Origin of the sequence: Thermophilibacter provencensis, assembly GCF_030372065.1 — a bacterium.
GTDB lineage: Bacteria > Actinomycetota > Coriobacteriia > Coriobacteriales > Atopobiaceae > Thermophilibacter > Thermophilibacter provencensis_A.
The window spans coordinates 1-57,671 of the sequence record NZ_JAUDEA010000002.1 but is presented as its reverse complement, the minus strand read 5'-3'; the positions used below and the strand labels follow the sequence as shown (position 1 = coordinate 57,671).

Here is a 57,671-nt window from a genome sequence, read left to right as displayed (position 1 = left end):
GCCGATGACGACCCAGCTGGCGACCATGTCCTTCGTGAGGTCGTAGGCCTTCTCGCCGGAGAGCGTGAGCTCGGGGGTTGCCGCGAGGTAGGCATTGGCGGCGTCGAGAACGGCGTCGAGGGAGTCCGAGGCGTCAAGGCACTCATCACCGATGGTGACCTCGGTCTCGCGGGCCGAGAAGGCGGAGGCAATGCGGTCTACGACGGCATCGAGGTTGAGGTGCTGGGTGACGACGTCGTCACTCATGACGAAGGCGCCCTGATCGGCGTTGTAGGTGATGCCGCTCGCCCCGGTGGCGTCTGCGGCCTGAGCGCTCTGCTCGATGAGGGGCTGGATGAGCGCGACGAGCTTGTCGCGGTCAAATGAGATGCTCTCATTGGCGGTGAGCTCGTGGGACCTGGTGATCTCGAGCGGCCACGCCCAGGGGTCGACGGAGGATATCGCGGACTGGGCGTAGGCCTCCCCGTCGCAGCGGAGGTCCACGTCGCTCGCGCTGATCGTGAGGTCGATGCCGTTTCCGGAGACGTGGGTCTCAAAGCCGTCGTAGGAAGCGTCCTTCTCCGCGGCCACCTCAGAGAGGGGCTTGAGGGAGACGTCTCGTCCCTCAAGCGTGGTGCCTGGCATGAAATACTGGCCAAATGCGTAGACGCCGCCAAAATAGGCGCCCCCGAGCACGACCGCGAGGGTAACGGGGACTGCGACGAGCGCCTTCTTCCCGCCGCCCTTCTTTGGGGAGGGCGTCTGGGGGGAGCTCATGTGGCTGGGCATATGGGGAACCTCGCCTTGCTATCTGCGTCGACGGATGGTGTCGGCTGGCATAAACTTGCTGAACACATGTGCATCATACACCGAAGAGCGCGGAGGGTAGGCCATGGCACAAATCCTGCAGCTTGATACTCTTAATGACGAAAGGCTCGATGTCTTTGCCCGGCTCACAGAACATCAGCTACGGAACCGTATCAATGCCGAGAGGGGCGTGCTCGTCGCGGAGTCTCATATCGTGGTGGACGTTGCCCTTAAAAGTGGGGTTGAGCCCTGTTCTTTTCTTGTTGACGAGCGCGACCTTGAGTCAAGCCGCGAGCTGCTTGATCGCGCGGGAGATGAGGTGCCGGCGTTCGTGCTCCCGCATGCCGAGATGGAGCACCTGACGGGGTTTCGTCTCACGCGGGGCCTGCTCTGCGCCATGCGACGGCCACGTCCGCGCAGCGTGCCCGAGGTGATCGAGGGGGCTCGCAACGTTGCGGTGATCGAGGACCTTACGGACGTCTCTAACGTGGGAGCGCTCTTTCGCAATGCCGCGGCGCTCGGCGCGGATGCCGTGATCCTCTCGCCCCGCTGTGCGGACCCGCTCTGCAGGCGCTCCGTGCGCGTCTCCATGGGTAACGTCTTTCAGGTGCCCTGGGCTCGCGCAGCGCAGGGGGAGTGGCCCGCACGGACGCTCGGCATTCTGCGCGAGAAGGGCTTCTCATGCCTTGCGATGGCGCTCGATCCCGATGCCGTCCCCCTTGACGATGCGTCCCTCCGCGGTTTGGGGAAGCGCGCGCTCCTCTTTGGCAGCGAGGGGTACGGGCTTTCTCGCGCCGCGATCGAGGGGTGCGAGAAGAGCGTCATCATACCCATGTCCCATGGGGTTGACTCGCTCAACGTTGCCGCGAGCTCGGCCGTGGCCTTCTGGCAGCTCTTCCGGTAGGAGCACAGGCGTTAGCCCCTCTCTTCCTAGCACCGTTTCTGCCGGTTTTGGGTTTTTGACCCTCTCGTGCTCGCGGAGCTCTCGTTTCCGAATGGTTTTGCCGGGTTTTGGGCAACAAGTTTTATGTCACTGGTCCGAGTGGCCAGTTCTTCTCACCAGTAATTAATCTAAGAGATGGTATATCCCGGTTTTGGGCAACATGTTTTATGCGCGCGAGCTCTCAGGCGCGTGAGGGCATCAAATCTTTTGCCCAAAACCCAAGTGTTTTGCCAGGTCGGCGGAACCGCCTGAGACACCGCGAGAAGAACCGGCGAGAAGAGGCGGCCCCCGCGACTCAGCATGGTCGCGGGGGCCGAGGGCGTGCTCGTAAGATGAGTGGCTACTGCTCCGGCGCGGGCATCTTGGGGGCAAAGCCGTCGTCGCGGGTGAGGATGTTCATGAACTCGTCGCCCGTGATGGTCTCCTTCTTCTGGAGGTAGTGGGCGATCTCATGCAGCTTGAAGCGGTTCTCGCGCAGGGTCCTGAGCGCGGTCTGGTGGCCCTCCTCGACGAGCGCCTGGACCTCGGCGTCAATTTCCTGCGCCGTGCCCTCGGAGCAGGTGAGCTGCTGCCCGCCGCCGAGGTAGCGGCTCGCAGGCTGGCCGAGCTGCACCATGCCAAACTTGTCCGACATGCCATACTGCGTGACCATGGCGCGCGCGAGCTGGGTGGCCTTCTCGATGTCGTTTGAGGCTCCGGTGGTCATCTCGTTGAAGATGAGCTCCTCGGCCGCGCGGCCGCCGCAGAGAACGGCGATCTTGTCCTTTGCCTCCTGGCGCGTGGTGAGGAAGTGCTCGTCCTCCTCGACCTGCATCGTGAAGCCGAGCGCGCCCGAGGTGCGCGGGACGATCGTGATCTTTGAGACGGGGGCGGAGCCCTTCTGCATGGCCGCCACGATGGCGTGGCCCGTCTCGTGGTAGGAGACGACCTCCTTCTCGTGCGGGGAGAGGACCGTCGACTTCTTCTTCTCGCCGGCGATGACCACGTCGACGGACTCGAGCAGGTCCTCCTGCGTCACGCGGTTGCGTCCGAAGCGCACCGCGCGAAGTGCCGCCTCGTTGATGATGTTGGCAAGGTCCGCGCCGGACGCGCCGGGCGTGGAGCGAGCCACTACACCAAGGTCGATGCCGCGCTCCATCTTCACGTCATGGGCGTGAATCTGGAGAATGGCCTCGCGGCCGGCGAGGTCGGGGAGCTCGACGGGGATGCGGCGGTCAAAGCGGCCCGGGCGCAGGAGCGCCTGGTCGAGCGTCTCGGGGCGGTTGGTCGCGGCCAGAACCACGATGCCCTTGTGGTTGTCGAAACCGTCCATCTCGGAGAGGAGCTGGTTCAGGGTCTGCTCGCGCTCGTCGTTGGAGGAGAGGGAGCTGTCGCGCCGCTTGCCCACGGCGTCGATCTCGTCGATGAAGATGATGCAGGGGGCCTTCTCGTTGGCCTGCTTGAAGAGGTCGCGCACCTTGGCGGCGCCGCGGCCGACGAACATCTCCACGAAGGCCGAGCCGGCAATCTGGAAGAAGGTGACGCCCGCCTCGCCGGCAACGGCCTTGGCCAAGAGCGTCTTGCCCGTGCCCGGAGGGCCCACGAGCAGCGCGCCGCGCGGGCAGCGCGCGCCGATCTCGTTGTACTTCTCGGGGCTCTTGAGGAAGCTCACGATCTCCTGCAGGGACTCCTTGGCCTCGTCCTGGCCGGCAACGTCCTTGAAGGTTACGCCGGTGTCCTCGCCCTTGATCTCCTTTGCGTTGGACTTGCCGAGGCCGCCGCCCATGCCAAAGCCGCCCCCGCCAAAGTTCATGGAGGGGCCGTCGTCTCCCATGGCCTTCTTCATGCGGCGGTTGAGCCACCAGCCAATGCCGAGGAAGATGAGGATGGGCAGGCCGTAGGAGATGAGCAGCATGAGCCAGAGGTCACCCGAGGTGTCCGGGATGTTTGCGTCAGCGTTGACCCCATGTTCGTCAAGCCGTTGGATGAGGGTGTCATCTGTCGGCCACATGGTGGTCTCGTAGATCTTCTGGCTCTCGCCTTCTCCTGTCGTAAAGGTAAGCGTGTTGTCCCCGGTGTTGAGGTCAACTTTTGTGACCTTGTTCTCGTCGACCATGTTGAGAAACTCGGTGTAGGTCACGCTCTGTACCTGGCTCGCCGTGAGGCCGCTTCCGAGTGCCTGGCTGATCGCGAGGTACGCGATAATCGCGACCAGGATGTAGAGCAGCATCGAGCGACGACGCTTGTTCTCGTTCATGTCCATCTTTTGCGTTTACCCTTCGTAAGAGGTGGTACTTGGGTTATCTGATACCCATTTTGGTGACAAAGCTGACGGCGTAAATTGTGACAATGGTGACAGGGTAGATTGTCACCATTGGGCCATGGTGACAATCTACCCTGTCGCCATTGTCACAATTTACGAGCGCTCGGGGAGCTCGCCAGAGCGGTAGGCGTTGAGAAGCGCCCGGAGGTCGGCGATCTGCTCGCGGATGTCGGCGCCGGTGTCCGTGTCGTTGATCGTGAGAGGGTGCGGCCTTACTTCGAAGCGGTCGTCGTCGCTCATGATGTCGGCGTTGAGGTCGAGGACGTCCGCAATTGAGCCGAAGGGGCGATGAGCCTTGATGCGCATGCCGCGCGGGTCGGCGATGAGGGTGTAGCCGGCGATACCGGTGGTCTTGTGGTAGGCCTGGCAGAAGCCTCCGTCGATGACGATGAGCCGTCCCCCCGCGCGCACGGCCTTTTCGCCCTCCGAGGCATGGACGGGCGTGTGGCCGTTGATGATGTGGCCGCAGCTGGGGTCTACGCCAAACTCCTCGAGGATTCGGCGGCAGACGCGCTCGTCATCCGTGAGCGCGTAGTAGGGGTCTCGAGGTTCCTCCCACGTGCTGCGGTCCTTGAAGTAGGTGCGCTCGAAGGTCTTGACCACGCGGCCCGAGAGCGGGGAGTAGCGTCCGCACCAGAGGTACCACATCCAATCGAGCGAGACCTCGTCGTGCTCGTGCCAGGCGCGACGCGCGAGCTTGTCCGCGTAGTCGTAATAGGCCTTGCCGGAGAGCAGCTGGCCTTGGTGGTTCACGGGGTGGAACGTGCCGTCCTCGTTCATGGGCACGCAGGCGTGGAACAGCACGTCGTTGTTGTGGACGAGGTAGGCGCTCCCGTGCTCGTAGAGGAAGTTCACGTGCTTCTGCAGCTTGTACGAGGTGCGCACAGCCTCGAGGAGGTTGTCCATCACGCGGAGCTCGTCCTCGGAGAGTGCGTAGGGGTCACCCGGATTGAGCGTGGGGAAGTCGCTCGTGGTGAGCTCATAGTCCTTCTCGCCCACGCGTGCGACGCCCCGGGCGGGGTCCACGTGCTCGAGCAGCAGGCGGTCCTCCATGTGCCAGTTGGGGTGACGAAGGATGGTCTGCCCCTCGAGCTTGAAGAGAATGACCGAGATGGCCTTCTCGAGCGGGCTCATGGCGTCGTCTGCGCGATAGGTTGCCTCCGCAAAGAGCGCGAGCTCGCGCAGGGAGATGCCGTAGGCGCCCTCGAGGATCTTGAGCGAGTCGTAGCGGATGTTGTTGCGGATGACGGCGGCAAGGCACGTGGCGGAACCCGCGGCCGCACCCATCCACACGATGTCGTGGTTGCCCCACTGTAGGTCCACGGAGTGGTACTCCATGAGGCGGTCGAGGATCTTGTCGGCGTGCGACCCGCGGTCAAAGACGTCGCCCACGAGGTGGAGGTGGTCCACGGCGAGGCGCTTGATGAGCGAGGCGAGGCTCACGATGAAGTCATCGGCCGAGCCGGTGTCCACGATGGTGTCGATGATGCGCTGGTGGTAGCGCTGGCGCTGCTCGCCCTCGCCGGGGGCCGCGTGGAGAAGCTCATCGATGATGTAGGCATACTCGACGGGCATGGCCTTGCGCACCTTGGAGCGCGTGTAGGAGTCCGAGAGGTAGCGCGCCAGGCGCACGAGGCGCATGAGGGTTATGGCGTACCACTCCGGAGTGGCCGTGCCGCTGGAGCGCAGGCGGCGGAGCTTGCGGTGCGGGTAGTAGATGAGGGTGCAGAGGTCGGCCTGCTCGTCGTGAGTGAGCTCAAAGCGGAAGGTGGCGGCCACGCGCTCCCGGATGACGCCGGAGCAGTTGTTGAGGATGTGCTTGAAGGCGTCGTACTCGCCGTGCACGTCCGAGACAAAGTGCTCCGTGCCTTTGGGGAGGTTGAGGATGGCCTCGAGGTTGATAATCTCCGTGTAGACCGATTGCGCGGAGGGGAACTTCTCGGAGAGGAGCTCGAGGTACTTGCGGTTGGCGGGGGAGAGTGCCTTGTCTGCCATGGGCGTCCCTTCGTGGTGGACTCTGAACCCCATTCTGTGCCACTGGTATCAAATTAGGCAACCACTTTTTGGTGAGGTGCCTGCGAGGTCTCCATGGTTGCGCTTTTGCGAACATTTTGACGCGACGCACCACGCTGACGTGCTACCATGCTGCAACAGGCGATGAAGGGGAGAGTACCCGGGGTCGCGCGGTCAAGAGAGAGCGGGGACGGTGGGAGCCCGCGGCCGTGTCCCGGCGAAGATCACCCCCGAGCTGCGGCCCCAAAGCGCCGAGAGGAGCGTTCTTCTCGCCGTGAGTAGGCGTCGCCGGAGTGGCCGCCGACACAGGCCAGCCGAGTAAGGCGGAAATCCGCTCGCTGGGTGGTTCACAAGCGAAGTCGCATGCGCGCTTCGTCCCAGCAGGAGGGACGGGCGCGCTTTTTGTGCCCGAGGGAAAATGATTCAAAAGGGGTCTGTCCCCTTTTGAATCACGAAGGAGGAGAGCGTGGCGAAAAACGAGTACAAGAAAACGACCAACCTGCCGAGCACGGGCTTTCCCATGCGCGCCAGCCTGGCCCAGAACGAGCCCAAGCGCCTGGCCATGTGGGAGGAGAACCACGTCTACGAGCAGATGATCGCCAAGAACGAGGGGCACGAGAAGTTCGTCCTTCACGACGGTCCCCCGTATGCCAACGGCCCCATCCACCTCGGCCACGCTCAGAACAAGATCTCCAAGGACATCATCAACCGCTACTGGTCCATGCGCGGCTACCAGACGCCGTACGTCCCCGGCTGGGACTGCCACGGCCAGCCAATCGAGCACAAGGTCGAGACCATGCTCGGCACCGAGAAGTTCAACCAGCTTCCCACCGAGAAGATCCGCGAGCTCTGCCGCAAGATGGCCGTGGAGCAGGTTGACACCCAGCGCCAGGGCTTCAAGCGCCTGGGCGTGCTGGGCGAGTGGGACAACCCCTACCTCACCTACGTGAACGACTACGACGCCACGGACATCGAGATCTTCAAGGCCATCTTTGACGCGGGTGCCATCACGCAGGGCTCCAAGCCCGTGCACTGGTGCTCCCACTGCCACACGGCCCTCGCCGAGGCGGAGATCGAGTACGGTGACGAGGTCAGCCCGGCCATCTTCGTGCGCTTTGAGATGACCACGACCCCGGCGGGCCTCGAGGCCTGGGCCGGCAGGCTCTTCGTTGACATCTGGACCACCACGCCGTGGACCCTTCCCGCCGACGACGCCGTGATCTGCCACCCCGAGGCCACCTACGTGGCGCTCGTCCACGACGGCCGCGCGGAGATCGTGGCCGAAGCGCTCGCCGAGCGCTGCGCCGCCAAGTTTGGCTACGGCGAGGTCGAGCTCGTGCGCGGCGAGGACGGCGAGCCCTGGCGCGCCACGGGCGAGCAGCTCGCGCACAACCGCTACAAGCAGCCGATCTTTGGCGACCAGGGCGAGACGGGCGAGTTCATCTACGCCGATTACGTCACCCTAGACGACGGCACGGGCATCGTCCACTGCGCTCCCGGCCACGGCGTGGACGACTACCTCGCCGGTCAGAAGTTCGGCATCCCCACGGTCATGCCCGTGGATGACGACGGCCGCTTCTTTGTGGGTGACGGCATGGGTACAGGCGGCCCGTGGTCCGGCATGGAGGTGAACGAGGCCAACCCCAAGATCATCGAGTGGCTGCGCGAGCGCGGCACGCTGATTCTTCACGAGGACATCAACCACAGCTACCCGCACTGCTGGCGCTGCAAGGAGCCCGTCATCTTCCGCGCCACGAGCCAGTGGTTCGTCTCCATGGACAAGCCCCTGCGCGGCGGCAAGAGCCTCCGCGAGCAGTCGCTCGAGGAGCTCTCCAAGGTCCAGTTCTACCCGTCCCACGCCATCAAGCGCATCGGCTCGATGGTTGAGGGCCGCCCGGACTGGTGCATCAGCCGCCAGCGTAACTGGGGCGTGCCCATCCCGGCCTTCACGTGCCAGGACTGCGGCGAGACCGTAATGAACGACGACACGCTCGACGCCGTGATCGAGCTCTTCCGGAGCAAGGGCTCCGACGCCTGGTTCACCGATGACCCCGCGAGCTACCTCGGGCAGTCGTGCGTCTGCCCCAAGTGCGGCTCTCACCACCTCAAGGCAAACAAGGACATTCTCGACGTCTGGTGGGACTCCGGCGTCTCCCACACCGCCGTCTGCCGCCACCGCGACAACCTCACGTTCCCGGCTGACATGTACCTCGAGGGCTCCGACCAGCACCGCGGCTGGTTCATGAGCTCGCTCATGACCTCCGTGGGCGCCTACGGCGTGGCGCCGTACAAGTCCGTGGTCTCCCAGGGCTTCACGCTCGACGGCCAGGGCCGCAAGATGTCCAAGTCGCTCGGCAACGTCATCGACCCCAACGCCGAGTGCGACACCCGCGGCGCCGACATCCTGCGCCTCTGGGTCACCTCGGTGGACACCTCCAACGACATACCCTGCGACGACTCCATCCTCGACCACGTGGGCGAGGCCTACCGCCGCTTCCGCAACACCCTGCGCTTCCTGCTGGGCGAGATCGAGGGCCAGTTTGACCCGGCGACCGACGCCGTGCCGTATGACGAGCTCCTCCCGTACGACAAGCTCACGCTCGCGCGCCTCTGCCAGGTCCACGACCAGGTGAGCGCTGCCTACGAGTCCTATCGCTTCAACGTGGTCTACCGCACCCTCTACGACTACGTGATCACGGAGCTCTCCAACGGCTACCTCAACGCCACCAAGGACCGTGTCTACTGCGGCGAGAAGAACGGCTTCGAGCGCCGCTCCGCGCTTACCGTGTGGGCGCAGATCCTCTCGATGCTGGTCCACGACCTTCAGCCCATCCTCGTCTACACCACCGACGAGGCCATGAGCTACCTCCCGGCGTCGCTGCGCGACGGCCAGGAGTACGCCGCCCTTCTCGACTGGTACCAAGCTCCCTGGACGGCCGAGGTCTATGAGCCCTACCTCGCCGCCTACGATGCCGTCGTCGAGGCCCGCGCCGCCTTCACCAAGGCCTACGAGGCCGCCATCGCCGACAGCACGCTCACCGAGAAGACCACGCAGGCCGCGCGCGCCACGCTTACGGCGCCGGCCGAGACCCTCGCGCTCCTCTCCGGCGAGCAGGGCTGCGACCTTGCGGAGCCCTTCGTCTGCTCCGAGGTCCTTCTCGCCCAGGGCGAGGAGCTCGCCTGCTCCGTCGAGCCCGCGCACGGCGAGAAGTGCCCGCGCTGCTGGAACTTCCGCGAGCTCGGCGAGGATGGTCTCTGCCCGCGTTGCCACGACGCCGTGGCCGCGCTCGAGGACGCGGAGTAGCGCGTGACCGCGACCGGCCCATCGACTTCCGCCCGCGTGCGGCGGCTGGCGCTCTTTGCGCTGGTCGCCGCCGCGGTCGTGGCGCTTGACCAGTGGAGCAAGGGCGCCGCGCGCGCCGAGCTCGTGCCCGGCGAGCCCGTCACGCTCATCCCGGGCGTGATGGAACTTAGCCTTGTCTACAACACCGGCGCTGCGTTCTCGATGGGGGAGGGCGCGGGTCCGCTCTTTGTTGCCATTGCGGCCGTGATAAGCTGCGCCGGCCTTTGGGTGGCGTGGCGCCGCACCGACGTCCCGCTCTCTTTGCTGCTGGTTGTTGCGGGCGTCGCGGGCGGCGGCATCGGCAACGCCATCGATCGCGTTACGCTTGGTGCCGTCACGGATTTCTTCAAAACCACGTTCATGGACTTTGCCATCTTCAATGTGGCCGACATTTTTGTCACCTGCGGGGTGTTCGTCGCCCTGTTTCTCTGGTGGCGCTGGGATGCGCGTCAGGAGCACGAGCACGATGGCGGGCGCTCTGCCGAGCATTCGGCCTGACGCCGCCGGCTGACTCCACTAGGATCGCGAGTGTGCGAAATTCGGCTTGAGTTTTCAAAACGACGTCCTTCTCGCCAACGTTTCCGCGGGTAATTTTTGCGCGAGAAGGGCTATTTTTGAGAATGGCGGCCGAGTTTCGCGCACTCGCGGAACATGAGCACTCGCGGAACATGTGCGCCGGCGGCTTACCGAGCACCACTGCATCCGTACGTGTAGGCGCTGTGGGCGCTTCCGCCCCGTGATACGATAGCCTGCCGATGGCAGCGCCCGAGACGGGGGAGGAGAAAGCCTGTGGCGTCGCGCGTGATGAACCTCTTGGTGGGGCCCGAGTCCGATGGCATGAGGCTTGACGCCTTTCTCGCCACGGGCGAGGGCATGCCGAGCCGCTCCGCCTGCGCCCGTCTCGTCGAAGAGGGCGCCGTCACCATCAACGAGACCCCCGCCACGAGCAAAAGCGAGAAGGTCCTTCTCGGCGACCGCGTGCGCGCCCTCGTTGAGGAGCCGGACGCCCCCACGGGGCCGCTGCGCCCCAACCCGGAGATTCCGCTCGACATCCGCTTTGAGGACGACTACCTCATCGTGCTCTCCAAGCAGCTGGGCCTGGTGTGCCACCCGAGTCCCGGCCACGTGGACGACACGCTCGCCAACGCCCTCGTTGCCCACTGCGGCTACGAGCACCTGGGCATGCTGCAGGGCGAGGAGCGCCCCGGCATCGTGCACCGCCTGGACATGGACACGACGGGGCTCATGGTTGCCGCCAAGGACGACGCCACGCAGAAGGCCCTCCAGGACCTCATTCGCATGCGCGTGCTCGACCGTCGCTACGTGACGCTCGTGCACGGCTACGTGGCGCATGACGAGGGCACCATCGAGACCGGCATCGCGCGCTCCACGCGCGACCGCATCCGGATGGCGGTCTCGGACGCGCCGGGGGCCCGCGAGGCCATCACCACCTTCCGCGTGCTCGAGCGCTTTGAGGCGGGCAGGCGCGACGAGGGGTACACGCTCATGGAGTGCCACCTCTACACCGGTCGCACGCACCAGATCCGCGTGCACATGCGCCACATTGGCCACCCGCTTGTGGGCGACCAGCTCTACGGGCGCGGGGACGAGCGCATCAACCGCGGTCTTTCTCGCCAGTTCCTGCACTCCTGGCACATCCGCTTTGACCATCCCGTCTCCGGAGAGACGATAGAGCTTGCCGACCGCCTGCCGGACGACCTGCTCGATGTACTAGAATCTCTTAAGGAAACCTCAATGGGGCGCACCGCCGCGGGCGAGGACATCTGCCCGCAGCTCGGCGTCTCCGCATAGTCCGCCGAGAAGCGCAAGGGGTGCGCCATGCCCATGATGGAGCTCAACAAGTTTGGCCTCACGCCGCTCGTCATCTTCAACCTGATCATCTGGCTGTTCTTCACGCTGGCGTACTTCTACCAGATCGTGTATGTGCTGCGCGTGATGTTCAAGGGCACCGTGAGGCTGCCCGAGGCCAAGAAGCAGCACCGCTACGCCTTCTTCATCTCGGCACACAACGAGGAAGTCGTTATTGGCAACCTCGTGCGCTCCATCCTCGAGCAGAACTACCCGCGCGAGCTCATGGACGTCTTCGTGGTGTGCGACGCCTGCACGGACAACACGCACGCCGAGGCAGAGAAGGCGGGCGCCATCGTCTGGGACCGCAACGACCTCGCGCGCCGCGGCAAGAGCTGGGCGCTCGACTACGGCTTCGACCGCATCCTCAACGAGTACGGCGACAAGTACGAGGCGTTTGTCGTCCTTGATGCGGACAACCTCGTCTCAAAGGACTTCATCTCAGTTATGAACCAGGCCTTTGACGCGGGCTACCTCGTCTGCACGGGGTATCGCAACTCCAAGAACTTTGACTCCTCGTGGGTGAGCGCCGCCTATGCGCTCTGGTTCATGCGCGAGGCGAAGTTCCTCAACAACGCGCGCATGATGATGGGCACGAGCTGCGCCATCTCCGGCTCGGGCTGGATGGTGTCCGAGCGCATCGTGCGCGGTATGCACGGCTGGGACTTCCACACCCTCACGGAGGACATCCAGTTCTCCACGTTCTGCTGCGCCAACAACGTGCAGATCGGCTATGCGCCGGCGGAGTTCTTCGACGAGCAGCCCGTCACGTTCAAGGCGTCCTGGACTCAGCGCATGCGCTGGACCAAGGGCTTCTACCAGGTGTTCTTTAGCTACGGGCGCGACCTGGTGAAGGGCATCTCCAAGGGCCGCTTCGCGAGCTACGACATGCTCATGACGGTGGCGCCCGGCATGATCTTGACGCTGCTCTCGTTCTTTGTGAACGCGACGTACCTCATCGTGGGCTCGCTTAGCCACGGCTTCATTGCCACGCAGGCCGAGCTCGACATGTGCGTGGGGTCGCTCATCATGACCTTTGCGTCCATGTACGTCGTGTTTCTCATCCTTGCGGTGATCACCACGATTTCCGAGCGCAAGAAGATTCACGCCAAGAAAAAGTGGCGAGTCGTCACGAACATCTTCACGTTCCCGTTTTTCATGATGACCTACATCCCCATTACGGTGGCCGCGCTCTTCAAGAAGGTCGAGTGGGTGCCCACCAAGCACGACATTGCCGTCAACGTTGACGACGTCGTGGGCGGTTCCGGCGCGTAGGGCAAAAGGGGACGTGTTATTTCTCTCAGAGTTTTTGGGACAGGCCTGCCCAAATTTGCGTGGGCAGGCCTGTCCCAAAAACTCTGAGAGAAATAACACGTCCCCTTTTGCCTGCCAATCCAAAGATTCGGCGCACTCCTGCTGTGGGGGTGCGCCGATTTTTCGGGTGCTGAGTGACGCGGTTTCGGACGTGGCGCTGTTCTGACCTGCGGCGTACTTCTCGTCTCTACGATGGTTCCAGCATCGTGGAAGGAGAAGAACATGACAAGAAGAACCTCAGGCGGGAAGGCATACCCGCTCTTTAGGCCGAGCGTGCACAACCTTATGCTGGCACTCGGCGTGGCTTCTGGGACCGTGCTCTCGGCGGGCGCGGCGTACCTGCTGGGCGCGATCGTGGACGGGCTTGCATCGGGCGGGCTCACGCTCGGTGAGATTGTGGCGCGTCTGACGACGTTTCTCGGCGTGTCGCTCGCGGCCGCGCTCGCGAAGTTCGCCCTCGATGACTGGCTCCCGCTCAAGGCCAACCTCCGCGCGGAGGTGGAGGCCTCCGACGGGGCGATCGACCAGCTGCTCGCCATGCCGCAGCGCGCCTTTGAGCGCCACGACGCCGGCCACTTCCTGAACGTGGTGAACGCTGCGGCGTTTGGTTACGGTGCCATGGCGGTCTACCTGAACGTGAACGCGGTGGGGTACGCGATCGCGGTCGTGGCGCTGCTGGGCTGCGCCACGGCGATCGACGTCCTGCTCGTGCTCGTCTTTCTCTGTGGCCTGGCCGTGTACTTTGCGGTCAACTGGGGCCCCATGCACTCCGCCGGGCGCCTGCTCATGGAGATGATGCCCGCGAGTGAGGCCTGGCAGGAGGAAGTCCGTCGCCTCGTGGAGGAGAAGCGCGCGGCTAACGCCGGCGCCGCCGAGGAGTTCTACCTGCAGCGTTTTGAGGGGAGCACGAACGAGTATCGCGCGTTCCTCCGCCGGCATCGCCTCGCTGACACCGTGCAGGCGACGCTTCCTGCCGCCATCTCGCCGGCACTTCAAGTCGCGGTGCTCGCCGTGTGCGTGGCGCTCTGGTCGGCGGGACAGGTGAGCCTCGGGTCGGTCGTCGCGGCGTGGCAGCTCTTCTCGCTGCTACAGACCCCCATGGCAGGCATCTGCTCGTTCGTGAGCTTCTATGTTGCCAGCCGTCCGAACGTCGTTCTGCTGCGCGAGCACGCCGGTGAGGCCGGGGAGCCTTCCGGCTTCGAGGCGCTCTCGACGGGCGAGAAGGACCTGGTGGCGCGCGTGGAGGGAACCCTCTGGGCGACGCCCGCGCGCGGGGAGGACGGCAAGCGGCTCTGGGCGGGGGAGTTCGAGGTGCGCCCCGGCGAGCTCGTGGTGGTGAAGGGCGCCAACGGAACGGGAAAGTCCCGCCTGCTCGACCTCGTGCGCGGGCTATCCGACCTCGCTGACCTCGACGGCGAGGCCGTGCTCGCGCCGGAGGCGCTTGACGCAGCTTACCTCACGTACCCGGTGCCCGTGGTAACAGGCTCGCTCGCGGAGAACCTGCTGGGCCGGGAGGCGGACCCGGAGGCGGCCCGCGTACTCGACCTGGGCGACCTGACCGAGCGCGCCATCACGGACCAGCCGCTCAACCTTTCCCTCGGCGAGCGTCAGAAGCTGGGGCTCCTCCGCGCGCTCTCGCGCCCCGAGCCCGTGGTCCTTCTCGACGAGCCGCTCGCGAACCTCGACGCCGGGGTGCGGGCGCGCCTGTGCGACCACCTCGCCGGCCTGCGCGGCCGCAAGACCGTCGTGGCGATCATGCACTCGGGCGAGCTTGACGCGGCGGCCGACCGCATCTACGAGGTCCGCGACGGCCGCCTGTCCCGCGTCTGTTAATTGTGGGCGGTCCCCATTTACAGGTTCCGGCTGGAGTCATCCCTAAGGCGCGAGCGCGCCAGATTGGTGGAATCATGATTAAGAAGAGCACATACCCGATTGTGGACATAAGCATTCGCAATGTCGCTCGCTCCGTGGGCGTCGCGGCGTCCACGCTGCTCGCCGCAGCGACGAGCATCGTCGTTGGGCGCGTCGTCGACGTGCTTGCGAGCGGGGCACCGGGCGTCGGGACGCCGCTCTCCCTCGCCCTCGTCCTCGCAGTGGCGTCCGTTGCCGCGACGGTTCTCCTTGGCGAGTGGGTGCCCACGTGGCTGGGGGTGCGCCGCTTCCTCGATAGCGCCGTGGCCTGCGCTAGGAACATCCTCGCGGCCCCGCAGCGCGCCTTCGCGCGCCGTGAGAAGGGCCACTTCGTGAACGTCCTCATGAACTCGACCGACACCTACGGCACGCTGCTCTACGCCGGGGCCAGCGTGCGCATCCCGGGGGCGGTGCTGGCGCTGGTGGGGACCGTGGCCATCACGGCGCTGATCGACCCGCTGATGGCGGCGCTTATCGTCGTCTACGCGCCCGTCCTCTGGCTCGCGCTGCGGCTTCCCACGCGCTCGCTCGCCGAGCTCGAGCGCGACATCCTCCCCGTGCAGGACGCCTGGCTCGGCGAGTCCAAGCGCATCGTTGAGAACAAGCGCGCCGTCAACGCGGCCGGCGCCGAGGGGTACTTCTCGGCGCGCTATCGCGACCGCTCCGAGGCGTTTCTGTGCACCGTGACTCGCTATCGCTTCCTCGAGCTGCTCATCTCCAACCTCCCGGCGCTGCTCTCCTGCGCGCTCGCGGCGGCGATGATGGGCGTTGCCGCGTGGCGTTGCGTGTTGGGTGCGGCAGGCGTGGGCCAGGTGCTCGTGGCGTACTCGCTTGCGCAGCTCGTTCAGGCGCCGCTTACTGCTATCGCGCAGCGCGTGGCGCAGGTTCGTGGAAACATTCCGCACGTCGAGCGCCTGCGTGAGGTTGCCGCGGCTGCGGCGGAGCCCTCCGGCTTCGAGGCGCTCTCGACAATGGGCTCCGGTGACCCCGCGGCGCGTGTCGACGGAACGCTCTGGGCGACGCCCGCGCGCGACGAGGACGGCAAGCGCCTCTGGGCGGGGGAGTTCGAGGTGCGCCCCGGCGAGCTCGTGGTGGTGAAGGGCGCCAACGGCTCGGGCAAGTCCCGCCTGCTGGACTTCCTGCGCGGGCTCTCAGACCCAGCCGACCTCGACGGGCAGGCCGCGCTTTCGCTGGAGGCGCTCCATGCGGCCTACCTCACCTATCCCGTTCCCGTGTTTCCCGGAAATCTCGCCTACAATCTCCTCGGCGCCGCGGCGGACCCGGAGGCGGCCCGCGTACTCGACCTGGGCGACCTGACCGAGCGCGCCATCACGGACCAGCCGCTCAACCTTTCCCTCGGCGAGCGTCAGAAGCTGGGGCTCCTCCGCGCGCTCTCGCGCCCCGAGCCCGTGGTCCTTCTCGACGAGCCGCTCGCGAACCTCGACGCCGGGGTGCGGGCGCGCCTGTGCGACCACCTCGCCGGCCTGCGCGGCCGCAAGACCGTCGTGGCGATCATGCACTCGGGCGAGCTTGACGCGGCGGCCGACCGCATCTACGAGGTCCGCGACGGCCGCCTGTCCCGCGTCAAGTGATGTCTGGTCGGGACGGCGTAAAAATAACGGACATTGTTTTCCTTAAAAAAGTTGCTCAACTGGGAAAACGCTTCTCTGCGAGCCATTTTTAGGAAACCAATGTCCGTTATTTTTTGGCACCTGCTCGGTACTCGGCGGGACCGCACCCAAAACGGGCTCTAAAAGTGCGGTAAAAGTTGCTTGTCCCCGAGTAGCCCACCTGCCTAGCCACCTCGCGCACCGGCAGATTCGTCGCGCGCAGCAGCATTGCCGCTCGATCCATGCGCTGCTCGGCCACGAGCTGGGTGAACGTCATGCCGCAGTGCTCATGGATGAGCTCGGAGAGGTACGTGGTGCTGTATGAGTAGCGCCGCGCCAGCGCAGAGAGGCTCACGGACTCCGGGTGCGCGGAGATTTCCTGCAGGATAACAGCGAGCACCTCGTCTGCACCCTTCGGCGCCTCTTCGGGGATGACAGGGGAGACCAAGGCAATGATGGCGACGCCGAGCGCCTCCACCAGCTGCTCCCAGCCGTCGTGGCGCTCCACGTAGGCCACCGCCGCGGCGGCAAAGAGGTCGATCATGAGCTCCTTGTTGGGGTCGGGCGTGCTGACGCGGCGCACGGGGTGGCGCTTTGCAGCGGTGGTCGTGAGCATGTGAAAGAGCGGTGAGTCCTCGTCCGCGATGGGCATGAGACTTTGAACAAAACGATCGGTCATGAAGTACAGGGCGAGAAAAACCGTGCGGTCCGCGTCCGGGCACGACGCGTCTCCGCAAAGCCCGCCAAGCGGCGCCGTCATCGAGATGATGTCGTAGTCGCCGGGGTTGCGCGGCAGCGCGCCCATCTCGTCCTCGAACCACGCCAGCATGAGGACGTTGCGCCCCGCCCGTGTCGCCCGACTTGCCGTCTCGTCCATGATTTGCCGCACCGCCGCGGCCACGCGCGCACTTTCCATGAGGCCCCCTCTCGATGCTTCGAGTATACGGCGCTCGCCTCCTGCGACCACCCTTCGCATGTCCTTCTCGTGAGCTGGCACTTCTCGGCAAACGGCCCCTGAAAAACCCGTGAGCGGATGTTACAATGAGGTGAACTCAACCAACCAACCGCCGCGGGCGGGGAGAGGAGCCAGCGCATGGCAACGTTCTTCGAGGGGGAGTCCCACACCTTTTCCGAGTACCTGCTCGTTCCCGGATACTCCTCGGCGGAGAACATTCCCGCCAACGTCTCGCTCAAGACGCCGCTCGTGAAGTTCCGTCGCGGCGAGGAGCCGGCGCTCAGCCTCAACATTCCCATGGTCTCGGCCATCATGCAGTCCGTCTCGGGCGTTGACATGGGCGTGGCGCTCGCCATCGAGGGCGGCCTCGCCTTCATCTATGGCAACCAGACGCCCGAGTCCGAGGCCGCCATGGTCAAGGCCGTCAAGGACCACAAGGCCGGCTTCGTGGAGTCCGACTCCACGCTCACGCCGGACATGACGATGGAGCAGGTCATGGAGCTCAAGGCTCGCACCGGCCACTCCACCATGCCCGTCACTGACGACGGCTCCTCCCGTGGCAAGCTCCTCGGCATCGTGACCAGCCGCGACTACCGTCCCAGTCGTGACGACCACCAGAAGAAGGTCCGCGAGTTCATGACGCCGCGCGAGAAGCTCATCGTGGGTGACAAGGACATCACCCTCAAGAAGGCCAACGACGTCATCTGGGACAACAAGCTCAACGCCCTGCCCGTCGTGGACGAGAACGACCACCTCATGGGCATCGTCTTCCGCAAGGACTATGACCAGCACAAGTCCAACCCCAACGAGCTGCTCGACGCCAATAAGCGTTACATGGTGGGCGCGGGCATCAACACGCGCGACTACGCCGAGCGCGTGCCGCTGCTCGTGGAGGCGGGCGCCGACGTGCTGTGCATCGACTCCTCCGAGGGCTTCTCCGAGTGGCAGAAGCGCACGATCGAGTGGGTCCGCGCCAACTACGGCGACTCCGTCAAGATCGGCGCGGGCAACGTTGTCGACGGCGACGGCTTCCGCTTCCTTGCCGACTGCGGCGCCGACTTCGTGAAGGTGGGCATCGGCGGCGGCTCCATCTGCATCACGCGCGAGACCAAGGGCATCGGCCGCGGCCAAGCCTCGGCGGTCATCGACGTCTGCCGCGCGCGCGACAAGTACTACGAGGAGACCGGCGTCTACGTGCCCGTGTGCTCCGACGGCGGCATCGTCTACGACTACCACATGACGCTCGCGCTGGCCATGGGTGCCGACTTCATGATGCTCGGCCGCTACTTCGCCCGCTTTGACGAGAGCCCCACCGAGCGCGTGAACGTGAACGGCCAGTACATGAAGGAGTACTGGGGCGAGGGCTCCGCGCGCGCCCGCAACTGGCAGCGCTACGACCAGGGCGGCGCCTCCAAGCTGGGCTTCGTTGAGGGCGTCGACTCCTACGTGCCCTACGCCGGCTCCCTCAAGGAGGGCGTGGGTCAGACGATCTACAAGATCAAGTCCACGATGTGCAACTGCGGCGCCAAGACCATCAAGGAGCTGCAGGAGAAGGCGCGCCTGACGCTCGTCTCGTCCACCTCCATCGTCGAGGGCGGCGCGCACGACGTTGTGGTCAAGGACTCCCAGCACAGCGTGAGCTATCGCTAGGCGAGAAGAACCTGGACCTGCCGGCCTCCCGGATGTCTCTTCGAGAAGTGCGCTACGCGGAACTTCTCTACGAGACATCCGGGAGGCCTTTCGTTTCTTGAACTTCATCACGGCGGTCGGACGTTCCGTAGAGAAGTTTCGCGTAGCGCACTTCTCGGAGGAACGTTCGACCGCCTGAGCCGAGGTGCTGCTACAATCAAGCGGTTGACCATCGCACACAAAGGAGTCACGCAGATGAGCGACGCCGAGAAGAACTTTGAGGTCCCGGCCTACGACGCCGAGGAGATCGAGACCCGCTGGCAGGCGGCCTGGGACGCCGAGGAGCTCTACAAGACCGAGGAGAGCCCCGAGAAGCCCAAGAAGTACGTGCTCGAGATGTTCCCGTACCCCTCGGGCGACCTGCACATGGGCCACGCGCGCAACTACACCATCGGCGACGCCATGGCCCGTCAGGCCCGCATGCGCGGCTTCGACGTGCTGCACCCGATGGGCTACGACGCCTTTGGCCTGCCCGCCGAGAACGCCGCCATCAAGCACAACACGCAGGCGAGCGTCTGGACCCACCAGAACATCGCGCAGGCCACCAAGACCATGCGCCGCATGGGCTTCTCCTATGACTACGACCGCATGTTCAACACCTGCGACCCCGAGTACTACAAGTGGGGCCAGTGGATCTTCCTCAAGATGTGGGAGAAGGGCCTCGTCTACCGCGACAACTCGCCGGTGAACTGGTGCCCCGGCTGCCAGACGGTCCTCGCCAACGAGCAGGTCGTGGACGGCAAGTGCTGGCGCTGCGGCTCCGTGCCCGAGAAGCGCGCCCTCTCCCAGTGGTACTTCAAGATCACCGACTACGCCCAGGAGCTCCTCGATGACCTCAAGAAGCTCGAGGGCAAGTGGCCCGAGCGCGTCCGCGCGATGCAGGCCAACTGGATCGGTCGCTCCGAGGGCGCCGAGATCGACTTCACGCTGGCGGACGTCGATGGCGTGACGCCCACCGACACCAAGATCACCGTCTTCACCACGCGCCCGGACACGCTCTTTGGCGTGAGCTTCTTCCTGCTGCCGCCCGAGAGCCCGCTTGCCGCGGAGCTCGTTGCCGGCACGGAGCACGAGGCCGCCTTCCTCGAGCTCAAGGCCGCCGCAGAGAAGGTCTCCTCGGTCGACCGCCAGGGCTCGGAGCGCGAGAAGCACGGCGTCTTCACGGGCCGCTACGTGATCAACCCCGTGAACGGCCGCCCGGCGCCCATCTGGGTCGCCGACTACGTCCTCATGGACTACGGCACCGGCGCCGTCATGGGCGTTCCCTGCGGCGACCAGCGCGACTTCGACTTCGCCAAGAAGTACGGCCTCGAGATTGCCCCGATCATCTGCGAGAAGGACGACCCGCTCTACGAGCAGCTCAAGGACCAGCGCGAGCTCGTCGTCACCTCCGTCGACTGGGACCACGCGATGGAGGCCGAGGGCTACCTCGTGCAGTCCGGCCGCTTCACCGGCATGAAGGGCGGCAAGCACTCCGAGGCCGTGGACGCCATCATCGAGTGGCTTGGGCAGCAGGGCCTCGGCCGCAAGACGGTGCAGTTCCGCCTGCGCGACTGGCTCATCAGCCGCCAGCGCTACTGGGGCAACCCCATCCCGATGATCCACTGCGACGACTGCGGTGACGTTCCGGTGCCCTACGAGGACCTGCCCGTCACGCTGCCGGACACGCTCGACCTCGGCGCCGGCGAGACGCTCGCCGCCTACGCGCCGTTCTACGAGACCACGTGCCCCAAGTGCGGCAAGCCCGCCAAGCGCATCACCGACACCATGGACACCTTCACGTGCTCCAGCTGGTACTACCTGCGCTACTGCGACCCGCACAACGAGGAGCTGCCCTTCTCGCGCGAGGCCGTGGACCGCTGGATGCCGGTGGACAACTACATCGGCGGCATCGAGCACGCCATCCTGCACCTGCTCTACAGCCGCTTCTTCACCAAGGTCCTGCGCGACCTCGGCATGATCGGCATCGACGAGCCCTTTGAGAACCTCCTCTGCCAGGGCATGGTCAAGGACGCCAACGGTGACACCATGTCCAAGTCCAAGGGCAACGTCGTGCCGCCGTCCTCGGTGATCGAGCCGTACGGTGCAGACACCATGCGCCTGGCCATCCTCTTCATTGCCCCGCCCGAGAAGGACTTCAACTGGGACGAGGAGGCCGTCGCCGGCGCCAACCGCTTCATCAAGCGCGCGTGGCGCGTCGTCTGGCTGCTCAGCCAGGGCGCCGCCGCCGGCACCGTGGGCGCGGGCACCCTCGACGCGGCGGGCAAGGAGCTCTGGCGCACGCTCAACGGCATGGGCATCAAGTGCACCACCGACTTCGACCGCGGTCAGTTCAACACCGCCATCTCCGCCGTCATGGAGATCACCAACGCCGCGTCCAAGTACGTGAACGACGTGACGCTCGAGCAGCGCGACCCGGCGCTCTGCTTTGCCGTGGCGCACGCGATCGTGACCATGCTCGCCCCGATCTGCCCGCACTGGGCCGAGGAGCTCTGGCACAAGGCACTCGCCCAGGAGGGCTCCGTCTACAACGCCGCCTGGCCCGAGTTTGACGCCGCGGCCGCCAAGGCCGACGAGGTCGAGATTGCCGTCCAGATCAAGGGCAAGGTTCGCGGCCGCGTGACGGTTGCCGCCGACGCCACCGACGACGAGGTCGCCGAGGCCGCCAAGGTCGCGGTTGCCGAGCAGCTCGCCGGCAAGGAGATCAAGAAGGTCATCGTCATCAAGGGCCGCCTGGTCAACATAGTGGCCATCTAAAGCCATACGTACGGGTTGGGCGGCACCGACCTTCCCGCGAGAAGTGCGCTTTGCGGAACTTCTCGCCGGAATGTCGGTGCCGTTTGCGTTGTGTCGGTCTTTGCTCATGGTGGCTATCGAGCACCCAGAACCAGATCTGGGCGCTCGCCCGTACACATAACTAGATCTGTGTACAACGCAGCATCCAAAACCAGATTTGGGCTTTCCTTTCGTGTGCAAATCCCCGTTCTGGGTCAGTCTTGCACCCAGATCCGGTTCTGGGTGGGCGTTTGAGCACAAATCTAGTTTTGAGCAAACGCGTTGCTCAAAACAGGGATTTGAGTGCAGGTGGCGTTGTAGGGGCTGGGATTTTGAAGCTCAACTTCAATCGTCCTTCTCGCTAGCTGGGCTCTCGTTGGCGAGAAGGACCTCTCACTGAGGTGCTTGCGCTCAAAGAGGGGATTTGAGCGCGCCGATTGCTCATATCCGGTTTTGAGCACCAGGGGACACTGGGCGTGCGTGACACGAGGGGTGCCGCGCAACAGATATTCGCCTCCGATGGGTGCGTCTTGTGGGGTTATCGTGGAGGGGCGGTTGACGCAAACCGAGAAACACCGTAGACTAGCAGCGTATTCGAAGTTGTAATCGTAGGAAGTGGGGTGGATCTTCTCGCCCCGCTTCCTTTCTGTATGCAGGTGAGGAGGAAGCATGCCCAAGGCAGGTCTTGAGCAGACCATCATTGACGCCCTGGAGCCCCGGGGTGCGGAGCGCGGCATTGACGTCGTTGACGTCGAGGTCGTTGGCGCGACAAAGGCCCCGTGCGTCCGCGTCCGCATTGACCATGCGGACGAGTCTCTGCCCACGATCTCGCTCGACGAGGTGACGGCCGAGACCGAGTGGATCTCCGCCGCTCTGGACGAGCTCGATCCCATTCCCTCGAGCTTCACGCTTGAGGTCTCGTCCCCGGGCATGGCGCGCCCGCTCCGCAAGCCGCATGACTTTGAGCGCTTTGCGGGCGAGACGGTCTCCGCCAGCCTTGTCCCGGGTGAGGGAAGGCGCCGCTACACGGGCGTCCTCTTGGGTATTGAGGGGTCCACGGTGGCCCTTGAGTGCGATGGCGAGCGCGTTGAGCTTGCCCTCGACGATATCAGGAAGTGCACGATCAAGCCCGACTTCAACGACGCGGGCACAAAGAAGTAAGGAGCGATAAAAACCATGGCATCTGAGATGATGGAAGCCCTCGAGCTTCTGTGCCAGGAGAAGCACATCGACCAGCTCTACCTCATCGAGCGTCTTGAGCAGTCGCTCGCCAAGAGCTATGCCGACGTCCTGCACCTGCCCTTTGGCGCGCGCGTGACCATCGACCGCACCACGGGCCGCGTCTACGTCTACGAGCTCGTCCCCAAGGGCGAGGAGGACCCGGAGACCGGCGAGTACTCCGAGTTTGACGAGGTTGACGTCACGCCCCCCGACACGAGCCGCATCGCCGCGCAGCACGCCAAGGCCGAGATTCGCGCCATCGTGCGCAATGCCGCCCGCCAGCAGATCTACGAGGAGTTCTCGCAGCGCATCGGTGACATCATCACCGGCACGGTGCTCCAGACCACGCCCGACTTCACGATCATCAAGATCCGCGAGGGCGTGGAGGCCGAACTCCCGCACTTTGACCAGCGCCGCTACCCCGAGGAGCGCAACGAGCGCCCCGCCGGCGAGCGCTACGGCCACAACCAGCGCATCAAGGCCATCATCATCGACGTGCGCGACCCCAACTCCACACAGCCCGTGGTCCGCGGCGAGCGTCAGCGTCCGCCCATCGTGGTCTCCCGCACCCACCCGGACCTGCTCCGTCGCCTCTTTGAGCTTGAGGTTCCCGAGGTCTATGACGGCATCGTCGAGGTTCGCAGCGTTGCCCGCGAGCCCGGCATCCGCTCCAAGGTGGCCGTCTCCTCCAACGACGACCGCCTGGATCCCGTGGGCGCCTGCGTTGGCCCCAAGGGCAGCCGCGTGCGCACCGTCGTCTCCGAGCTTCGCGGCGAGCGCGTCGACGTGGTCCTCTGGAGCGACGATCCCGCCAAGTGCGTGGCATCCGCGCTCTCCCCGGCTCGCGTCTCCCGCGTCATCATTGACCCCGAGACAGGCTACGCCACGGTCATCGTTCCCGACGACCAGCTCTCGCTCGCCATTGGCAAGGAGGGCCAGAACGCCCGCCTCGCCGCACGCCTCACGGGCCTTCACATTGACATCAAGAACGAGTCCCTCGCCGCGGGCATCCTGCGTGACCTCCCGCGCGCTACCGTCGAGGAGGAGACCGTCGAGGAGGGCGAGCACCGCTGCGAGTACGTGGGCGCCAACGGCATTCAGTGCCGCAACATGGCCCGTCCCGGCTCGCGCTTCTGCGGCGTTCACGAGCAGATGGCAGACGTGGAGGTCAGCTCCGACCCCGACTCCCTCATCTAAGGGGCGCCAGAACGATCAGTCCCGGGCACGCGCCCGTTTTCCTGGAAGGTAGGTCACATGGCAAAGACTCGCGTACATGACCTCGCTAAAGAGTACGGGATGTCCAGCAAGGAGATGCTCGAGCACCTCCAGGACATGAAGATTCCCGCCAAGTCCGCGTCCTCTACTCTCGAGGACGCCTACGTCTCCATGGTGCGCAAGAAGCTCAAGCCCATTCTCGAGGCCCGCGCGGCTGAGATCGAGGCCGCAAAGCGCGCCGAGGAAGAGGCCAAGGCCGAGGAGGCCCGCATCGCCGCCGAGAAGGCCGAGGCCGAGCGCATCGCCGCCGAGGAGCGCCGCGAGCGCGAGCGCGCCGAGGAGGAGCGCCGTCGCGCCGCCGCCGAGGCGGAGCGCAAGGCGCGTGAGGCCGAGAAGGCCGAGGCCGAGCGCCTCGCCAAGGAGGAGGCCGAGCGCAACCGCGTGCGCGACAACGCTCCCAAGAGCGTGCCCTCGTTCACCTCGCTGCTCGACCAGATCGCGCAGCAGGAGGAGATCCTCAAGAAGCAGGCGGAGGAGTCCTCCCAGAAGAAGGCTGCGGAGAGGAACCGTCCCTCCCGTCACGCCGATGGCCCGCGCGGCGGGGTTCGCCACGGCGCGCCCGCTCAGGCTGCCGCCGACGCCTCCGCGGCGCCGAGCGGGGATGCCGGCGGTCGTCGCCGTGGCAAGAAGGGTCGTCGCGGCGAGGACGGCGGCGAGGACCGTTACAGCCGCATGGCCCGTGAGGCGGAGGCCTATAACCGCAGCCGCGTTCTCGAAGAGGCACGCGTGGCCGTCGAGGAGGCGTCCCGCGAGTCCACCGGTCGCCGCAAGCGCCGCAAGGAGCGCCGCCAGAAGCAGGCCGCCGAGGCCGCGATGGAGCAGCGCATCGAGGAGGCGCTCGCCAACGACCAGGACCTCTCGCAGCTCGACACCGTGAAGGTCCCGCAGGGCTCCACCGTGGGCGAGCTCGCCGAGCTTCTCGGCGTCCCCGCCAACGACATCATCAAGCGACTCTTCCTCCTGGGCACCCCGCTCACGCTCACCGAGTCCATGTCCGACGAGCTCATCGAGCTCGTGGCTGACGACCTCGGCCGTGACGTCAAGGTCATGACCAAGGAGGAGGAGAACTCCTTCACCTTCTACGACGACCCCGCGGACCTCAAGCCTCGTCCGCCCGTGGTCACCGTCATGGGTCACGTCGACCACGGCAAGACGTCGCTTCTCGACGCCATCCGTCACACGGGCGTTGCCGCGGGCGAGGCCGGCGGCATCACCCAGGCCATCGGCGCCTCGCAGGTCACCATCAACGACCGTATCATCACCTTCATCGACACCCCCGGACACGAGACCTTCACGGCCATGCGTGCCCGTGGCGCCAAGGTGACCGACATCGTCATCCTCATCGTCGCGGCCGACGACGGCGTCATGCCGCAGACCATCGAGTCCATCAACCACGCCAAGGCCGCCGGCGTGCCCATCATCGTTGCCGTCAACAAGATCGACAAGCCCGGCGCCAACCCCGACAAGGTCCGCCAGGAGCTCACCGAGTACGGCATCATTCCGGAGGAGTGGGGCGGACAGAACATGTTCGTCAACATCTCCGCCAAGCAGAAGATCGGAATCGACGACCTGCTCGAGACCGTCCTTCTCCAGGCTGACGTCCTTGAGCTCAAGGCCAACCCCGACACCTTTGCCTCCGGCAACGTGCTCGAGGCCAAGCTCGACCGCGGCCGCGGCTCGGTTGCGACCGTCCTCGTCACGCGCGGCACCCTGCGCATTGGCGACGCCCTCGTGGCGGGCATGTCCTACGGCCGCGTCCGCGCGATGCTCGACCCCAAGGGCAACGCCGTCACCGAGGCCGGCCCCTCCGACGCCGTGGAGATCCTCGGCCTTCAGAGCGTGCCCATGGCCGGCGACGAGTTCCGCGTCTTCCACGACGAGCGCGATGCCCGCCAGCTCGCGGACGAACGCGCCCTCAAGGCCCGCATCGAGGAGCAGAACCGCGTGAAGCACGTCACGCTCGAGAACCTCTTCGACACGATGGCCGACGCCGAGGTCAAGGAGCTCAACCTCATCATCAAGGCGGACGTCCAAGGCTCCATCGAGGCGCTCCAGGACTCTCTCGACAAGATGGACCAGTCCGAGGTCCGCATCAACACGATCCACTCCGCCGTCGGTGCCATCACCGAGACCGACGTCATCCTCGCCGACGCCTCCAACGCCATCATCATCGGCTTTGGCGTGCGCCCCGAGGCCAAGGCCAAGAGCGCCGCGGAGCGCGACGGCGTGGAGATCCGCACCTACAGCGTCATCTACAAGGCCATCGAGGACATCGACGCCGCGCGCATCGGCATGCTCAAGCCCACCGAGGTCGAGGTCCAGACCGGCGTTGCCGAGGTTCGCGACACCTTCAAGGTCCCCAAGGTCGGCATCGCCGCCGGCTGCATGATTCAGGAGGGCGAGATCTCCCGCGACGACCAGGTTCGCCTCGTGCGCGACGGCATCGTCGTCTACGACGGCAAGATCGCCTCGCTGCGCCGCTACAAGGACGACGTCAAGAGCGTCAAGGCCGGCTTCGAGTGCGGCATTGGCCTGGAGAACTTCCAGGACGTCAAGCCCGGCGATCAGATCGAGGGCTACCGCATCGAGCAGGTCGCACGCACCGAGTAGACACCTTGGGCGGGGCTCCTGGGCCCCGCCCTCCCTTGGAGCACACTATGAAGCAGAATCAGCACTCGAGAAGAACCAACGAGCAGGCGCGCGTCAAGCTCGCAAACATCCTGCTCTTTGAGGTCTCCGACCCCGACCTCGCGCTCCTGACCATCACCGGCGTTGAGGTCTCCGTGGACAAGTCCTACCTGCGCGCCTATGTGAGCTGCGACGCCGATCGCTATGACGAGGTCACCGCCGCGCTCGGGCGCGCGAAGGGCCGCATTCGCTCGCTTCTTGGCCGCTCGCTCGGCTGGCGCGTCACCCCGGAGCTCGACTTCCGCATCGACACCACCACCGACGAGGCCGAGCGCATCAGCCGCGCCCTTGGGGACGTGCCGCCCACGCTCGCCGTGGAGAAGGACGAGTTTGGCTATCCCGTTGAGCCCGCCCCCACGGATTCCGCACCCAACGAGGAGTAGGGGAGACAGCCGTGCTGTGTGGCCTTGACCACGACGGTCAGAGCGCAAGCTTTGACGAGATCACCCATCTTCTTGAGGGCGCGCGCGGCGTTGCCGTTTGCGCGCACACCTCGCCCGACGGAGACGCCCTCGGCTCCGAGCTCGCCCTGGTCGAGCTCATAGCGTCCCGTTGGCCCGAGAAGGAGGTCGTCGGGCTTCTCGCCGACGACGACGTGGTCCCTCGCATCTACCAGTTTTTGCCGGGCGCGGACCGCCTTGTTCGCGCCCGCGACTACGAGGGCGCGCCCGACCTCTTCTTCTGCGTGGACCTCTCGCAGCCGAGCCGCCTTGCCGACGCCGAGGCGGTTCTCGAGCGCTCCGCGCACTCCGCCGTCATTGACCACCATCCCTCTAACGAGCGCTTCTGGGATGCCGGCATCGTTCGCCCCGAGGCTGCGGCGGCTGGCGTCATCGTGGCCGAGTACGCGCTTCACCTTGCCGGGTCCCTCACGCAGACCATGGCGCAGAACCTTCTCTGCGCGCTCATGACGGACACCGGGCGCTTCCAGTATCAAAACGCCAACGGCGAGGCCTTCCGCGTGGCGAGTGCCCTCGTGGACGCCGGCGCCTCGCCCTCCGAGGTGGCGCTCAACGTCTACCAGAGCGACCGCCTGGGCTATCTCCACCTCTCGGCGACGGTCATGGGCCGCATCACCACCTTTGAGCAGGGAAAGATTGCCTACAGCTACGCCACCTCCGCTGACTTTGCCGCCACCGGCGTTCCCGTTGCTGAGTGTGACGGCCTCGTTGACCTGGTGCGCCGCGTTGACGGATCTGAAATCGCGCTCTTTCTCAAGGAGGTCCCCGGGGGCAAGGTGCGCGGAAACCTGCGCGCCAAGTCCGACCGAGACATCTCCGTCGTTGCCCGCGAGATGGGCGGTGGCGGTCACCCCGCTGCCGCCGGCTTCACCGTCGAGGGTGACATCGACCAGGCGCTCTCCGTCGTGCTTCCCAAGCTCAGGGCGCTCTACGCGCAGGAGGAGGCCGCTCGTTGAGCCGTAAGCCCAGTGCCTTCTCGGCGCTCATAGCCATCGACAAGCCCGTCGGCATGACGAGCCACGACGTTGTCTCGCGCGTGCGCCGCGCGGTGGGCGAGAAGCGCGTGGGGCACGCTGGTACGCTTGACCCGGCGGCCACGGGCGTGCTCGTGGTGGGCATTGGTCAGGCGACCAAGCTCCTGGGCCTGCTCACGCTCGACCGTAAGGGCTACGATGCCACCTTCCAGTTGGGTGCGGAGACCACAACGGACGACGCCGAGGGCGAGGTCACGCGTACGGCCCCGGTGTCGGACGAGCTGCTTGATCTTGGGAGCGCCAAGTTTGAGGTAGCCGAGATGAGGGGCGAGCAGGACCAGGTGCCCCCGGCCTTCTCGGCTGTCTCCGTCAACGGCCGCCGCGCCTACGACGCCGCGCGGGCAGGGGAGGAGCTCGAGCTGGCTGCGCGGCGCGTCCGTGTCTTTGACGCGCGTCTTCTCTCCGTGGACGCCGAGGCCAAGAGCTGGGAGCTCTCGCTTGACGTCTCCAAGGGCACCTACGTGCGCAGCCTCGCGCGCGACCTTGGTCGCAAGCTTGGGTGCTACGCGCACGTGTCGTCGCTCAGGCGCACCTTCTCTGGGCCTGTGACGCTCGCTGACTGCGTGACGCTCGACGAGCTTGAGGCCCGCGGCGCCGAGCTCGTTCACGAGCGCTGCCTCGATCCCGTCCGCGTCCTCGGGCTCCCCGAGCGCGCCCTTGGTCTCGACGAGGTCGTTGACGTCATGAACGGGCGCAGGATCTCGCTTGGAGAGGTTCGTTACGACTGCGTGTCTCGCGTGCCAAACCCTGGGGAGCGCGTGGCGCTCACCTTAGGTGGGGGGCTTGCCGGCATCTGGCGACGTGAGGGACGATCCCTCATTTGCGAGAACAACTTCCCCCAGGCCATCGAGGGGGTGCGCGAGCCCGTCGACGTCCGCTCGCTCGCTCCCGAGTCGCCGCTCGACGCCCGCGGCATCCGCGCGCTCGTGCGAGCCTCAGTTCCCGCGGGCCGCGCGCTTCGTGGCGGCTTTGGCATGCGCCTGCTCGAGGGCTCCGTCGAGTGCGTGCTCGACGTTCCCTACTGCGATCCATTCTTCACTGCCGCTGTCGACGAGCGGGGCAATACGGTCAAGGACCCGCTCTTCTCCGAGAAGGCCGCGCTCGGCGGGGACCGTCGCTTTGTCTGCGCCATCGGTGCCTTTGACGGCCTGCACCGCGGTCATCGCGCACTTCTCTCCCGCGCACGCGCCGAGGCCGACCACCGGGGCTGCCGCCTTGCCGTCGTGACCTTCTCGCCCGACCCCGCGCGCGTCCTCTCCCCAGAGGATGCTCCCGATGACCTGCTCTCCGCAGATGACCGCGAATATGCCCTCATCGACACGGGGGCCGACGCGCTTCTCGTCTTCTCGTTCACGCCCGAGCTGGCCTCCGTGCCCTACGAGGACTTTGTCCGCACGTGCCTTGGCAGCCTTCTTGACGTGCGCGCCATTGTGGTGGGCGAGGACTTCTGCCTGGGCGCGCGCGGCGAGGGCACCGTCTCTGCCCTGAGCGAGCTTGGCGAGACGGACGGTTTTGACGTCATCGGCGTGGAGCTCTCCCGCGAGGGCGGCGAGCCCATCACCGCGACGCGCATTCGTGGCCTCATCAGGCAGGGGAGCGTTGAGGAGGCGTCCGTCCTTCTCGGCCGCTGTCACCTTGTTGAGGGCGAGGTCGAGCGCGGGCGCGGCGAGGGCACGGGCTTTGGCTTTCCCACGGCCAACGTGTGCGTGGCTCCGGGCGCGTGCCTTCCCGCCGAGGGCGTCTACGCGGGCTTTGTCGTTGTGGGCAACGGTCTTGGCACCGATCACGTGGGTGAGGTCGCCTATCCCGCGGCAATAAACGTGGGTAAGCCCCGGACCTTCTCGCCACATGAGGAGGGGGAGCAGTTCCTTGAGGCCACGCTGTTGGGATTTGAGGGCGACCTCTACGGCCGTGTCGTCCGTGTGGTCTTTGTGCGCTGGCTGAGGGAGCCGCGGACGTTTGGCTCTGTGGAGGAGCTGGAGCGCGTGGTTCTCTCCAACGTTGAATGGGTACGCAAGACGCTGGGCGAGAAGGGCATCGAGCTTTCCGGGAGGTGCGGATGATCTCTGAGGAGGACAAGGAGAAGGTCCGCCAGGCGACGGACTTTGTGCAGCTCGTTTCCGAGACGGTCGAGCTGCGGCAGCGTGGCCAGGACTTTTGGGGGTGCTGCCCATTCCACGGCGAGAAGACCCCCTCATTCAAGGTGAACCCCTCGACGGGGCTCTGGCACTGCTTTGGCTGCGGTGAGGGCGGCGACGTCTTCTCCTACGTGCAGCGGCGCGAGAACCTGGAGTTCCCGGACGCGATTCGCTACCTTGCGGACCGTGCGGGCATCGAGCTCACCGAGGAGCGCGGGGGCAGCCGCGGGCCCAAGAAGACCCGTCTCATGGAGGCGCTGGGGGAGGCCGAGTCCTACTACCACATGATGCTCATGCGCGGGCGTGGCGAGGGGCCCGATGCCGCGCGCCGCTACCTTTCCGGTCGCGGTTTAGGCTCGGACGTCTGCAGACGCTGGGGGCTCGGCTTTGCCCCGGGGCACGGTCAGCTCGTCGCCCAGCTGCGCTCGAAGGGCTTCACCTCCGCCGAGCTCGTCTCCGCCGACCTTGCCATGGAGCGCTCGGGGAGGCTCTCGGACCGCTTCTTTGACCGTGTGATGTTTCCCATTCACGACGAGCTCGGCCGCACCATCGCGTTTGGTGGGCGCATCCTGGGTCCCAAGCGCGACAACGTTGCCAAGTACGTGAACACGCGCGACACGCCCGCGTTCAACAAGGGCAAGCACCTCTTTGCCTACGACAAGGCCAAGGAGTCCATGGCGGCGACCGGCGTGGCCATCGTCTGCGAGGGCTACACTGACGTCATCGCCATGCACGAGGCGGGCTTCACCAACACGGTGGCGGCGCTCGGCACGGCCTTCCGTCTTGACCACGTGCGCCTCATGGAGCGCCAGCGCGTGAGCAAGATCATCTGCATGTTCGACGGTGACGCCGCCGGCCAGCGCGCGGCGGAGCGCGCCGTGCGCTACATCGACAAGACCTCGGCTGCCCTGCTCTGCGTGGTCCTGCCCAACAACCAGGACCCGATGGAGTTTCTCGCCGACCACGGCGCCGACGCGCTGCACCCCATCCTTGACTCTGCACGCCCCCTCATGGACTTTGTCTTCGAGAAGCGCCTCGCCGGGCATGACCTCTCGGCACCGGGACGACGCGTGCGCGCCCTTGAGGACATGGCGTCTTTGCTGGCGCCTCTCAAGCACTCGGTCCTTCTCGACGAGTACGCCACGCGTCTGGCCGACACGCTGGGAATGGACGTGGGGGAGACCAAGCGCGCCATCCGTGAGGCACCGGTGCGCGAGCTTGACGAGGAGCGACCGAGAAGGGACGCGCGCCGCACGGACGCACCTGCACCCTCATCGCGTCCCGGGGATGACGAGGTCCCGCTCGATGCCTACGACTACGTTTCCGCTGAGGCGCTGGACGAGGGGGGAGCGCCCGTCATGGTTGAGGCGCCCTCGCCCTTCTCGCAGGTCCCGCTCTCCTCTGACGACAGAATGCAGGTGGCTGCCGAGCGCGAGCTCCTGTGTGCCCTCGCGTCGCGGCCCGATGCGCTGCGCGCCTATGCCGACCGCATCGCCGAGCTCTCCTGGGCGGATGGGCGTCACGAGGCGATGGCGTGGGCCATGCTCTCCACGCCCGAGGGGTCCGCGCCCGCTGACGTTGTGGCCGCCGCCGTATCGGTTGTACCGGACGCGCCGCGCATCCTCTCTGGCGGACGCGTGATGGCGGAGCCCGAGCTCTCTGACTCCGAGAAGCTCGACCTCATCGTTGACACTGCCGAGCTCTGCTCATGCAAGCGACGCATCCGCCAGATTCGCGCCGCACTGCGCTCCTCGGCACCATCCGACGAAGACTCCGAGCGGCTTTTTGGCGAGGCAGCGGAGCTTCAGCGTCGTGTGAACGCGCTCACGAGAAAGCTTTCAGCGGTAACTGACGAGTAGATTTTGGGTATAATCCTGAAAGTTTGTATGTCGAAAGGACCTACGTGGCTGCTAAGAAGACGAATTCCGACGTCAAGCTCTCTGAAGAGCTCTCCAAGGTTGTCGAGGAGCTCTCGGGCGCCGGCTCGAGCGTTACCGAGGATGACATCCAGCTCGCCATTCGAGACATTGACGTCGACTCAGACGAGCTCTCCGACCTCTATGACGCCCTGCGCTCTCGCGGCGTTGAGGTGAGCTCATCCAACGAGGAGGCTGCTCCCGAGTTTGCCATCGAGGGGGACTCCTCAGACGATGACGACTACGATGACGACGATGACGTTGTCACCGACGACTTCGATGAGGACGAGGAGGGACAGTCCGAGAGCGCGGCAGAGGCCAAGGCGGTCAAGGAGGCCCTGCGCTCCGTTCCCAAGGCGCGCGTCTCCAAGCCCAAGCGCTCCTCTCGCGCTCGTGCCCGCAGGGCGGACACGTCCACGGCCATGCTCACCGGCGATCCGGTGCGAATGTACCTCAAGGAGATCGGCAAGGTCGACCTGCTCACGGCCTCCGAGGAGGTCAACCTCGCCATGAAGATCGAGGCGGGCACCGAGGCCACCGAGAAGCTCGAGGCCGCCGAGGACGGCACCCTCGAGCTCACCCGTGCCGAGCAGCGCCGCCTCATGCGCATCGAGCAGGTGGGCCTTGACGCCAAGCAGCAGCTCATCTCCGCGAACCTGCGCCTCGTGGTCTCCATTGCCAAGCGCTACGTTGGGCGCGGCATGCTCTTCCTCGACCTCATCCAGGAGGGCAACCTCGGCCTCATCCGTGCCGTGGAGAAGTTCGACTACACCAAGGGCTTCAAGTTCTCCACCTACGCCACGTGGTGGATTCGCCAGGCCATCACGCGCGCCATCGCCGACCAGGCGCGCACCATCCGCATCCCGGTCCACATGGTCGAGACGATCAACAAGCTCATCCGCGTGCAGCGCCAGCTGCTCCAGGATCTCGGACGCGACCCCACTCCCGAGGAGATCGGCGCCGAGATGGGCATGAGCCCCGATCGTGTGCGTGAGATCCAGAAGATCAGCCAGGAGCCCGTCTCCCTGGAGACGCCCATCGGTGAGGAGGAGGACTCCCAGCTCGGCGACTTCATCGAGGACTCCTCGGCCGTGGCGCCGCCCGAGGCCGCGTCCGACTCCATGCTCCGCGAGCAGCTCGACCAGGTGCTCGATAGCCTCGCCGACCGCGAGCGCAAGGTCATCAAGTTCCGCTTTGGCCTTGAGGACGGTCACCCGCGCACCCTCGAGGAGGTCGGTCGCGAGTTTGGCGTCACGCGCGAGCGCATCCGCCAGATCGAGAGCAAGACCCTCGCCAAGCTGCGTCACCCGAGCCGCTCCGGTCGTTTGAAAGATTATATGGAGGACTGATGTCTGATAACCAGAGGAAGCTCAAGTACTTCTCGTTTGCGATCATGATCTTTGCGCTGCTGCACCTGATTGGTGGTGCCTTCCTGATTGCCGCCTCTCCGCTTGCCGCTGGTCTGCGCCTTGAGGTGGCCGGAGACATGACCGACGGCGTCATCGCCTCCGAGGTGCTCGGCATCGTGGCGATTATCGTTGGCGTCTACTGCCTCATCGTTGGCGTGATGGGCGCGCGCTCGGCGAACAACCCCCGCCACGTTGGCGGCTTCAAGAAGCTCGACATGGCTCTCATCCTGGTGGCGTTCATCGAGTTCCTCATGAGTCTCACCACCGGTCAGATCTCTTGGACCGAGCTCGCCATCGCCTGCGTTGGCATCTTCGCGTACCTGTATGCCGTCAAAGCTAACGAGGAAGTCCTCGGGTAGTCTTTCCAATGGTGCACCCTTGCGGCCCCGTGCGAATGCTCGTGCGGGGCCGCTTTGTGTTTCTCGTTCATACAGATCACGTGCCGAGAAAACCGCGGTGTTGTACCGATCACTGAAGTGCGTGCCGAGAAAACTCGGAGTCTGTACCGGCTTCGGCGTGATACGACTATTAAATCGGCTCCCTGTACCGTACTTCAAAATGGATTGCCGAGAAATATCGGCCGCTGTACCACTCGTACCGAGAACAGCCTGTAGCTGTGCCAGTCATTCGATTAATTGGAAAAATGCATATGAAAAAGGCCGGAGAGCAAGTCTCCGGCCTGAGGTCTCTGGCTCCCCGGGTAGGATTCGAACCTACGACACGCTGATTAACAGTCAGCTGCGCTACCACTGCGCCACCGGGGAATGTGTTCGCGCAAGAAGTAAGTATACAGAAGTGCGTCAGTCGCGCAAGGGGGAATTTTGTTTTTCTCTAAAGGGCGGATTGTTGTTGGGACGCTTATTATCGTGCGCGTCAACGAGACAAAAGCATCCTCGTCACTTTTGGGCAAAAGATTTGATGCGTTGGGGCGAGAAATGCGTGCAGGCGGTTCTTTTCGTCCTTGTCGCAATCTCTTCAACTGGGAAAACGTCAATCCCCGTGCTGCCGTGAAAGAAGAGGGGGCACCGCTCTTGTCGCCCGATATCAAATCTTTGCCCCACAATCGGCCAAAACACCACGGTGGGGGATGCTCCGACGACGCGCAAGGTCTCCAAAACGCAAAACTTCTTATTTGGGGCAAGAATCGGGCGCGCCGCACGCAGGCCTCTGCCTTTTCTATGAGCGCGCAGGCGCTGTGCTAGCATGTGCAACGTTGGTGTGGGGCGCACACGAGGAGGTTCCTTGAGCCACAGAGCCGAGATAAACGATAAGGTCACGCATGTGACGGGCAACCTTGCCAAGGATCGCTTCATCCTTCTTCAGCTCGTGACGAAGGACTTCAAGCTTCGTTACCGTCGCTCCATCCTTGGTGTTGTCTGGAGCGTCCTCAACCCGCTCCTCATGATGATCATCATGAGCTTTGTCTTCTCGTACTTCCTGCGCGGGTCCAACGTAGAGAACTACCCGCTCTACCTCATCGTGGGCAACATCACCTTCTCGCTCATGAACGAGGCAACGAGCACCGGCCTGCGCTCCATCATCGACGCCGCCCCGCTGCTCAAGAAGGTGAGGGTGGACCGCTGGGTGTTCCCGGTGCAGAAGGTCTTCTCGGCGGCCTTCAACTTTGCGTTCTCGCTCATCGCGGTCGTCATTGTCATGCTGTTCTTCCGCGTTGTGCCCACCTGGCACATCATCTGGATGATTCCCGCGCTGCTGCTGCTCATGGTCTTCTGCATGGGCGTGAGCCTGCTCATCGGCGCGCTCGCCGTGTTCTTCCGCGACATGATCCACCTTTGGAGCGTCCTTCTCACCGCGTGGACCTACCTCACGCCCATCTTCTGGGATCTCTCCCTGCTCACGGCGTCAAACGCCCCTTGGTACGTCATTGCCGTGGTGAAGGCCAACCCCATGTACAACTACATCGACATGATGCGCTGCGCCATCGTCTACCAGGCGAGCCCCGGCTCCACGGTCATCATCCTCTCGATTGTCTGGGCGCTCGTGGCGCTTCTTGCGGGCTATCTCGTCTTCCGCAAGACCGAGCACAAGTTCATCCTCTACATCTAGGCGGTTCCCATGGCAGACACCACCTCCGAGTACGCCATCGAGGTCAACGACGTCTCGATGATCTTCAACATCGCCAGCGAGCAGCTCAACAACCTCAAGGAGTACTTCATCAAGATCATGAGGCACGAGCTCTTCTTCAAGGAGTTTCGCGCGCTTGACCACGTGAGCTTTAAGGTGCGCCGCGGCGAGGTCGTTGGCCTGGTGGGCACCAACGGTTCCGGCAAATCCACGATGCTCAAGTGCATCGCCGGCGTCCTGGAGCCCTCCGAGGGCACCATCACGGTCCGCGGCAACATCGCGCCGCTGATCGAGCTGGGCGCCGGCTTTGACCCCGAGCTCACGGCGCGCGAGAACATCTACCTCAACGGGTCGCTGCTCGGCTACTCGCGCGAGTTCGTCGACGGCCACCTTCAGGACATCATCGACTTTGCCGAGCTCCAGGACTTCATGGACATGCCGCTCAAGAACTACTCCTCCGGCATGGTCGCGCGCATCGCCTTTGCCATTGCAACGGTGACCGAGCCCGACGTCCTCATCGTCGACGAGACTCTCTCGGTGGGCGACGTCTTCTTCCAGGAGAAGTGCGAGCAGCGCATCAAGCACTTCATTGAGTCCGGCAACGTGACCGTTCTCTTTGTCTCCCACTCCATGGAGCAGGTCGAGCGCATCTGCCAGCGAGCCATCTGGATCGAGAAGGGCGTCCAGCGCATGGACGGCCCGGCGGCGGAGGTCCTCGCGGCCTATAGCGAGCAGTTTAGCTAGGCCCCGCTCTCTTTCGTCTTGTTCTTCCGGCCGGATTGTCGTACAGTGGGATGGATTCTTTAAGCCGGTGCGAGACGCCAGCAAGGTCAGGTCCCTCGGGACGCTTCTCATAGCCTTATCTTGACGCTCGTGTCGGCTTTGCCGGCAGGGCGTCATTTTGTGAGAAGGGAGTCCCATGGAACAGGCCAAGCTCAAGGCCCAGATTATGGACGAGCAGGCCATGAGCCGCGCGCTCACCCGCATCGCCCATGAGATCATCGAGAAGAACGAGGGAGCCGAGGGCATTGCGCTTGTCGGCATCGTTCGCCGCGGCGCCGCCATCGCGCCGCTGCTCGCCGATGAGATCGAGAAGATCGAGGGCACCCGCCCGCCCGTGGGCACGCTCGACGTGAGCTTCTACCGCGACGACGTGAGTCGCAAGATCGCCCCCGTCGAGTTTGGCACCGACATCCCCTTTGACGTCGACAAGCGCGACATCATTCTCGTTGACGACGTCCTCTACACCGGCCGGACCATTCGCGCCGCGCTCGACGCCCTCATCGACCTCGGTCGTCCCAAGACGGTCCAGCTTGCCGTCATGATCGATCGCGGCCATCGCGAGCTCCCCATCCGCGCGGACTACGTGGGCAAGAACGTCCCCTCCTCGCACGGCGAGGACGTGCGCGTGACCATTGCCCCGTACGACGACGTCAACTCCGTCGAGATCTGGACCAAGCCCACCGACTAGAGCACAGGAGGTGCCAACCACATGCTTTCCGTCAAGCACCTGATCGACACGACGAGCCTCACTGCCGACGACATCACGCAGATCCTCGACACGGCCCGCTCGTTCTCCGAGGTAAACAACCGCGCCATCAAGAAGGTTCCCGCCCTGCGCGGCCGCACGATCGTGAACCTCTTCCTCGAGCCCTCCACCCGCACCAAGAGCTCCTTCGAGCTCGCCGAGAAGCGCCTCTCCGCCGACTCCCTCTCCATGGGCGGCGCCACGTCCTCGGTCGTGAAGGGTGAGAGCCTCGCCGACACCATCGAGACCATTGACGCCATGAACGTCGACATGTTCATCTGCCGCGCCAAGCTCGCCGGTACGCCGCAGAAGATCACCGAGCACACCGACGCCATCGTCATTAACGCCGGCGACGGCAAGCACCAGCACCCCACGCAGGCGATGCTCGACCTCTACACCATCCGAGAGAACTTCGGCCACCTCGACGGCCTCAAGGTCGCCATCGTGGGCGACCTCAGCCACAGCCGCGTGTGCGGCAGCCTCGTGCCCGCCCTCAAGACCATGGGCGCCGACGTCACCCTCGTGGGCCCGCCCACCTTCCAGGTTGACGACCCGGACTACTACGGCGTGCCGCAGACCGCCGACTTTGACTCCGTGATCCCCGAGATGGACGTCATCTACATGCTGCGCGTCCAGCTCGAGCGCATGGAGGGCGCGGCCATCCCGTCCCGCCGCGAGTACAACCGTCTCTGGGGCCTCGACATGAGCCGTGTGGACAAGATGAAGCCCGAGGCCATCATCTGCCACCCCGGCCCCATGAACCGCGGCATGGAGATCAACGCGGACGTTGCCGACTGCGCGCGCTCGCGCATTCTTGACCAGGTGAACGCCGGCGTTCTCACGCGCATGGCCGAGATGTACCTGCTTCTGGGAGGAGAGAACAATGGCGTATCTGCTTAAGGGAGCCCACGTCGTCGACCCGCAGGTGGGCCTTGACGACGTTCGCGACGTGCTCGTTGACGGCGACAAGATCGCGTGCGTGAGCACGTGCATCGAGCCGCCCGCCGACGCCGAGGTCATCGATGCCACCGGCAAGTACCTCGTTCCCGGCCTCGTGGACATGCACGTGCACTTCCGTGATCCCGGCTTTGAGTACAAGGAGACCATCGAGACCGGCGCCCGCGCGGCAACCCACGGCGGCTTCACCGACGTTGCCACCATGCCCAACACCGACCCGGTGACCGACACGGGCGCCGAGGTCCGCTACCAGATCGACCGCTCCCGTCACGCGGGCCTTTGCCACATTCGCCCGATCGGCGCCCTCACGGTGGGGGAGAAGGGCCAGACCCTCGCGGAGATCGGCGACATGGTCATGGAGGGTGCGGTCGCCTTCTCCGATGACGGCCACGGCGTCCAGAGCGCCGGCATGATGCGCACCTGCATGGAGTACGTCTCGCAGTTCGACAAGGTTGTCTCCGCGCACTGCGAGATCGAGTCGCTCACCACGCACGGTGTCATCAACGAGGGCCGCGCCTCCACGCGCCTCGGCATGTTCGGCTGGCCCGCCCTGGGAGAGGAGCTCGAGATCTATCGTGACATCGAGCTCTGCCGCATGACCGGCTGTGCCCTGCACATCGCCCACATCTCCACCGAGAAGAGCCTCGAGCTCGTCCGCGCCGCCAAGGCCGAGGGACTGCCCGTGACCTGCGAGGTCACCCCGCACCACCTGTTCCTGTGCGAGGACGACATCACCGATGCCTACGACACCAACCTCAAGATGAACCCGCCGCTGCGCAGCGCATCTGATGCCGCCGCGCTGCGCGAGGGCATTCTCGACGGCTCGATCGACTGCATTGTGACCGACCACGCCCCGCACGCCCCGCACGAGAAGGACTGCGAGTGGGAGATCGCCTTCTTTGGCATCGTGGGCCTCGAGACGTCGCTGCCGCTCATGCTCACCAACCTCGTGCTTCCCGGCACGATGAGCTGGTCGCGCCTCGTTGAGGTCATGGCCGTGAACCCACGTCGCTGCCTGCGCCTCCCCGAGATTCGCATCGAGGAGGGCTGCACCGCCGACCTCACGCTCATCGATCCCACCGCCGAGGTGACGGTCACCGAGGACTGGCTCCAGAGCCGCTCCAAGAACTCCGCGTGGCTCGGCAAGTCCCTTACCGGCTGCGCCACCGAGGTCTTTGTTGCCGGTCGCCACACGCTCACCAACGGCGTTGTGACCCCGGTCAAGAGGGTCCTTCGATGAGTGCCACCACGTCGGTCCACGACTTCACCGTGGTCTCAAACGAGCCCGTCGCCGAAGGGCTCATGAGGATTGTGCTCTCGTCTCCCGAGCTTGCCGCCTCCCTTGAGGCCGGTCAGTTCGTGAACATCCACGTTCCCGGTGACGCGAGCCAGATCCTGCGCATCCCGCTGTCCTTCTCGCATGCGGACGCGCAGGCCGGCACGGTCGAGATCGTCTATGCCGTGGTGGGTGACGGCACGCGTCGCCTCTCCGCGATGGCGGTAGGGGAGTCCTCAACCGCCGTCGGACCCTGCGGAAACCCCTGGCCGCTTGTCGAGGGCGCTCGTCGCGCCTGTGTCGTTGCGGGCGGCGTGGGCGTCACGCCCGTCGTTGCCTGCGCTCGCATGCTCGAGCACGCCGGCGTGGCCTTTGATGCCGTGGTGGGCGCGCAGACGGCCGGCAAGCTCTGGGGTGCCGAGGTGCTCCAGGGGCTTGGGGCTAAAACCGTTGCGGTGACGACGGACGACGGCACGGCCGGGCGCAAGGGGTTCACGACCGACGCCCTCTCCGAGCTTCTCGACAGCAATACCTACGACGTGGTCTACACCTGCGGGCCCGAGGTCATGATGGCCGGCGTGGCGCGCCTCTGCCGCGAGGCAGGCGTTTCCTGCAGGGTCTCCATGGAGCGCATGATGTGCTGCGGCTTTGGTGCCTGCGGCACGTGCAACGTGGCCATGGCCGATGGGACCTACAAGTCCTGCTGCAAGGACGGCCCCGTCTTCGATGCCGAGGAGGTGGCGTGGTAATGGGCGAGAAGAACGTGAGCATGGCCGTCAACCTCGGCGGCGTGCGCATGCAGAACCCGGTGAACACCGCCTCGGGCACCTTTGCCTTTGGCTCGGTCTTCGAGAGCTTCTACGATGTCTCTCGGCTTGGCGCGATCACCCTCAAGGGCTGCTCCGCCGAGCCCTGGACCGGCAACCCCGCGCCTCGCATGTGCGAGGTTCCGTCCGGCATGATGAACACTGTCGGCCTTGCCAACCCTGGCGTTGTGGGCATGGTCGAGCAGTACGGCGAGTATCTCGCCGGTCTTGAGGGCCGCGGCTGCCGCGTCATCGTGCAGGCCGCCGGCCACTCCGTCGAGGAGTACGTCGCCGCCGTGGAGCTCATCGAGGAGCACTGTCCCTGGGCGAGCGGCGTCGAGATGAACATCTCGTGCCCAAACATCGCCCGCGGAGGCGCCCTTGTGGGCGGCACGCCCGAGAGCGCTGCCGAGGTCGTTCGCGCGGTGCGCCCGCGCGTCCAGCGACCGCTTCTCGTGAAGATGGCACCCGTGCGCGTTCCTGAGATCGCGCGCGCCTGCGAGGCCGAGGGGGCGGACGCCCTCTCGCTCATCAACACCATCAACGGCATGTCCATTGACGTGCGCACCCGCAGGAGCCGCCTCTCCAAGCCCACCGGAGGGGTCTCTGGCCCTGCCATCCACGCGATCGCCGTGCGCATGGTCTGGGAGGCGGCGCAGGCCGTCAGGATTCCCATCAACGGCATGGGCGGCATTGCCAGCTGGCAGGACGCCGCCGAGATGATTCTCGCCGGCGCCACTTCCGTTACGGTGGGAACCGCAAACTTCTACAACCCCACCTGCGCCGCCGACATTGTGGACGGACTTGCCGCCTGGGTGGCCGAGCAGGGCGCATCTGATGTCAACGAACTGATTGGAGCCTTCGAATGCTGACGTACGAACAGGCAAGCGACAAGGTCATCATTGCCCTCGACTGCTCGAAGGAGCGCGCCTTTGAGCTTGCCGACATGCTCTCCGGCAAGGCAACGTGGGTCAAGGTGGGCATGACGCTCTTCTTTGCCGAGGGTCCCGCCATCGTGGACGCGATGCGCGAGCGCGGCCTGCGCGTCTTCCTTGACCTCAAGGTGCACGACATCCCGTTCCAGGTGCAGGGCGCCGTCCGCGCTGCCTCCCTCACGGGCGCCGACATCCTCTCCATCCACGGCCTGGGCTCCTCCGCGATGATCGCCGCGGCCCGCAAGGGCGCCGAGGAGGCGGCCGAGCAGCGTGGCGGAGACCGCACCCGCCTGGTTGCCATCTCCGTCCTCACGAGCATGGACCAGGCCGCCCTGGCCGAGATCGGCGTCGAGTCCCCCGTCGCCGAGGAGGTCGCTCGTCTTGCGAGCCTGGCCTACGGCTCTGGCTCGGATGGCATCGTGTGCTCGCCGCAGGAGGCTGCCGAGATGCGCGCGCTTCTTGGCCCCGATGCCCTCATCGTGACGCCGGGCGTCCGTCCCGCCGGCGCCGAGGTGGGCGACCAGAAGCGCATCGCGACCCCTGCCGCATCGCTTGCCGCCGGCGCGTCCAAGCTCGTCATCGGCCGCCCCATCACGGGAGCCGACGACCCGGTGGCCGCGTTTGACGCCATCTGCGCCGAGATCATGGCGTAACATTGCCCCTCTGACGTGCGCATTTGTCATAGTGCGCTGCGTTTGTGGAGTATTGTCCCCGTGAGCTGCACTTTTGGTAGAGAGGTATTGCAAAACCAAAGCTCAAAGGGCATAGTATGTTGATGCGAGTTTGCCCACGGCGTTGGGCGGCTCATTGGCTCTATACGATGTTTGGAGGAACACATGGCTCTACCCCAGCTTACCGACGAGCAGCGCAAGGCCGCCCTCGAGAAGGCCGCCCAGGCCCGTCACGAGCGCGCCGAGCTTCGCGAGAAGATCAAGAGCGGCAAGGTCACCCTCGAGGACGTCCTCGACTCCGATGACCCCATCGCCAGCCGCATGAAGGTCTCCACCCTCATCGAGTCCCTTCCTGGCTACGGCAAGGCCAAGGCCGCCAAGATCATGGACGAGCTTGGCATCTCCGCCACCCGTCGCGTCAAGGGCCTCGGCGCCCGTCAGCGCGAGCAGCTCGTCGAGGCTCTCTCCAAGTAAGTTGGCTAGACGAGCTCGGATTTTCGTCGTCTCTGGACCGTCAGGCGTAGGTAAGGGCACGCTCGTTGCACTCGTGCGCGAGCGTGTTTCCTGCCTGGGACTGACGGTCTCTGCCACGACGCGCTCCCCGCGTCCCGGTGAGATTGACGGAACGTCCTATTACTTCATGAGCGATGAGGAGTTCCAGCGCCACGTTGATGCCGGGGACTTTCTTGAGTGGGCATGGGTCCACGAGCACCGCTACGGAACGCTCAGGCAGGAGGTCGAACGCGTCATCTCGGAGGGCCGCTCCGTCGTTCTCGAGATTGACGTGCAGGGCGGCATCAACGTCCGTCAGGCCATCCACGATGCGGTTCTCGTCTTCATCGAGCCCCCGAGCTCCGAGGAGCTTGAGCGCAGGCTTCGCGGCCGCGGCACCGAGGACGAGGCATCCATCGAGACGCGCCTTGCCAACGCCCGTGGCGAGATGGCCTATGCCGACCGCTATGACGTGCGCATTGTTAATGATGACCTTGAACGAGCGTGCGTCGAGCTTCAGAATGTGATTGAACGATACGAGAACTACGACGGAGGTCACCAGTAACATGTCCGTTATCAAGCCCGAGATCGACACGCTGCTCGACAAGACCGAGCACAACCCCTTCCTGCTCTGCTCGATCGCGTCCAAGCGCGCCTGCGACATCAACAACATGGTTCGCGGCCAGCACCTTCGCGTGACCGCCATCCAGGACTTTGACGACATCACCACCGTCGCCTCTGGCAAGGACCCCGTCTCCATTGCCATGCAGGAGATCGAGGACGACACCCTGAGCTTCGTCAAGGAGGAGTTTGACGAGGACATCAAGGGTGCCAACACCATCGTTCTCTAGGCGCGCGCATGACCGAAAGACTCTGTCTCGTTCACTATCACGAGATTGGCCTCAAGGGCAAGAACCGCGCGACGTTTGAGAATCAGCTCGTTACGAACCTTCATCGTGCCCTGTCCGTGTTTGACATCTCTCATGTCGGCCGCGTCTCGGGGCACCTTGTTGTGGAGACCGCAGATCACCGCGCAACTGAGGAGCTTGCAGCCGCCATACGTCGCGTGCCCGGTGTGGCGCGCGTCTCGCTTGCCTACAAGTGTGGCCTCGACGACCGCGAGTACGTGACCGCCGCCATCCAGGCGCTCGGTGAGGCAGGGGAGTTTTCCTCGTTCAAGGTGCACGCGCGTCGCTCCTCAACAACCTACGAGCTGCACAGCCTCGACATGAACCGTCTTGTGGGCGCCGCCCTCTGCGAGGCGTTCCCCGACAAGAAGGTGGACGTGCATCATCCCGACTTCACGGTCGTGGTGCATGTGGTTCAGGGAAGCACCTATGTCTATGCCGCCTCGGCGCCGGGCGTGGGCGGACTTCCCGTGGGTACGGCCGGCAAGGTCGTCACCCTGCTCTCGAGTGGCTTTGACTCTCCCGTCGCCACGTGGATGGTGGGGCGCCGTGGCGCCATCTGCGTCCCGGTGCACTTCTCGGGACGCCCCATGACCTCCGACACGAGCGAGTGGCTCTGTCAGGACGTTGTAGACGCGCTGGCTCCCGCAGGCATTGTCGGGCGCCTCTACGTGGTGCCCTTTGGCGAGCGGCAGCGCGAGATCTCGCTTGCCGTTCCGCAGAGCCTTCGCATCATCATGTACCGCCGCGTCATGATGCAGGTTTCCGAGCGCATCGCGCGGCTAGAGGGTGCCAAGGCCCTCGTGACCGGAGAGTCGCTCGGCCAGGTGGCGTCTCAGACGCTCGACAACATCGCTGCCGTCAATGAGGTCGTGACCATCCCAGTGCTCCGTCCGCTCATCGGCTCCGACAAGCAGGAGATCATTCGTCGTGCCGAGGAGATTGGGACCTACGACATCTCCTGTCAGACTGCCCCTGACTGCTGCACCCTCTTCATGCCCCGTCGACCCGAGACCCATGCCCGTATGGACCAGGTTCTCGAGGCCTGGGAGAGCTTTGACCATGAGGGGATGGTGAGCGACCTCGTGGAGAACGTCGAGTGGAGGGACTTCTCGCAGTGCCCCTCCTATCACGCCCCCAAGGGGACGCTTCGGGAGCACCATCGCGAGCTCCAGCCCTTCTCTGGGGCCGAGCGGTAGGCTACGCTCCGCGAGCGACCGGCACCTCATTTGAGACCTTATGAGATGCGCCCCCATAATCGAGGGCGTATCTCTTTTTTGAGAGCTGTGCGGCAGATAGGGGGAAGCTTCCCGACCCGCATCTTGTGATTCTTGATTCCGCCACCTTTGACTTCCTCCACGCTAGTGAGGGGGTGGTCATATGGCGCAAGAGAGGCAGAGGAATCGGGCAAGGCTACTCAGGAAGTTTGGGATCAAGGGTCGGTGGACCGCAGGCGTTGTTGCGGCGCTCGCGGTCGTTGCTGTGACACTTGCCGTCGTACTCTCTCGTGGCGGTGGCTCGCTCATCGAGCGCGCCGAGCCCGTGATCGTCGAGCAGTCAACCGATACGATTCCGAACGAGACGAACGAGGACACGACGGTCGACCCAGAAGAAGATGAGGTCGCTCGGGAAGCCCCCGCAACGCTTCTCGTGCACGTGGACGGCGCCGTGGGCGCGCCGGGCGTCTACGAGCTCGCGGAGGGCTCCAGGGTCAACGACGCCGTTCTTGCCGCCGGCGGACTGCGTGATGACGCCAATACCGCTTCAATAAACCTTGCCGCGAGTCTTTCGGACGGCGAGAAGATTCACGTACCATCCGAGGATGAGGCCGTGGCCTCTTCCGCCTCCTCTACGGGAGGGACTGAGTCAAACGACTCCGCTCCCATCAACATCAACACTGCAGACGTCGCGACGCTTGACGAGCTGCCGGGGGTGGGGGAGTCAACGGCGCGGGCAATTGTCGAGGACCGTGAGGCAAACGGCCCCTTCACCGCACCCGAGGACCTCATGCGCGTATCGGGCATTGGGGAGAAGAAGTTTGCCAGGCTTGAGGCGATGATCTGTGTCTGAGCCCCTCGAGCGCCCGGAACGACCGATGCTGCCGCCCCTCTTTTGGGCTCTTCTCGCCGCGCTGAGCTGCATGCGCATGGTGCTCTGGAACGGTCCGGACCTGCGGATGATACGTGTTGGGGCGGTCGTTGTCGTTGGTTTGGGCACGCTTTGCGTCTTTGCAGTCCACGCCCTGCGTAGAGACGGACTTCTGACGCTCGTGTTGCCCGTTTTTGCCGCCCTTGCCTGCTCGCTTGGCGCCTGCTCCCTCGAGCTTGCGCAACAGGCATCGCTTGCGCAAGGCTTGGGAGCCTCGTCGGTCTCCTCATGGGAGTTTCTCCTGGATGCTGACATGAGCAAGGGGTCCTCCGGGTGGAGGGGCAGGGCAAGCGCGCTCTGGGATGGACGGAGCGCCGGCTCTGTATGGCTCGTATCTGACGAGCGGCATCGCGTTGGCACAACGCTGAGGGTCGTGGGGCGCTTCTCGGAAAACGATGACAACGAGTGGGGAGCGTCATCGCGCGCCCAGGGGCTTGCGGGTACCGTGCGGGCGGTGAGCGTCCTTGAGCGACGGGCAGCGGATGGGCTGTGGGGTATGGTGCTCGACCTTCGCGAGGAGACGCTCGCACGCCTTGAGCCCTCCTCATCCGACGCACGGGCCCTGCTTGCCGGAACGATCTGCGGCTCAACCGTCGCCATGGCGGAGCGGGGCCTGAGCGAGCTCTTTGCCGCATGCGGCGTCTCTCACCTTGTGGCAGTTTCTGGTGGGCACCTCGTGCTCGTCACGGCACTCGCGGGCTGGGCCCTTGATCGGGCGCGACTTCCCGTGCCCCTTCGGGTGGTGGCGCTTCTCATCATCACCGGCTCTTTTGTGGTCTATTGTGGGGCCCCGCCATCGGCGGTGAGGTCATGGGCAATGTCCCTTGTGGCGGAGCTTTCGCGAGCAGCCCGTCGGCGCTCGCATCCGCTCTCCTCCGTATGCGCAGTTGCCCTTGCAATGGCACTGGTGAACCCGGGGGTGACGGGTCAACTTGGCTACCTGCTCTCGGTCATGTGCGTCTGCGGCATCTGCGCGCTCGGGGGCTACGCCCGCTATGTCGTGCGCGTGTGCGTTCCCGGTGTTGGAATGCGAACTCACGGGATGCTCTTTGTGGCGCTGCGAAGAATCGAAGAGGACGCACGCGAGGTGCTGGCACTCACGCTTGTCTCTCAGGCAGTCACGCTCCCGCTCATCTGCTCGACCTTCTCCCAGCTCTCACTCATCGCGCCCCTGGCAAACGTCCTTCTCGCCCCGCTCTTCTCGGCGCTTCTTGCCCTGGGGCTCGTATGCGCCGGACTCTTATGGTTTCCTCCTGCGCAGGCATTGCTGCTTGTGGGCTGCGACGCCATAGGCAGCGTGCTCATGATGGTGGTTCGCGGTCTGGCACGGCTTCCCTTGGCCTGCGTTGCCGTGAGCGTGGACGAGAGCCTGGGTCTTCTTGTGCTGGGAGCGGCTGTGGTGGCGCTGCTACTGTGGTGGCCCCGCGTCACGAGACGGGCGATCCTGTGCCTGCTCGGCCTTCTCCTGATCTTTGGTGGGGCACACGTTGTGAGGTGGCGCTTCCTTGCCCCGCCCTGCGTGCGCGTGCTTGACGTGGGGCAGGGTGATGCGATTCTCATCACAGACGGTGCGGCGTCCGTGCTTGTTGACACGGGGCCCGGTGAGGCCGTTGTTGAGGCGCTCGCGAGGAATAACGTCTTTCACCTCGACGCCGTGGTGCTCACGCACCTGCATGCGGACCATGCGGGGGGACTTGACGGCGTGCAGGGCGTCGTGAGTGTGGGAATGGTCGTTGTTCCTGAGGGCACGGACGCCTCGCAGCTGGGTGAGGGCACGCGAATCGAGGAGTTGAGCTACGGAGACCGCATCATTGTGGGTGACTTTGCGCTGCGGGCAGTGTCGCCCGTTGAGCCCGCGGGAGGGGAGGGCAACGAGGGCTCGCTCGTGCTCTCCCTTGATTACACTCAGGGGAGCCGGCATCTCGCGGGGCTGCTTGCGGCGGATGCCGAGCGCGATGAGATCGGGGCCGCTGTTGTGCGCGGGGACGTGGGTGATATCGACTTCCTCAAGGTTGGCCATCATGGGTCCGAGGCCTCCCTCACGTCCGATCTCGCACGGACGCTCCGACCCGAGGTGAGCGTGGCAAGTGCGGGGGAGGGCAACGCCTACGGTCACCCAGATCCAGTGTGCGTCGAGGTGCTCGAGGAGGCTGGGTCAGTGTTTCTCTGCACCAAGGACGTGGGAGACGTCACCGTGGAGCCTGGTGAGGCCGGGCCTGTTGTGACCTGCCAAGGAGGGGAGGAGCTTTGAGTGCTACACTAGGGGCCATAATCATGGCCCAAAGGGGGTGTGAAATGCCAAGGTGCATACCCATCAAGGAGATCAAGAACACCACGGAGTTTGCGAGGATCGTCGAGGAGTCGCCCGAGCCCGTCATCGTGACGCGCAACGGGCGCGAGGCCTTTGCCGCGATGTCCATCGAGCTCCTTGACGCGATGCGCATGGAGCGCGCCCGAGCCGAGCTCTACCGTCTTCTTGACGAAGCCGAGGAGGCCTCTCGTGACGGTCGTGTGGTAGATGCCAGGGATTCGATCAAGAGGACACGTGATCGCTATGGCCTATGACGTCACCTTTACTGAGCCCGCCGAGCGGGACAAGGATAAGATCGTAGCCTACTGTCTGGTGACGCTTGGGAACCGTGGCGCCGCCACGCGCTTTCTCGATGCTCTCGACAACGTCGTGGAAAACCTCTCGCGAGCACTGGAAATGTATCCCCGTGCAACGGAGGGGCGAGCCGCAGAGGAGGGGTATCGCAAGGCGGTCCTTCTCAGCTACGTTCTGCTCTATCGCTTGAGCGGGGAATCGGTCGAGATCGCTCGCATCTTTCACTCAAAGCAGGACTACGCGCGCCTGCTCTAAACGCCTACGCTGCCGTTCAGGTGGCAAGGAAGGAGCCTCATGGCAGACAAGCCCGCGCTGCTCCCGGCGTACCTCATCGTCGGGCCGGACGAGCTCAAGCGCAAGCAGGCCGTCACGCGCCTCAAGGCACGCGTGGACGGCCCCTTCTCCGCGTTTAACCTAGAGGAGTTGGTGGCTTCCGGTGACCTCGAGCCGGTGGGCGTGCTCGCCTCACTCAACACGCTACCCATGGGGGGCGACCGCCGCGTGGTGGTCATCGAGAATGCCGAGAAGCTCCCCAAGGCCGTTTCCGAGGCCATCGTCGAGTATCTCGGTAACCCCAACGAGAGCTGCACGCTCGCGCTCGTTGCGACGACGCTCGCAAAGACGACGCGACTCTACAAGGCGGTCGCCAAGGTGGGGCCCAAGTCGGTGATCGAGTGCGCCGCCAAGAAGGGAAGGGACCTGCCTCCCTACGTTCAGAAGCTCGCCCAGACGCATGGGGTCTCAATCGCATCCGACGCGGCAACCGAGCTCGTCGCCCGCGTGGGAGAGTCCACGACGATGCTCGACACGCAGATTGCCACGCTCGCGGTGCTCCTTGGCAGCACCGGAACAATCACCAGGCCCTTTGTCGAGAAGAACGTGGCGCGCGTGGCGGAGGTCAAGCCCTGGGAGTTTCTCGACCGGCTCTCCGGGCGCGACGCGCACCGCGCCCTGGCACTGTATCGCCTGCTCGACGGCTCCTCCCTTGGCTTGCTCTCGCTCATCGTGGGCAGGCTTCGCGAGCTCGTCTGCGCGCGCTCGCTCGAGGCGCGCGGGCAGGGTCACGCCCTCGCCACAGAGCTGAAGAAGCAGGACTGGCAGGTAAGAAACCACGCCCGTTGGGCGCGCTCGTTTTCCGAGGGCGAGCTCGAGGGTCTTCTCGGCCTTTGTGCCGAGGCCGAGCGTGCGCTCAAGAGCGGCCAGGAAGAGGAAACGGTCATGGTGCGCCTCATTGCGCGCATCTGCGGGGTCTCCAAGGGCCACCGTCTACCCACATAAAAAACGTGGGCCCGGGCAGCACCCCGGACCCACGTCTCACGATCGATGAGGAGAGAAGCTACTTGATGGTGTTCACGAGCTTCTGGACGCCGCTCTTACGCTGAGCGGCCTGGTTCTTGTGGATGATGCCCTTGGAGGCAGCCTTGTCGAGCAGGCGGCTCGCCTTGTTGGCGGCATCCTGGGCAGCGGCGGCGTCGCCGGCCTCGACGGCGACGCGAACCTTCTTGACAGCGGTCTTGAGCTCGGAGCGGACCGCGCGGTTGCGCTGACGCGCCTTCTCAGCGGTGATGATGCGCTTCTTCTGAGACTTGATGTTAGCCACGTGCAGTTCCTTTCGGTTCTTACTTATCTGAGGCCTCTGTGCTGAGACACGGCGAGGTCAACAATCAGCGAGTATAGCATGTCGGCTCGGAGTTCGCTATCATTCACCACATGTCTACTAACGATACCTCACATATTCGCAACTTCTCGATCGTTGCGCACATCGACCACGGCAAGTCGACCATCTCGGACCGCATTCTCGAGCTCACCCACACGGTGGAGGAGCGCGACATGGAGGCCCAGCTGCTCGACACGATGGACATCGAGCGCGAGCGCGGCATCACGATCAAGTCCAACGCGGTGCGCGTGACCTACGACGCCGACGACGGGGAGACCTATCAGTTCAACCTCATTGACACGCCTGGCCACGTTGACTTCACCTACGAGGTCTCTCGCAGCCTTGCCGCGTGCGAGGGTGCGGTTCTGGTGGTTGATGCCACGCAGGGCGTGGAGGCCCAGACCGTCTCCAACGCCAACCTTGCGATGAACGCCAACCTAGACATCGTGCCGGCAATCAACAAGATTGACCTTCCGAGCGCGCAACCTGACGAGGTCAAGGAGGAGATCGAGGAGGACCTTGCCATTCCCGCGGATGACGCCGTGTGCGTCTCCGGTAAGACGGGCGAGGGCATCCATGACCTTCTCGAGGCGATCGTGCTCCTCGTCTCTCCGCCGAAGGGGGACTATGACGCCCCGCTCAAAGCTCTCATCCTGGATTCCTACTTCGACGAGTACCGTGGCGTCGTGGCCACGGTGCGCGTCTTCGATGGCCACATCCGCAAGGGCGACCAGCTCTTCATGATGCAGGCCGGCGAGGGCTTCCTCGTTGACGGCGTGGGCGTCAAGCGCCCGGCCGAGCAGCTCGTGGACGAGCTGGGCGTGGGCGAGGTCGGCTTTGTCGTCACGGGCCTCAAGGACCCCGACGCCGTGCGCGTGGGCGACACGCTCACGTACCGCGACCGCCCGTGCGCGGAGGCGCTCCCGGGCTATCGCGAGGCAAAGCCCATGGTCTACACCGGCATCTTCCCGGTGGACAACAAGGACTACGAGAACCTCCGCGACGCCCTTGAGAAGCTTCGCGTGAACGACCCGTCCCTTACGTGGAGCCCCGAGACTTCGGTGGCCCTGGGCTTTGGCTTCCGCGTGGGCTTTTTGGGCCTGCTCCACATGGAGGTCGTCAAGGAGCGCCTGGAGCGCGAGTTCTCGCTCTCGCTCATAGCCACCTCGCCCTCGGTAGACTATCACGTCTACAAGACCGACGGCGAGATGATCGAGGTTCGCAGCCCCCAGGACCTTCCCGACGTCACGCGCATCGACCATATTGAGGAACCCTACCTCAAGGCCAAGGTCATCGTGCCGCCCGAGTACACGGGCGCGGTCATGCAGCTTGCCATCGAGCACCGAGGCATCACGCAGGACATGATCTACCTCACCGAGAAGTCCGTGGAGATGCACTTTGACATCCCGCTCGCCGAGCTCATCCTCGACTTCTTTGACCAGCTCAAGAGCCGCACCAAGGGCTACGCGAGCCTGGACTACGAGTTCTCCGACTACCGCACGAGCGACCTCGTGAAGCTCGACATCCTGCTCTCCGGCGACGAGGTGGACGCCCTCAGCTTCATCGTGCACCGCGACAAGGCCTATACGCTTGCGCGCGGGCTCTGCGACAAGCTCAAGGAGATCATCCCGCGTCAGCAGTTCGAGGTGCCCATCCAGGGTGCCATCGGCAACAAGATCATCGCGAGAAGCACTGTCAAGGCCGTGCGCAAGGACGTCTTGGCAAAGTGCTACGGCGGAGACATCTCTCGCAAGCGCAAGCTTCTCGAGAAGCAGAAGGAGGGCAAGAAGCGCATGAAGCAGATCGGCTCGGTTGAGGTGCCGCAGGAGGCGTTTCTCGCCGTCCTCAAGGTGGACGACCAGTGACGGCCGCCGAGGTCCTGTCCGAGTTTGCCGCCGACGCCGCGCTCTCCTCTGACCTTTCTCCCTGGGGCGGCAAGTTTTCTGGCAAGCTGCTCATGGCCCCCATGGCGGGCGTCTCCGACGCTGCGTACCGCCTCATGGCGCGCGCGGGCGGGGCGGCGCTGGCCTACTCGGAGATGGTCTCGTGTGCCGGTCTTCACTATGGCGAGAAGAGCTGGGGGCTCGTTGACCCGGATCCCGCGGAGCCCGACATTGCCGTGCAGCTCTTCGGCTCCAAGCCGGAGCTCTTCCGCGAGTCGGCGCAGCGCGTTTCCGAGCGCCTGGGCGAGCGGCTCGCGCTTCTTGACATCAACATGGCGTGTCCCGTGCCCAAGGTCACCAAGAAGGGGGAGGGGTCCGCGCTGCTCGAGGACCCCGAGCTCGCGGCCAAGATCGTGCGCGCATGCCGCGAGGGCGCGCCGGACGCGCGCGTGACCGTCAAGATTCGTCGTGGTCGCTACATGGGCCAGGAGGTAGCGCCCGAGTTTGCGCGCGCCATGGAGGATGCCGGGGCGTGTGCCATCGCCGTGCACGGACGCTTTGCCACGCAGATGTATCACGGCGAGGCGGACTGGGGCGTCATCGACCGCGTTGCCGATGCCGTGAGCGTGCCCGTCATAGCCTCAGGTGACATCCTCTCCCACGATGCCGCGCAGCGAGCTCTTTCGCAGACTGGCGCCTCGGCCGTGATGGTGGCACGGGGGACGTATGGCAACCCGTGGGTCTTCTCGGGTCACGAGCCCACGGCAGCCGAGAGGATTGCTGCCTTTGAGTGCCACGTGCGCCTGCTCGAGGCCACCGGTGCCCATCTCAAACGTGCCCGCAGCCTTGCTGGCTGGTACTTCAAGGGGATGCCCGACGCCGCGTGCTGGAGAAACGCTGCCATGAGCTGCGTCACAGCCGAGGAGTTTCTCGCCGTTGCCGCTTCCGTCCGCGCCAGCGTCCAAAATGTCCAAAATGCACCCGGTACAGAATGGACATGCTGAGGCAGTTGCTTATCGTCGCTGCTTGGCGTACTCCTCGGTAACCCTAAGCTCCCAGTCTCGTCTGTGACCCTTGACCACCGTGTCGAGGATGAGGCCGCATACGAGCAGGAGGGCTCCCAGCCCACAGAACGCGACCGCCATGATGGCGGTGGGCATGCGCTCGACAAGGCCCGTCTCGGCAAACTCAATCACCACAGGTATGCCCAGGACCAATCCGACGGCCATTGAGATGACCGCGAGCAGCGAGAAGAAGCCGAGGGGCTTGTAGTCCTTGAAGAGCGAGAAGATCATCCCGAGCACCCTGACGCCGTCCGAGAACGTGTTGAGCTTGGAGACCGATCCCGCAGGGCGGTCGCGATACTCAATGGGAACCTGCTTGATTCTCCAGCGCTTGTCGGCCGCATGGATGGAGATCTCGGTCTCAATCTGAAAGCCCGTTGACAGCACGGGGAGCGTCTTGGCAAACACGCGGTTGAACGAGCGGTAGCCCGTCATGATGTCGTTGTACCGAAAGCCGTAAAGGAGATTGACCAGGCCTCTTACCAGGTTGTTCCCAAACCCGTGAAAGGCCCGCGTGTTCTCCTCGCCGTAGGTGCCGTTGGAGATACGGTCGCCAACCACGGTGTCGGCCTCATCGTTTGCGAGCGGGTCAATGAGGAGCGGGGCCGCCTCGGCGGGATACGTGTCATCGCCGTCAACGAGCAGGTAGTACTCTGCATCGATGTCCCTCAGCATCTGGCGCACCACGTTGCCCTTGCCCTGGCGGGACTCCCGCTTCACCCGAGCGCCATGCTCAAGGGCTATGGCGGCCGTGCCATCCGTGGAGTTGTTGTCGTAGACATAGACGGTGGCGCCGGGAAGCGCAGCCATAAAGTCATCGACAACCTTGCCGATGGTCAGCGCCTCGTTGTAGCAGGGAATGAGCACCGCCACCGATTGATATGTCTCCATGCGTCCCTCCTAAGGGGCGTGGGGCGTCTCCGCGCACCCAATCACCTAATACATCTTAATAAAGGTCCCCACGAGCGTGAGCAGGACCATCACGACGAGAAGCACCGCGGTACCGACGTCCGCGCGGGACGGCCCCTCCTCCCGCGGCCTGCCGCCTGGAACGAGCGCAACCATGAGCGCGCCGAGCGCGGGCACAATGAGCGGCAGGTAGTAGCGGCTCTGCACCCCGGCGACCTCCAGGCTTCCAACCGGAGTAAACTGCAGGTAGAGGGCAAGCGATATGAGGAAGCCCACGAGCAACCACACGCCAGCAAGAAGCCCGGAGACGACGACGCGGCCTCTGCCCAAGGAAGGAGTGCAGAGCGCCGAGAGCGAGCGGGAATCCGCGTACAGCGCCGCAACGTAGACGAGAACGGTCAGCCATGAGGGGTACATGACCGTAAAGGGGGCCTCGAGCGCGAAGCAGTCGGTCGAGAAGAGCTGACACACAAAGAGATAGAGATAGCGCAGCGGGTTGGAGAGGACAAAGGCGCCCTGGGCGGCGGGATCAACCGCGTCAGACCACATTGCGCCGGTGTTGACGTCCTTGATCTGGATGTACCACAGGGCAAAGAGCGAGAGCGCCGCAATGCAGACGAGCGCGATTCGCGACCACGTGCTCCGGTCGCGCAGGTCCTTACGCAGGGCGGGGACGAGAAAGAGAATGAGCCCGAGGGGAAGGTAGGTGAGCTTGGCAAGCGCGACGACACAGCCGGAAGCCGCCACAAGACCCCAGTCTGCTCGCGAGGGAGAAGGCCGTGTCGCCAGGCGCATGACGCCCACGACAAAGAGCGTCGCGGCGGCAAAGGTCATCATGTCCGCCGTGACAAATGAATGGTCGAGCAGGGAGAGGGGCGTGAGCGCCACAGCAGCGATGGCCCACTTCCCAGCTGGAGCAAGGCGGATGGCCAGAGCAATGGCTGCGCCAAAGAAGAGTATTCCGCAGAGCCGCGTAACGATTCCGATGATCACGGGGCTCTGCGTAAGGAGCGAGCTCGCGAGAAAGCCCACCACGTAGGGAAGGTAGGCAAGGGGGGAGTTGATGGCAGTGTTGGGGAAAGCCCAAGTTATATCAGCGTATCCCACCTCACCCGCACCTGAGAAGCGAGCGTCGGTCCACCAAGGGAAGGCATAGGGGTCGTTTGCGAGGTCGGCAGTCTGAAAACTCACATTGCCCGCCTTGGCAAGCTCCTGCAGAGCCGCATCCTCTGATCCTCCGTACAGGGCGTACTCGTCGGTCGGGGGCTGCGCAGCCGCAGAGGGGTCAATGTCGTCGTAAGAGACCTCCTGGGGCAGGATGACGCCGTGTGCGAGCTGGCTTACGCGCGCGATGTGCATGGTCTCGTCAAATCCAGCGCCGAGCGGGACCATGATGGCAATGGTGGTCGCCGCAATCAGCCACAGGATAAGAAACACGCAATGTGGCTGAGCCGGACGCGGCAGGGCAGGACCCTGGAAGGTGGGCCCAAGCGCACCGGCGTCCAAGTGGCGCCCCGAGCGCGCGGGTGCGTTTTCTATCATCAAGCTCCATCCTTTACGCGGTTTCACATGAGCTATTGTATCGTCCTTACGTGAGTGCGAGTGTACGCCTGCTCAGTGAGGGGTGCAAAAACGATGGCGGGAGCCCTCTACCTACATGTGCCGTTCTGCGCCAGGAAGTGCGCATACTGCGACTTTGCCTCATGGGCCACCGCCGCAAATGACCCGCTCATGACGCGGTACGCGCGCACCCTTCTCTCTCAGCTCGACGAGGTTGCTTCTCTTGGGCTTCTCGCGGACTGCAAGACCGCATACATTGGCGGGGGAACGCCATCCCTTCTGGGCGAGAAGGCCCTCGGGGCGCTTGTTTCTGCCGTCCGAAAGGTTGCGCCGGAGATGGACGAGCTCACCTGTGAGGCAAACCCGGACTCTCTTGACGACGGCGTTCTTCTTTCCCTGCGCGAGGCGGGAGCGACGAGGCTCTCCATCGGCGTTCAAAGCCTTGATGACGGTGAGCTTGCTGAGCTTGGGCGCCTGCACGACGCCACCTGCGCGCGAGTGCGCGTCCGCGCCGCCGTGGCGTCGGGTCTTGATGTCTCCGTGGACCTCATGTGCGCCACGCCAGGGCAGACGGACGAGAGCTGGGCACGCACGCTTGAGGACGTGGCTTCGCTGGGCGTCGGGCACGTGAGTGTGTATCCGCTGCAGATCGAGGAGGGCACCGCGCTCGAGGCCCGCTACGCTGATGACGCGTGCGCCTGGAACGATGACGAGGTGCAGGCGGCGAGAATGACTCAGGCTCAGGTGACGCTTGAGGGTCACGGTTATTCTCGCTACGAAGTCGCGAGCTACAGCGTTCCAGGTAAGGCGTGTTGCCACAACAAGGCCTATTGGACGGGCGTCTCGTATCTCGGCCTTGGCACGGGGGCCTCGGGAATGCTCAGCCTAGATGAGTACTTGAGGCTGAGGGTCGTGGCGCCTCAGCTTCCGCTTCCGCCCCGGGAGAGCGTCCGAGCCCGACTTACCGTGGCGTCAGATCGCCGTGCCCTTGTGGAGGACTCGCGACTCTCGACCCTGTCCTTCTCGCTTGAGTTCTTGTCAGAGCCCCAGGCCGTCGCCGAGGACCTCATGCTCGGGGCACGTCTTGTCGAGGGGCTGGATCCAGAGCTTGTCTCTCGTGCCCGAGCGCTCTTTGGGGGGAGGCTTGACGGCACGATTGAGGGGCTTCTCGCGAGCGGGCTTCTTGCCGAGAGGGGAGGGAGGCTTGCTCCCACCCAGCGTGGCTGGCTCCTTGGAAATGAGCTTTACGGCGCGCTTTGGGACCTCGCCCCCAGCGAGGTTGCGACGGCACGCTGCTAGACCCGCCGCACCCTCGGTTGAGCGGGGACCCTTGCCGACACTATTTCCTCCGGAACTGTCGGCGCGCGTCCCCACTAACGCAAGTGGGGACCCTTGCCGACGCTTTTGCGGCCGTAATCGTCGGAATGCGTCCCCGCAAGCCCGCGGCCGCTCTGGAGAGGAAGACCCATGGCAACGTCAAAGCTGCTCGAGCCGATTAAGGTCTGCAACCTCACCCTCAAGAACCACATCATGTTCCCGCCGCTCACGACGGGCTACGAGGAGCGCGACAGCTCCATTGGCCCGCGCAGCCTCGCGTTCTACGAGCGCTTGCCAAGGGCGGCGTCTCCTACATCGTCAGGCAACTTGGCGACGTTGCGCCCGTGAACGCCGCGAGCCCTACGCCCAAGCTCTGCGACGACTCGCAGATCTCGAGCTTTGCCGCGCTCGCCGACGCCGTCCACGCCCACGGCGCCAAGCTCGCACTTCAACTCTTCCACCCCGAGTACGACGTCCCGGGCGTGGGCAGGCTCATCATGACCTCGCGCATGGCCGCCATGGAGGGCCAGAAGGCGCAGGCCGCGCTGCCCACGCTCGGCGTTGCGGTGAAGCTTGGCCACCAGCCCACGACCGACGAGCTCAACGCCTTTGACGCCGTCATCGTTGCCGTGGGTGCCGAGAACGTGTTCCTTCCGGTGCCGGGCACCGATGGCGCAAACGTCTTCTCCGCGTGGGACGTGCTCGCCGGTACGGCGGAGCCCGAGGGCAAGGTCGCCGTCATCGGCGGCGGCCTCGTGGGATCCGAGACCGCGGAGTACCTCCTCGCCCGGGGCTTCTAGGTCACCATCGTGGAGATGCTCGACACGATTGCCTCCGGCGAGTCCGGCACCACCCTGCCCACGATCATGGCCGAGTTTGCCGAGAAGGGCGTGAGGCAGCACGTGAACACGCGCGTCACCGCCATCACCGAGGGAGCCGTCGTGGCCGTCTGCGGCGAGGAGGCCGTGACGATCCCGTGCGATGCCGTCGTTATGGCCGTGGGCTCGCGCGCCGTGCCGTTTGACGCGAGCGGCATCACCGCGCCCGTCACGTACGTGGGCGACTGCTCCGGTGAGCGCACCGCCGACATCGCGAGCGCCATCCGAACCGCCTACGCCGCCGCCAACGCCCTGTAGGGTGATCCAAAAGGGGTCTGTCCCCAATTGAATCACGGGGCCCGGGCCGGTCCGGTGCGGCCGGGGCCCGGGAGGGGGGCCC

General features: G+C 64.9%; 47 protein-coding genes, 1 tRNA gene and 1 pseudogene (1 of these 49 running past the window's edge). 41 read left to right on the top strand and 8 right to left on the bottom strand.

Features of this window, described 5'->3' with window-relative positions; translation table 11 throughout:
- A protein-coding gene (locus QUW25_RS01810; protein WP_289510528.1) for a L,D-transpeptidase crosses the window boundary here: on the bottom strand, positions 1–768 show its 5' portion. It extends 726 nt beyond the left edge of the window; only the first 768 of its 1,494 coding nucleotides appear in the window; it begins with the start codon at positions 766–768; its stop codon lies beyond the left edge, outside the window.
- Between the two features lie 208 nt (positions 769–976).
- Between QUW25_RS01810 and QUW25_RS01805 the strand changes: the two genes are divergently transcribed.
- Entirely contained in the window at positions 977–1,690 is a 714-nt protein-coding gene (locus QUW25_RS01805) for a TrmH family RNA methyltransferase (protein ID WP_436317675.1), read from the top strand.
- A 379-nt stretch (positions 1,691–2,069) separates the two neighbouring features.
- On the opposite strand, the gene ftsH is transcribed toward QUW25_RS01805, so the two are convergent.
- Both ftsH and QUW25_RS01795 read right to left on the bottom strand, forming a co-directional pair.
- Positions 2,070–3,971, bottom strand: a complete 1,902-nt coding sequence (gene ftsH, locus QUW25_RS01800; RefSeq protein WP_289510526.1) for an ATP-dependent zinc metalloprotease FtsH — start codon at positions 3,969–3,971, stop codon at positions 2,070–2,072.
- Between the two features lie 153 nt (positions 3,972–4,124).
- The gene (locus QUW25_RS01795; RefSeq protein ID WP_289510525.1) at positions 4,125–6,026 is read right to left on the bottom strand and encodes a fructose-1,6-bisphosphatase; all 1,902 of its coding nucleotides are present in this window, start codon (positions 6,024–6,026) and stop codon (positions 4,125–4,127) included.
- A 538-nt stretch (positions 6,027–6,564) separates the two neighbouring features.
- Between QUW25_RS01795 and ileS the strand changes: the two genes are divergently transcribed.
- The 6 genes from ileS (at position 6,565) to QUW25_RS01765 (ending at position 16,073) form a co-directional block, all read left to right on the top strand.
- A complete protein-coding gene (gene ileS / locus QUW25_RS01790) occupies positions 6,565–9,348 on the top strand; it encodes an isoleucine--tRNA ligase (protein WP_289510735.1) in 2,784 nt (927 codons plus the stop codon).
- A 3-nt stretch (positions 9,349–9,351) separates the two neighbouring features.
- A complete protein-coding gene (lspA, locus tag QUW25_RS01785; protein WP_289510524.1) occupies positions 9,352–9,885 on the top strand; it encodes a signal peptidase II in 534 nt (177 codons plus the stop codon).
- 291 nt (positions 9,886–10,176) lie between these two features.
- Positions 10,177–11,199, top strand: a complete 1,023-nt coding sequence (locus QUW25_RS01780; protein WP_289510523.1) for an RluA family pseudouridine synthase — start codon at positions 10,177–10,179, stop codon at positions 11,197–11,199.
- A gap of 36 nt (positions 11,200–11,235) precedes the next feature.
- Positions 11,236–12,531, top strand: coding sequence for a glycosyltransferase family 2 protein (locus QUW25_RS01775; protein ID WP_436317676.1), 1,296 nt, complete (start codon positions 11,236–11,238; stop codon positions 12,529–12,531).
- 261 nt (positions 12,532–12,792) lie between these two features.
- Positions 12,793–14,403: an ATP-binding cassette domain-containing protein gene (locus QUW25_RS01770; RefSeq protein ID WP_289510521.1), complete on the top strand. Its 1,611-nt coding sequence runs from the start codon at positions 12,793–12,795 to the stop codon at positions 14,401–14,403.
- A gap of 74 nt (positions 14,404–14,477) precedes the next feature.
- A complete protein-coding gene (locus tag QUW25_RS01765; protein ID WP_289510520.1) occupies positions 14,478–16,073 on the top strand; it encodes an ATP-binding cassette domain-containing protein in 1,596 nt (531 codons plus the stop codon).
- A gap of 106 nt (positions 16,074–16,179) precedes the next feature.
- Here the strand turns inward: QUW25_RS01765 and QUW25_RS01760 are convergent, their stop codons facing one another.
- Complete coding sequence (locus tag QUW25_RS01760) at positions 16,180–17,007, bottom strand: helix-turn-helix transcriptional regulator (protein ID WP_289510519.1); 828 nt, start codon at positions 17,005–17,007, stop codon at positions 16,180–16,182.
- A gap of 177 nt (positions 17,008–17,184) precedes the next feature.
- Between QUW25_RS01760 and QUW25_RS01755 the strand changes: the two genes are divergently transcribed.
- The 11 genes from QUW25_RS01755 to QUW25_RS01705 all read left to right on the top strand — a co-directional run bounded on the left by QUW25_RS01755 (position 17,185) and on the right by QUW25_RS01705 (position 34,011).
- Positions 17,185–18,696: an IMP dehydrogenase gene (locus QUW25_RS01755; RefSeq protein ID WP_289510518.1), complete on the top strand. Its 1,512-nt coding sequence runs from the start codon at positions 17,185–17,187 to the stop codon at positions 18,694–18,696.
- Between the two features lie 234 nt (positions 18,697–18,930).
- Positions 18,931–21,492 carry a leucine--tRNA ligase gene (gene leuS, locus QUW25_RS01750; protein WP_289510517.1) on the top strand — a complete coding sequence of 854 codons (2,562 nt, stop codon included), beginning with the start codon at positions 18,931–18,933 and terminating at the stop codon, positions 21,490–21,492.
- 687 nt (positions 21,493–22,179) lie between these two features.
- The gene (rimP, locus tag QUW25_RS01745) at positions 22,180–22,671 is read left to right on the top strand and encodes a ribosome maturation factor RimP (protein ID WP_289510516.1); all 492 of its coding nucleotides are present in this window, start codon (positions 22,180–22,182) and stop codon (positions 22,669–22,671) included.
- 15 nt (positions 22,672–22,686) lie between these two features.
- Positions 22,687–23,928 (top strand): transcription termination factor NusA, encoded by a 1,242-nt coding sequence (gene nusA / locus QUW25_RS01740; RefSeq protein ID WP_289510515.1) that lies wholly within the window; start codon positions 22,687–22,689, stop codon positions 23,926–23,928.
- Positions 23,929–23,985: 57 nt separating this feature from the next.
- Positions 23,986–26,616 carry a translation initiation factor IF-2 gene (gene infB, locus QUW25_RS01735; RefSeq protein ID WP_289510514.1) on the top strand — a complete coding sequence of 877 codons (2,631 nt, stop codon included), beginning with the start codon at positions 23,986–23,988 and terminating at the stop codon, positions 26,614–26,616.
- A 47-nt stretch (positions 26,617–26,663) separates the two neighbouring features.
- Complete coding sequence (gene rbfA, locus QUW25_RS01730) at positions 26,664–27,077, top strand: 30S ribosome-binding factor RbfA (protein WP_289510513.1); 414 nt, start codon at positions 26,664–26,666, stop codon at positions 27,075–27,077.
- Between the two features lie 11 nt (positions 27,078–27,088).
- Positions 27,089–28,111, top strand: a complete 1,023-nt coding sequence (locus tag QUW25_RS01725) for a DHH family phosphoesterase (protein ID WP_354003615.1) — start codon at positions 27,089–27,091, stop codon at positions 28,109–28,111.
- Positions 28,108–30,252: a tRNA pseudouridine(55) synthase TruB gene (gene truB, locus QUW25_RS01720; protein ID WP_289510512.1), complete on the top strand. Its 2,145-nt coding sequence runs from the start codon at positions 28,108–28,110 to the stop codon at positions 30,250–30,252. The genes QUW25_RS01725 and truB overlap by 4 nt, the downstream gene beginning before the upstream one ends.
- Positions 30,249–32,186: a DNA primase gene (dnaG, locus tag QUW25_RS01715; RefSeq protein WP_289510511.1), complete on the top strand. Its 1,938-nt coding sequence runs from the start codon at positions 30,249–30,251 to the stop codon at positions 32,184–32,186. The genes truB and dnaG overlap by 4 nt, the downstream gene beginning before the upstream one ends.
- Before the next feature lie 44 nt (positions 32,187–32,230).
- The gene (gene rpoD / locus QUW25_RS01710; protein ID WP_289510510.1) at positions 32,231–33,592 is read left to right on the top strand and encodes an RNA polymerase sigma factor RpoD; all 1,362 of its coding nucleotides are present in this window, start codon (positions 32,231–32,233) and stop codon (positions 33,590–33,592) included.
- Positions 33,592–34,011 carry a hypothetical protein gene (locus QUW25_RS01705; protein ID WP_289510509.1) on the top strand — a complete coding sequence of 140 codons (420 nt, stop codon included), beginning with the start codon at positions 33,592–33,594 and terminating at the stop codon, positions 34,009–34,011. The genes rpoD and QUW25_RS01705 overlap by 1 nt, the downstream gene beginning before the upstream one ends.
- Positions 34,012–34,341: 330 nt before the next feature.
- On the opposite strand, the gene QUW25_RS01700 is transcribed toward QUW25_RS01705, so the two are convergent.
- Positions 34,342–34,416, bottom strand: a tRNA-Asn gene (locus QUW25_RS01700).
- A 57-nt stretch (positions 34,417–34,473) separates the two neighbouring features.
- On the opposite strand from QUW25_RS01700, the gene QUW25_RS01695 reads away from it, so the two are divergent.
- From QUW25_RS01695 to holA, 18 genes are all read left to right on the top strand, one after another.
- On the top strand, positions 34,474–34,854 hold the full coding sequence (locus QUW25_RS01695) for a hypothetical protein (protein ID WP_289510508.1): 381 nt from the start codon (positions 34,474–34,476) through the stop codon (positions 34,852–34,854).
- A gap of 40 nt (positions 34,855–34,894) precedes the next feature.
- Entirely contained in the window at positions 34,895–35,719 is an 825-nt protein-coding gene (locus QUW25_RS01690) for an ABC transporter permease (protein ID WP_289510507.1), read from the top strand.
- Positions 35,720–35,728: 9 nt separating this feature from the next.
- Positions 35,729–36,481: an ABC transporter ATP-binding protein gene (locus QUW25_RS01685; protein WP_289510506.1), complete on the top strand. Its 753-nt coding sequence runs from the start codon at positions 35,729–35,731 to the stop codon at positions 36,479–36,481.
- A 175-nt stretch (positions 36,482–36,656) separates the two neighbouring features.
- Positions 36,657–37,208, top strand: a complete 552-nt coding sequence (pyrR, locus tag QUW25_RS01680) for a bifunctional pyr operon transcriptional regulator/uracil phosphoribosyltransferase PyrR (RefSeq protein ID WP_289510505.1) — start codon at positions 36,657–36,659, stop codon at positions 37,206–37,208.
- A gap of 21 nt (positions 37,209–37,229) precedes the next feature.
- A complete protein-coding gene (locus QUW25_RS01675; RefSeq protein ID WP_289510504.1) occupies positions 37,230–38,165 on the top strand; it encodes an aspartate carbamoyltransferase catalytic subunit in 936 nt (311 codons plus the stop codon).
- A complete protein-coding gene (locus QUW25_RS01670; protein ID WP_289510503.1) occupies positions 38,149–39,462 on the top strand; it encodes a dihydroorotase in 1,314 nt (437 codons plus the stop codon). Before QUW25_RS01675 ends, QUW25_RS01670 begins: the two co-directional genes overlap by 17 nt.
- On the top strand, positions 39,459–40,247 hold the full coding sequence (locus tag QUW25_RS01665; RefSeq protein WP_289510502.1) for a dihydroorotate dehydrogenase electron transfer subunit: 789 nt from the start codon (positions 39,459–39,461) through the stop codon (positions 40,245–40,247). The genes QUW25_RS01670 and QUW25_RS01665 overlap by 4 nt, the downstream gene beginning before the upstream one ends.
- Complete coding sequence (locus QUW25_RS01660) at positions 40,247–41,176, top strand: dihydroorotate dehydrogenase (protein WP_289510501.1); 930 nt, start codon at positions 40,247–40,249, stop codon at positions 41,174–41,176. The genes QUW25_RS01665 and QUW25_RS01660 overlap by 1 nt, the downstream gene beginning before the upstream one ends.
- Positions 41,170–41,892 (top strand): orotidine-5'-phosphate decarboxylase, encoded by a 723-nt coding sequence (pyrF, locus tag QUW25_RS01655; RefSeq protein WP_289510500.1) that lies wholly within the window; start codon positions 41,170–41,172, stop codon positions 41,890–41,892. The genes QUW25_RS01660 and pyrF overlap by 7 nt, the downstream gene beginning before the upstream one ends.
- A gap of 183 nt (positions 41,893–42,075) precedes the next feature.
- Entirely contained in the window at positions 42,076–42,384 is a 309-nt protein-coding gene (gene mihF / locus QUW25_RS01650; RefSeq protein ID WP_072371109.1) for an integration host factor, actinobacterial type, read from the top strand.
- 1 nt (position 42,385) lies between these two features.
- Positions 42,386–42,967: a guanylate kinase gene (gene gmk, locus QUW25_RS01645; protein WP_289510499.1), complete on the top strand. Its 582-nt coding sequence runs from the start codon at positions 42,386–42,388 to the stop codon at positions 42,965–42,967.
- A gap of 1 nt (position 42,968) precedes the next feature.
- On the top strand, positions 42,969–43,253 hold the full coding sequence (locus tag QUW25_RS01640) for a DNA-directed RNA polymerase subunit omega (protein ID WP_289510498.1): 285 nt from the start codon (positions 42,969–42,971) through the stop codon (positions 43,251–43,253).
- A gap of 8 nt (positions 43,254–43,261) precedes the next feature.
- Positions 43,262–44,509 (top strand): tRNA uracil 4-sulfurtransferase ThiI, encoded by a 1,248-nt coding sequence (gene thiI / locus QUW25_RS01635; RefSeq protein ID WP_289510497.1) that lies wholly within the window; start codon positions 43,262–43,264, stop codon positions 44,507–44,509.
- A gap of 283 nt (positions 44,510–44,792) precedes the next feature.
- Entirely contained in the window at positions 44,793–45,380 is a 588-nt protein-coding gene (locus tag QUW25_RS01630) for a ComEA family DNA-binding protein (protein ID WP_289510496.1), read from the top strand.
- Positions 45,373–47,709, top strand: a complete 2,337-nt coding sequence (locus QUW25_RS01625; RefSeq protein WP_289510495.1) for a ComEC/Rec2 family competence protein — start codon at positions 45,373–45,375, stop codon at positions 47,707–47,709. Before QUW25_RS01630 ends, QUW25_RS01625 begins: the two co-directional genes overlap by 8 nt.
- Positions 47,710–47,753: 44 nt before the next feature.
- On the top strand, positions 47,754–48,023 hold the full coding sequence (locus tag QUW25_RS01620; protein ID WP_289510494.1) for a type II toxin-antitoxin system prevent-host-death family antitoxin: 270 nt from the start codon (positions 47,754–47,756) through the stop codon (positions 48,021–48,023).
- Positions 48,013–48,318 (top strand): type II toxin-antitoxin system RelE/ParE family toxin, encoded by a 306-nt coding sequence (locus QUW25_RS01615; protein WP_289510493.1) that lies wholly within the window; start codon positions 48,013–48,015, stop codon positions 48,316–48,318. Before QUW25_RS01620 ends, QUW25_RS01615 begins: the two co-directional genes overlap by 11 nt.
- Before the next feature lie 39 nt (positions 48,319–48,357).
- On the top strand, positions 48,358–49,341 hold the full coding sequence (gene holA, locus QUW25_RS01610) for a DNA polymerase III subunit delta (protein WP_289510492.1): 984 nt from the start codon (positions 48,358–48,360) through the stop codon (positions 49,339–49,341).
- A 58-nt stretch (positions 49,342–49,399) separates the two neighbouring features.
- Here the strand turns inward: holA and rpsT are convergent, their stop codons facing one another.
- On the bottom strand, positions 49,400–49,663 hold the full coding sequence (gene rpsT / locus QUW25_RS01605; protein ID WP_072371079.1) for a 30S ribosomal protein S20: 264 nt from the start codon (positions 49,661–49,663) through the stop codon (positions 49,400–49,402).
- A 110-nt stretch (positions 49,664–49,773) separates the two neighbouring features.
- Here rpsT and lepA point away from each other — a divergent pair, with 110 nt between their 5' ends.
- Together lepA and QUW25_RS01595 are read left to right on the top strand one after the other, a co-directional pair.
- On the top strand, positions 49,774–51,585 hold the full coding sequence (gene lepA, locus QUW25_RS01600) for a translation elongation factor 4 (RefSeq protein ID WP_289510491.1): 1,812 nt from the start codon (positions 49,774–49,776) through the stop codon (positions 51,583–51,585).
- On the top strand, positions 51,582–52,607 hold the full coding sequence (locus tag QUW25_RS01595) for a tRNA dihydrouridine synthase (protein WP_289510490.1): 1,026 nt from the start codon (positions 51,582–51,584) through the stop codon (positions 52,605–52,607). Before lepA ends, QUW25_RS01595 begins: the two co-directional genes overlap by 4 nt.
- A gap of 9 nt (positions 52,608–52,616) precedes the next feature.
- On the opposite strand, the gene QUW25_RS01590 is transcribed toward QUW25_RS01595, so the two are convergent.
- Positions 52,617–53,558 (bottom strand): glycosyltransferase family 2 protein, encoded by a 942-nt coding sequence (locus QUW25_RS01590; RefSeq protein WP_289510489.1) that lies wholly within the window; start codon positions 53,556–53,558, stop codon positions 52,617–52,619.
- A 45-nt stretch (positions 53,559–53,603) separates the two neighbouring features.
- Entirely contained in the window at positions 53,604–55,118 is a 1,515-nt protein-coding gene (locus QUW25_RS01585) for a DUF2142 domain-containing protein (protein WP_289510488.1), read from the bottom strand.
- Positions 55,119–55,211: 93 nt separating this feature from the next.
- Here QUW25_RS01585 and hemW point away from each other — a divergent pair, with 93 nt between their 5' ends.
- The 3 genes and pseudogenes from hemW to QUW25_RS01570 all read left to right on the top strand — a co-directional run bounded on the left by hemW (position 55,212) and on the right by QUW25_RS01570 (position 57,589).
- The gene (hemW, locus tag QUW25_RS01580; protein WP_289510487.1) at positions 55,212–56,435 is read left to right on the top strand and encodes a radical SAM family heme chaperone HemW; all 1,224 of its coding nucleotides are present in this window, start codon (positions 55,212–55,214) and stop codon (positions 56,433–56,435) included.
- A 168-nt stretch (positions 56,436–56,603) separates the two neighbouring features.
- Positions 56,604–56,801 carry a hypothetical protein gene (locus tag QUW25_RS01575; protein ID WP_289510486.1) on the top strand — a complete coding sequence of 66 codons (198 nt, stop codon included), beginning with the start codon at positions 56,604–56,606 and terminating at the stop codon, positions 56,799–56,801.
- A 149-nt stretch (positions 56,802–56,950) separates the two neighbouring features.
- A pseudogene (locus QUW25_RS01570) lies at positions 56,951–57,589 on the top strand (FAD-dependent oxidoreductase).
- Positions 57,590–57,671 lie beyond the last annotated feature (82 nt).

Bases quoted from the DNA above. Each gene is read 5' to 3' on its own strand.
- ftsH (WP_289510526.1), bottom strand. From the start codon at position 3,971: ATGGACATGAACGAGAACAAGCGTCGTCGCTCGATGCTGCTCTACATC.
- QUW25_RS01795 (WP_289510525.1), bottom strand. From the start codon at position 6,026: ATGGCAGACAAGGCACTCTCCCCCGCCAACCGCAAGTACCTCGAGCTC.
- ileS (WP_289510735.1), top strand. From the start codon at position 6,565: ATGCGCGCCAGCCTGGCCCAGAACGAGCCCAAGCGCCTGGCCATGTGG.
- QUW25_RS01775 (WP_436317676.1), top strand. From the start codon at position 11,236: ATGGAGCTCAACAAGTTTGGCCTCACGCCGCTCGTCATCTTCAACCTG.
- QUW25_RS01770 (WP_289510521.1), top strand. From the start codon at position 12,793: ATGACAAGAAGAACCTCAGGCGGGAAGGCATACCCGCTCTTTAGGCCG.
- QUW25_RS01765 (WP_289510520.1), top strand. From the start codon at position 14,478: ATGATTAAGAAGAGCACATACCCGATTGTGGACATAAGCATTCGCAAT.
- QUW25_RS01760 (WP_289510519.1), bottom strand. From the start codon at position 17,007: ATGGAAAGTGCGCGCGTGGCCGCGGCGGTGCGGCAAATCATGGACGAG.
- QUW25_RS01755 (WP_289510518.1), top strand. From the start codon at position 17,185: ATGGCAACGTTCTTCGAGGGGGAGTCCCACACCTTTTCCGAGTACCTG.
- leuS (WP_289510517.1), top strand. From the start codon at position 18,931: ATGAGCGACGCCGAGAAGAACTTTGAGGTCCCGGCCTACGACGCCGAG.
- rimP (WP_289510516.1), top strand. From the start codon at position 22,180: ATGCCCAAGGCAGGTCTTGAGCAGACCATCATTGACGCCCTGGAGCCC.
- nusA (WP_289510515.1), top strand. From the start codon at position 22,687: ATGGCATCTGAGATGATGGAAGCCCTCGAGCTTCTGTGCCAGGAGAAG.
- infB (WP_289510514.1), top strand. From the start codon at position 23,986: ATGGCAAAGACTCGCGTACATGACCTCGCTAAAGAGTACGGGATGTCC.
- rbfA (WP_289510513.1), top strand. From the start codon at position 26,664: ATGAAGCAGAATCAGCACTCGAGAAGAACCAACGAGCAGGCGCGCGTC.
- dnaG (WP_289510511.1), top strand. From the start codon at position 30,249: ATGATCTCTGAGGAGGACAAGGAGAAGGTCCGCCAGGCGACGGACTTT.
- QUW25_RS01705 (WP_289510509.1), top strand. From the start codon at position 33,592: ATGTCTGATAACCAGAGGAAGCTCAAGTACTTCTCGTTTGCGATCATG.
- QUW25_RS01685 (WP_289510506.1), top strand. From the start codon at position 35,729: ATGGCAGACACCACCTCCGAGTACGCCATCGAGGTCAACGACGTCTCG.
- pyrR (WP_289510505.1), top strand. From the start codon at position 36,657: ATGGAACAGGCCAAGCTCAAGGCCCAGATTATGGACGAGCAGGCCATG.
- QUW25_RS01675 (WP_289510504.1), top strand. From the start codon at position 37,230: ATGCTTTCCGTCAAGCACCTGATCGACACGACGAGCCTCACTGCCGAC.
- QUW25_RS01670 (WP_289510503.1), top strand. From the start codon at position 38,149: ATGGCGTATCTGCTTAAGGGAGCCCACGTCGTCGACCCGCAGGTGGGC.
- QUW25_RS01665 (WP_289510502.1), top strand. From the start codon at position 39,459: ATGAGTGCCACCACGTCGGTCCACGACTTCACCGTGGTCTCAAACGAG.
- QUW25_RS01660 (WP_289510501.1), top strand. From the start codon at position 40,247: ATGGGCGAGAAGAACGTGAGCATGGCCGTCAACCTCGGCGGCGTGCGC.
- pyrF (WP_289510500.1), top strand. From the start codon at position 41,170: ATGCTGACGTACGAACAGGCAAGCGACAAGGTCATCATTGCCCTCGAC.
- mihF (WP_072371109.1), top strand. From the start codon at position 42,076: ATGGCTCTACCCCAGCTTACCGACGAGCAGCGCAAGGCCGCCCTCGAG.
- QUW25_RS01640 (WP_289510498.1), top strand. From the start codon at position 42,969: ATGTCCGTTATCAAGCCCGAGATCGACACGCTGCTCGACAAGACCGAG.
- thiI (WP_289510497.1), top strand. From the start codon at position 43,262: ATGACCGAAAGACTCTGTCTCGTTCACTATCACGAGATTGGCCTCAAG.
- QUW25_RS01620 (WP_289510494.1), top strand. From the start codon at position 47,754: ATGCCAAGGTGCATACCCATCAAGGAGATCAAGAACACCACGGAGTTT.
- QUW25_RS01615 (WP_289510493.1), top strand. From the start codon at position 48,013: ATGGCCTATGACGTCACCTTTACTGAGCCCGCCGAGCGGGACAAGGAT.
- holA (WP_289510492.1), top strand. From the start codon at position 48,358: ATGGCAGACAAGCCCGCGCTGCTCCCGGCGTACCTCATCGTCGGGCCG.
- lepA (WP_289510491.1), top strand. From the start codon at position 49,774: ATGTCTACTAACGATACCTCACATATTCGCAACTTCTCGATCGTTGCG.
- QUW25_RS01590 (WP_289510489.1), bottom strand. From the start codon at position 53,558: ATGGAGACATATCAATCGGTGGCGGTGCTCATTCCCTGCTACAACGAG.
- QUW25_RS01585 (WP_289510488.1), bottom strand. From the start codon at position 55,118: ATGATAGAAAACGCACCCGCGCGCTCGGGGCGCCACTTGGACGCCGGT.
- hemW (WP_289510487.1), top strand. From the start codon at position 55,212: ATGGCGGGAGCCCTCTACCTACATGTGCCGTTCTGCGCCAGGAAGTGC.
- QUW25_RS01575 (WP_289510486.1), top strand. From the start codon at position 56,604: ATGGCAACGTCAAAGCTGCTCGAGCCGATTAAGGTCTGCAACCTCACC.